Below are 56,910 nucleotides of genomic sequence, written 5' to 3'. Positions count from 1 at the left end.
AGGAGCCCGCGAGCAGCACCGGTCCCGCCCCGACGCGGTCGAGCGTACGGGCCAGGTCGTCGGCGACCACGTCCAGCGAGGGCGGCTCCTCGCCGAGCGGTACGGATCCGAAGCCGCGCTGGTCAGGGGCGATGACGGGGTGGCCGATGGCCTGGAGGGCGCGGCGCTGGGCGTCCCACATCGACGCGTCCAGCGAGAGCGCGTGCAGCAGGACGACGGGCGTCCTCCTGGCCGCGCTCACCTGGACGCCGCCTCTTCGGCCGCCGTGACGAAGTCCCGGACATGAGCGGGCAGTTGCGTCCCGCGCCGCCAGGCGAGGAGCACCGGGGCGGGCGGCAGGTCGTGGATCGGGACGATCCGGATGGCGGGCGGGGCCACGTCGGCCAGCGAGGCGAGCGAGATGTGCACCGCCTCGCCCTCGGCGACCAGAGCCATCATGCGGGGGATGTCGCGGACCCGGTGGCGGCGGTCGACGGGCCGTCCGGCCGGGGTGCGCGGCGGGACGACCTCGTCCCAGACGTAGTCGGGGAAGCTCCCCGGGCGTTGGAAGGTGGCGTAGTCGGCGAGCTCCTCGATGGACACCGACGCGCGCCCGGCCAGCGGGTGGCCCGCGCCCACCACGGCGGCGCGGTCGTCGTAGGTGAGGACCCGGCTGGCCGCCAGGTCCGGCTCGCGCAGCGAGAACTTCACGATCATGAGGTCGAGGCCGCCCGTGCGCACCCCGTGGAAGGGGTCGACGACGTCGTACTGGCTGGTGCGCACCTCGGCGTGGCCCGGCCCGGCGAGCCGGGCGATCTCGTGGACGACCTCGGGCGAGCCGTGGTAGCCGAGCCGGATGGCGGGGGCGGCCGGGCCGCCGGCGGGGTCAGACAAGGAGTGCCTCCTCGGTCAGTCCGGCGGCGGCGCGGAGCCGGCCGGGGAGTGTGGGTTCGGCCTCGACGCGCAGGGCGGCGAAGCGGTCGGTGGGGTTGGTGAGCCGGGGCACATGACGGATCGTCAGCGTGTCGCCGGGGCCGATCAGGCCGTCCATCACCGCCTCCGTCAGCAGGTGGTTGAGGTGCACCAGGGCGTCCGAGATCCGGCAGCCGGCCGCCGCGATGTGGAGCTCGCGGTGGACGGCCGCCCGCTCGCCGCCGGGGCGCGGCGGGATCTCGACGACGGTGTCCGCCCGTACGGGAAGCGGGCGCGGACCGTCGAAGAGCTTGAGGAGCCTGCGCAGGGCGGCCGTGTCCGCCGCCGGGCCCGGAGCCGTCCAGGCGGCCGAGCCGTCCTCGGCGAGACGCGCGAAGGCGAAGCGCTCGCGGAGGTTGTCCGGATTGCCCGCGAGGAAGACCGTCCGCGTGAACGAGCGCCGCCACAGGGCCGTCTGCTCAGCACTGAGCCCGAGGGCGAACTCGCAGGTGGCGCGGGCCCAGGAGGCCAGGTCGAAGCGGTTGAGGACGACGGCCGCCAGGTGCTGGGGGGAGTCCTCGCCGAGCCGCTCCCGGACGGCGAGCAGCCCCTCGGCCGAGCCCAGGTCGTACGCGTCCGCCAGCTCGGGCCGGGCGGCGCGGATCCGGTCGGCGGCGGCCGCGCGCAGCCGGTTCTGGACGACGGGGTCGGCGCACGCCATCGGATCGGCCGCCTTCGCGGGGCCGTGGGCAGTCACGGCTTCGTCGCGGGTCACAGGAACACCGCCGAGAGCAGATCGTGGCCCGGCACCGGGCCGCGCCTGCCGAGCAGGCTCGACGTCAGCCGGTACGGGTCGACGTACACATGGTCCTTCCGGTGGCGGGCGAGGCGTTCGGTCAGCTCGTCCGCCGGATCCGGGTGCGCCGCGGCGGCCAGCAGCCGCTCGGCCCGTCGCAGGCACTGGCGTACGAGAGCGGCGTCGAAGGACTGCTGTTGGCCCGGCCCGAGCGTGGCGATGAAGTAGAGCCGCATCCCGAGCCGCACCACGGGCTCGCCGTACTCGGCGCGGGCCGAGGCGAGCAGCGCGCCCGCGTGGTTCTGCTCCCAGCCGCCGTGCCGGGCCGAGCGCACCCGCCCGTCGATCGGCACCCGGCCGACCGGGACGCGCCGGATACGGGGCCCGAGCCGCGCCAGCACATGGGCGAGCTGCTGGTGGTCCGGGTCGAGCTCGCGGTCGTAGAGGAGCACGATCTCGTCGAAACCGGCGGTGAGCGGCATGAGTTCGCGCAGTGCGCAGGCGAGGTAGTTGGGGCGGCCGTCGGCCGTGACGATCTGCCGCAGCGGAAGCCCGTACCGGGTGGTGTCGAGGTGGACCGGGCCGCCGACCTCGCGCTGGTCCACGCACAGGCCGAGCGCCCGCAGCCAGGAGATCGTCTCGTCCAGCCCCAGGCCGGGCGGCTGGTGGGCGAGCAGGCCCGGGTCGTGCAGCCCGAGCCCGGCGTAGTGCCCGCTCCACAGGTCGAGCACCCGGCGCCCCGCCGGGTGGACCCAGCCGTGCTCGACGGCGTCGGCGTACGGGCGCAGGGCCTCGGCGGGGGCGCGGACGCCCTCGGCGCGGAAGGCCATGTACAGCTCGCCGATCTCCTCCTCCGAGCACTGCCCGTACGCCCGGTCGCCGTGGCGGCGGTCCAGGAACTCCCAGAAGCCCAGGGTCTGTTCGGTGGGGTGGTAGGTGGTCTGGCTGGACCGGAAGGTGACGTCGGCCAGCTGCCGGGTGGCCCGGTACATCACGTCCGTCCAGAGCAGCCCCTTGAGATGGCTGGGCGTCAGCGGCTTGGACGGGGTCACGGTGATGGGAGCGAGCAGGACGCGCTCGCGCCGGGCGGCGGGAGCGGGCAGGCGCGGTCGCTCCAGGGGAAGGGCGGTCACCCGAGGGCCCCTTCCGCCGCGTGGACCAGCCGTACGAGCTCCTCGCGCTCCGGGGCCCGTGGGCGCGCGGGGGCCGGGGCGGCGGCCCGCACCCGGGCGAGCAGCTTCTCGTCGGCGAGCAGCTCGGCGGGGGTGGCCAGGCCCATCAGCATCCGGGTGAGCGCGCGCCACACCACGCCGTCGGTGCGGGCGGCCGCCGCCAGGGCCGACGGCCGGGCCTCGGGAGCGCCCGCCCCCTGGACGTGGCCGCGCCAGCGGGCGATGCGTTCGCGGTCGGCCGCCGCCGACTGCTCGTACCACGGCAGGAACAGGGCCTCGGCCGCCCGCGCCGCCGCCCGGCTCTGCGCCCGGTCCACGGCCGGGTGCGCGGCCAGCAGGTCCGCGAGGCGGAAGGCGTGGGCCAGGGCGAGCGACATCCCGCGCCCGAAGAGCGGATTGGTGAGACAGGCCGCGTCCCCGAGCGGGAAGAGCCCGGGGACCGGACGCTGGCGCGAAGTGGCCGTGCCGCGCAGGGCGTTGGGCGGGCTGGTGATGGCGTGCACGGGGGAGAGGGGCTCGCTCACCCCGTCCGCCAGCCAGGCGGCGAGGCCCGGTGTGGCCCGGGCCGCCGCGGTGAACCCCTCCGGGGTGCGCAGCCCGTGCAGGGCCCGGTCGCCCGGCAGGGTCGCCAGGGCGATGGAGAAGGTGCCGTTGTCGGCGGGGTGCAGCACACCGGCGTAGTGGTCGAAGATGTCGCCCGCCGCGTTGCCCCGGCCCAGCGGGCCGGGCCGCCCCTCGGCGCCCGTCAGCCGGTAGAAGCGGGTGTAGCCACTCAGCCCCGAGGGGCCCACCCGGTCCTCGGCCACCGGTACCCCGGCGGCGCGCAGCCAGCCGCGGGCGGCGGCCTGCCGCCCGGTGGCGTCGATCACCACGTCGGCCGCGATCCGCTCGCCGCCGTCCGTGCGCACCGCGCGCACCCGGCCGTCGTCCGGATCCAGCTCCAGGGCGTCGACGGTACGGCCGTGCCGGACCTCCACCCCGGGCAAGGCCGCGACGGCCCGGTACAGGACGAGTTCGAGCACGGTGCGGCGGCAGCCGAGCGCCACCAGCTCCTCGTCACCGGGCTCGCGGCCGCCGTCGCCCGGGGGCAGCGCCTCGGTGAGGTCGAGGAGTTGCGCCCTGGCGGCCAGGGCCGCCGCCAGGACCTGGGGCGCCCGCTCGCGCAGCACCTTCACCCCGAGCGAGGTGAGCGTGTGGGAGTGGCTGCCCTGGGGGACCGTCGGGCGGACCCAGCGCCCGGCCGCCGCGTCGACGGGTCCGGCCGGCGGCTCGGCGCCGCGCTCCAGGACCAGTACGCGGTAGCCGGCGCCGTGCAGGGCCAGCGCGCCCGCGAGCCCGGCGACGCCCGCGCCCGCCACGACGGCTGTCTTCTCCGTGGTCGTCATCTCAGCGCCTTCGGCCATTGACGAAGAACACCCGGCGCTGGTCGCGCTTGGCTCGCGGCGGCACCGGGTCGGGCCAGCGGCCGAAGTCGGCGCCGGGCTCGCCGGGCTGCGGGGCCGAGACCGTGAACCCGTACCGGTCGAAGAGCGCCTCCGGCTCGTCCGTACCGAACAGCCAGGGGCAGCCCCAGCCCGCGAACACCTCGAGCAGCGGGCGCATCCGGGGCAGTGTGAGCGCGTCCGAGTTGACGATGTCGGCGGCTATCCGGCTGCCGGGCGCCGAGATCGCGGCGACGCGCTCCAGGATGCGGTGGGTGTCGTGCTCGGGGATGTAGTAGAGCAGCCCTTCGAGGAGCCAGGTGGAGGGCAGGGCGGGGTCGTAGCCGGCGGTGATCAGGTCCCGCTCCCAGTCGGGCGAGGTGAGGTCGACGGCGACCGTGCGGTGGTCGGTGCGCGGCTCGACACCCGCCAGCCGGTCCTTCTTGTACGCGAGGACGGCGGGCCGGTCGATCTCGAACCAGCGGGTGTGGGCGGGCCAGTCGAGCCGGTAGGCGCGCGAGTCCATCCCCGCCGGGGCGAGCACGATCTGCCGCATCCCGGGCTCGCGGGCCGCCTCTTGGAGGTAGTCGTCGAAGAACCGGGTGCGGATCGCGTTGTAGTCCGGGGTGCTCGGCACACTGCGCCGCTCGTCCGGCGGGAAGGTGGCGGCGCGTACCTCCGCGAGGAGGGTGGGCCCGATGTCACCGGCGAGGTCCGCCGCGTACGGGTCCTCGTAGAGCCGGTCCGCCCGGCCGGTCTCGGCGGCGCGCAGGGCGGCGGTGAGCAGGGCGGTGCGCTCGACGGCGTCCAGGGCTGGGGTGGTGGGTGCGGTCATGGGGTGCTCTCTCCTCTATTGCGGGGTGCGGCCGGTGAGTCGTCGCCACTGCGCCGGGTCCTGGCGGAAGAGGCGGTCCTTGACCTGGGTGGGGCGGATGCCGCCGGCGACGGACTCCTGCCAGTCGCGCAGGAACGCGTCGGCGGGCAGCCGCAGCGCCGAGGGCGCGCCGAGCCGGCGGTCGGCCCGGGCCCGGCGGTAGCCGGGGGACTCCTGCCCCAGGGCCCGGTCGAGCCGGGCCGTGAACCGCTCGGTCTCGTCGTCGGTCCAGGGAGTGTGGGGCGCGAGGGCGAACTCGTACGCCGGTGTGCCCCGCTCGTCCCGGCTCACCCGGCAGGCGGCGTTGCGCAGTTCGAGGCCACCTGCGGTGAGGGCGGTGGTGAGGGCGCGCAGGACGTGGGCGTCGCGCAGGCGTTCTCCGGCAACGTTGGAGAGGGTGCTGCGGCCGGTGTATTCGAGGCGCGGCACGCCGTCCTCGTGGTCGACGACGCGGACGACGTCGCCCACGGCGTAGCGGTAGAGGCCGCCGACGTGGCTGAAGACCGTGTGGTAGTCGCGGCCGGGCTCCAGTTCGTCCGGTCGCAGGGTGGGCGTGTCCGGGGTGAGGTCCCGGTCGGCGTCGGCGAACTCGTACACCGAGGCCGACACCACCAGGCTCCCGGCCGAGCGGTGCCGGTCCAGGGCCACGCCCACCGGGCCCTCGGACGCGGCCACGGGGGCGGGCAGCAGCGCCACACCCGGCCCGAACTCCTCGCGCAGCCGGGGGAGATAGAGCGAGGCGAGACCCGTGGTCCAGCAGAACAGGGCGCGCATGTGGGGCCAGATGTGGGCCGGGCGGATGGTGGCGTGGCAGCGGGTGAGCTGCTGGAGCTCGACGACCCGTTCGGGGTTGGGCAGCAGCCCGGGGCGCCCGTCCAGGGTGCCGTCGCGGATGTCCTTGAGGATCCGTGGCCACCAGAGGTTCAGCTGGTACGGGAGGGCGGCGACCATGGCGGGGTTGATGCCGATGATGCAGCGGATGTCGCTTTCGACGGCCATGCGCAGGCGGAGGTACATCTTGTCGAGGTGGGCGTCTGGGGCGAGGGGTGTGGGGAGGGTGGCCCAGGGGGCGTGGGTGCCGGGTTCGGCGGAGAGGGGTTCGCCGAAGCGGGTGCCGAAGTCGGCCTGGCTGGCGCCGACGTGGGGTTTGCCGGAGGCGGTGGTGGGCGGGGTGGTGAGGGGGTCGTGTTTGAGGTTGAGGACGGCGTCGGGGCGGGCCAGGACGTCGGGGAAGTGGGTGATCAGGGGGGCCCAGGCGGCGTAGTAGAAGGGGAAGAAGGTGGTGTGCATGAAGCGGCGGGTGACGGGGATCTTCTTGCGGCTGCCGGTGGTGCCGCTGCTGGTGAAGAAGAGGGCGGGCCTGTCGGCGGTGAGGACGTTGTCCTCGCCGGCGGCGGCGCGTTCGATCCAGGGGGCCAGGGCGCTGTAGTCCTGGACGGGCACGGCCTTGCGCCAGTCGTCCAGGGTGCGCACACGCGCGAAGTCGTGGGCGCGCCCGTAGGCGGTGTCGGCGTTGAAGGCGAGCAGGTCCGCGAGGACGCGCCGCTGCTGTGCGCCGGGGTCGGTGAACGCGGCGCGCAGCCTGTCCCGCTCGGCGAACACCCGCGCCCGGTACCGCCCCACCCGCTCCGGATCCGCCCACGGCTCAGCCGAGTTCATGCGCCAGCACCTTCCGTATCGCCGCCGCGGTCCGCTCCGGGCCGGCTTCCTCGATCACGGTCACCGGCAGGTCCCGGATCTCCTCCCGCATGACCTTGCGCAGATCCGCCTGGTACCGCAGGAAGCCGTCCCGGTCCGGGACCTCCCCGTAGTGCTCCAGGCGGTTGAGGCGCGCGCCCTGGCGGCTGCGCCGCCAGGCGGTCTCCGGGCGCGCGTCCAGATAGATCACGCGCCGGGGCCTCGGGAACGAGCGCCACCAGGTGAACATCGGGTTCTCCGGCACGCCCGCCAGCCGGCACTTGGCCAGCGGCTTGTAGTAGTACGAGTCGACGAGGGCGGGGCCGTCGTCCTCCAGCAGCCGGTCCCGCAGATGCAGGACGGCGGTCTGGAGCATCGCCGCGAGGAACTCCGGCGACCACGCCGCCTCCCGCGCGGCCACGTCCCGTACGACCTCCCGGCGCAGCCGGCCGATCAGCGCGTGCTCGGGAGCGAGGAACGCGTCGTCGGCGGAGATCAGCCTGCGCGGCTCCGGGTCCTGCCGCAGGGCCGTCATCGCCGAGGACTTGCCCGCCAGATCGGGGCCCAAAAGGACGCAGAACGCGGGGTCTTGCAGGGGCACTGCCATCAACTCCTTCGGGCGACGGTCCTGATTCTCACCAAGATTACTTTCAAAATCAATGTAGACACATGAATTGTTTGCGCCTAGCATCGCCGTCGAACACCAGCCCTTTGGAGGGGAAGCAAGTGCGAACATCCATCCGCCCGGACGGGGTGCGGCCGTGCCCCTGAGACTGCTGGCGCTGACCCTGTGCGTCTTCTGCATCGGGACGGCCGAGCTGCTGCCCGGCGGAGTGCTGCCGGAGCTGGCGGACGACTTCGGGGTCTCCATCCCGACGGCCGGTCTGCTGGTGGCCGTCTACGCGGCGACGATGATGATCGGCGGGCCGCTGGTCACCGGGTTCACCCGCCGGGTGCCGGCCAAGACCCTGCTGGTCGGCCTGATGGCGGTCTTCGTCCTGGGCAGCGCCCTCGCCTCGACCGCCTCGTCGTACGGCGTGCTGGTGGCGGCCCGGATCGTCTGCGCGCTCACCCACGGCACCTTCGTCGCGGTGAGCATCGTGGTGGCGGCCGGAATGGTCCCGCCGCAGAGGACGGCGGCCGCGGTCTCCACGATCGTGCTCGGCTACAACCTGGCCACGGTGCTCGGGGTGCCCCTGGGGACCCTCGTCGGGCAGCAGCTGGGGTGGCGCTCCACCTTCGGCGCGCTCACCGTGCTCTCGGTGGCCGGCGCGGCGGTGATGTGTCTGCTGCTGCCGAGGGCCGAGACGGAGGAGACGGGTTCGCTCCGCGGCGAGCTGCGGGCCTTCCGCTCCGCCGGTGTGCTGATGTCCCTCCTCATCACGGTGCTCGCCACCGGCGGCATGTTCACCCTGATCACGTACATGGTCCCGGTGCTCAAGGACGTGAGCGGCTGGTCGGCGTCGGCGATCCCGGTGCTGCTGATCGCCTACGGTGTCGGCTCGCTGCTCGGCAACGCCGTCAGCGGCCGGATCCCGGCCCCGTCCCTGCTGCCCGCCCTGATCGCCGCCCTGGGCGTGCTCGTCCTGGTCTGCCTGCTGTTCTGGTGGGTCAGCCCGAGCCCGGTGCTCGCCGCCTGCGCCCTGTTCGCCTTCGCCTTCGTGACGTTCGTCGCGGCCCCCGGGCTGCAGACCTACACCCTCACCCAGGCCTCTGACGCCCCCACCTTCTCGGTGACCGTCAGCATGTCCGCCTTCGGCCTCGGCGCCGTCATCGGCTCCTGGTACGGCGGCTGGGTCATCGACGCGCTGAGCCTGCGCTCCGTCGCCCCGGCGGCCGGCGCGCTGGTCGCGGCCGCCGCCCTGACCGCGCTGGTCTGGCACGCCAGGACCCGCGCCCGCGCCGTGCCGACGGCCGGCGCACCCGACACGACCGAGCTCCTGACCACCCATGGGTGAGGAGCCCCACGCCCGCGCCCGCGCGGCGGCACGACTTCCCACCGGCCGCACCCGGCTTCGGTGCGTCCCGACAGAGCAAGGAGATTCCTCATGACCGTCAAGGCAGCCGAGCAGGATGCCGAGGCCAGACGGGCGCGGTTGTCACGACTGCCCTCGCTCACCGGAATGCGGTTCATCGCCGCCCTGATGGTGTTCTTCTTCCACGTCTCCCTGCCCGACTTCACGCCGTTCGGCGGGGACTTCGCGGACGGCGCGGAGTGGCTGTTCAGCAAGGGCGGCTGGGTCGGCGTCTCGTTCTTCTTCATCCTCAGCGGCTTCGTGCTGACGTGGTCCGCCCGCGAGGGCGACACGCCCCGCCGCTTCATGCGCCGCCGCCTGGTCAAGCTGTACCCGAACCACGTGGTGACCTTCGCCCTGTCGATGCTGCTCTTCGCGGGGGCCACCGCCACCTGGAAGCAGTGGCTGCCGAACATCCTCCTGGTGCACACCTGGATCCCGGACTACAACACCTTCTTCGGCATCAACCCGCCGAGCTGGTCGCTGGCCTGCGAGGTCGTCTTCTACCTCTGCTTCCCGGTGCTGCACCGCTGGATCAAGAAGATCGAGCCGGCCCACCTGTGGGGCTGGGCCGCCGGTCTCGCGGCGCTGGTCATGCTGATCCCGGCGTTCTCGTACGCCGTGCTGCCGTCCGACCCGCCGATGCCCAACGGCTTCCCGGTGGGCGTCAAGCAGGCCTGGTTCGTCTATCTGCTGCCGCCGGTGCGCATGCTGGAGTTCGCGATCGGCATCATCATGGCCCGGATCGTCCTCACCGACCGCTGGATCAACGTCAAGATGGTCCACGCCCTCGGTCTGCTGATCGTCGGCTACGCCATCGCGCTCAACGTGCCGTGGCTCTACGGCCTCAACGCGGTCTGCCTGATCCCGATCGCGCTGCTCATCCCGGCCGCCGCGGTCGCCGACGTCAAGGACCAGCCCTCGCCGTTCCGCGGCAAGGTCATGAACTGGCTCGGTGAGGTGTCGTTCGCCTTCTATCTGATCCACGGCGTCGTCATCATCTACGGCACCAAGTTCCTGCACGGCAAGCCGTACGGCATCCCGGCCGGCATCGGCCTCTGGGCGGCCTGTCTGGGCATCAGCCTGGTCCTCGGCCACCTCCTCTTCACGTACGTGGAGATGCCGATGATGAAGCACTGGAGCAAGCCGCGCGCCGAGCGCCGTGGCACCCGTCCCGTCGCTCCGGTCCCGGCCGCCCGCGCCGCCGAGGAGGCGACGCCGGTGGGAGCGGTCGGCTCGCGCGACTGACACCTGCCCCTGGCGCCCTTGTACGAGGTCTGTCCCCCGCCGAGCATCGGCGCGGGGACAGACCCGTTTGGCATTCGTATAAAGCGCTAAAAAAATACGGGCGTGCTGGTTTATGAAACTAGACTTGATAAAAGATTCAACCTCCTCGACCTCTTTCTAGGCTTACTAAAACGTACAAACCCTGCCATTGGATCGCCTGCGTCCGTATGGCGGCCGAAACTTGTCGTTTCAAAAACCGGCATGTAGGTTCTTTTATGTCGTCGACTGGGGGAGTCGGCAGCGTCCGCCTTCCCTCGGTTCTTCGCGTGACTGAGGGGTCTTGATGAGGCAGCACAGAGTCGGCCACGCCGTTCACCTGGACCTGGACGGGCTGGTCCACCCGGCGGGCGGTTGCGCGGGCCCGGGGGTCCGCGAGACGCCGTTCCTCCGCGCCCTTGAACGGTTCGTCGAATCGCTCAACTCGCATGCGCGGCTGACCCCGGACGGCGTCTCCGTCGCGGCCTCCCGCATCAGGTCGGCCCTCGTGGTGCAGGAGCGCATGGCGTTCCTGCGGCCGCCGTCCTCCCCGGCCCTCGACGCTCCCGTGTTCATCACCGGTATGCCCGGCAGCGGCGCCGCCCTGCTGCACAACCTGCTCGCCGAGCACCCCGGCGTCGACGCGCCCACGCTCTGGGAGCTGCTCGACCCCGCCGCCGCGGCCGCCTCCCCCGACGAGCGGCGCGCCCTGATCGCACTCGGCCGGGCCCGGACCTCGGCCGGCGCCCGGGCCACCGCCGGGCGCGCGGTCGGCCGGTTCCGCGAGGCGACCCGCCCGGGCTCCTGCCACTGGCTGCTGGCGAACGCCTTCCACAGCCCGGTGCTCGCGATGCCCTACCGGGTGCCCGGGTACGCCGACTGGCTGGAGCGCCAGGACCTGGTCCCCGCGTACGCCTTCCACCGCAGCCAGCTCCAGGCCGTGTCCCACCGCACCGGCGGCGGCACCCTGGTGCTGCGCGACCCCTTCCACGCCCCGCACCTGCGCGACCTGCTGCGCGTCTATCCGCGCGCCCGGGTCATCCGGCTGCACCGGGACCCCGCCGACCTGCTGGCCGCCACCGCGGGCATCTCCTGGTCGCAGCGCGCCGCCTGGTCCTTCGCGGGCGACCCCGCCGACGTCGGCCCCGAGTGGGCGGCCCGGCTGGAGCGCTACTTCGCCGCCTCGGAACAGGCCCGTACCGCCCTCGACGACGGCAGCGTCCTCGATCTGCGCCACGCCGAGGTCACCGGGGACACCGACAAGACGCTGCGCCGCGTCGCAGAGTTCATCGGACTGCCGATGGCGCCCTCGGTCGAGGCGAACATGCTGGAGCTGGCCCGGGGCGCCGCCGTCGCCGCCCGCGGCGCGCGGCACTTCGAGCCGGAGGAGTTCGGGCTCTCGCGGCGCCGGCTCGGCTTCCGGTTCGCCCAGTACCGCAGCGCGTTCGGGGTGTGATCCGGACGGCCTGATCCCGGATACGGCCGGTTCCGCACGGTCGAAACGCTCATTCCGGCCGGAATGGCCCGGTCTGCCGCTTGGTACATGCTTGTGAAAGCATTAGTGTTTCCCTTACAGGCCGGTAAACCGTCGGCCATGCGGGTTGCGGAGAGTGTCATGGTTGCTTCTGGCCGACGCCAGCGCGGCGAACTGGAGCTCTGGCGTCAGCTGACCCAGCTGACCAGTGTGCTGTCCAGCTCCCTGGACAAGAGACTCACGCGCCGGCACGGCGTCTCCGTGTCGGAGTTCACCGCCCTGTCCACCCTCGCCGAGGGCGGCAGCGACGGCGTCCAGATGCAGGACCTCGCCGACTCCATCGGGCTCAACCAGTCCACGGTGAGCCGGCTCGTGGCCCGCCTGGAGGGCAGCGGCCTCGCCACCCGCGCGGTCAGTGAACGCGACCGGCGATGTACGTACGCGATGATCACCGAGCGTGGCCGGGCCATCGTCGACGAGGCGACCGGCACCTTCCAGAAGGAGTTCGCCACCGCCCTCGACATCGCCGCCTTCGACGAGCGGACCGCACCGCTCGTCGCCCGGCTGCGCCACGACCCGGGCGTCACGCCCTCGAAGTGACCTGACATACGGGTGTGGGCCCCGGGTCGACGACCCGGGGCCCACACCCGTACGCGCTCAGGCGGCCGTCAGCGAGCGCACGCGCGGTTCACCTCGTACGGCCCCGACGAGCGCCTCCAGGGCCGCCGCCTCCAGGGACTTCGCCACCGCCTCGTGGGAGATGCCGAACCACGGCAGATAGCCGAGGACCCGCCGCGCGTCCGCGTAGTGCCGCCGGACCCTCTCCCCGTAGACCTCCGCGTGGTCCACGACGGCGTCCAGGAGCGCTCGTGGCAGTACGGCGACGGTGTCGGGCGCGACCAGCTCCTCGACGTACCGCGTGTCCCGGTGGGCGGGGTCGCCCACTTCGGTCGAGGTCCACGCCAGGCGCTGCGGACGGGCGCCCAGCGCGGCCAGCGCGCGCCACCTCGGCGTGGCCAGCACCTCCTCGTACCCCTCGTACGCCAGACGCGCGCAGGCGAGTGCCGTCCTGCCCGCCATCGCGCGGGCCTCGGGCGAACCGGCCCGTGCGAGACGGCCGTCGACCGCCGTGTCGAGCGGGGCGAGGGAGAACGACGCCACCGAGGAGATCGCGGCGAGGTCGTGCCCGGCGGCGCGGGCCCGCTCCAGACCGTCCAGGAAGGCCCCGGCGGCCTCGCGGTGGCGCTCGGGCGAGAAGATCAGGGCCGCGTCGACGCCGATGCCCTGCGCGAGGCAGGCGGCGACCGCCTCCAGGCCCTCGGCGGTGGCCGGGATCCGGACCAGCAGGTTGGGCCGGGCGACCGCGTGCCACAGCGCACGGGCCGCCGCGAGCGTGGCCTCGGCGTCCCGGGCGCACCCCGGGTCGAGCCCGGCCGAGACCAGACCGTCGCGGCCCCGGGTGTCCTCATGGACCGGCAGCAGCAGGTCACAGGCGCGGCGCAACTCCCGTACGGCCGACTCCGCCCGGTCCGGGTCACCGGCCCGCATGCGCGCGCCGGTGACCCCTGCGGCCCGGACGGCCTCGGCGAGCCCGTCGGCGTCGGCGCCGTCCAGCCACACCGAGACGCCCTCGGCGGCCAGCCGCCCCGGCACGTCCTTCATCTTCTTCCCTGACATCGTTCCCCCCGCTTCGTACGCCACGGTCACACCCGCTCCAGGACGGCGCAGGTCCAGCTGAAGCCGGCGCCGACGCCGACCGCCAGGACCCGGTCGCCCGGGCGCAGTCCGTCCTGTTCGAGCAGCCGGGCGAGCCCCGCGAACTGGTCGCCCGCGCCGAGATGGCCGATCTCCAGACCCCAGTCGTGCAGGGTGCGTTCGGCCGGAACGCCCAGCGGCTCCAGACACTGCCGCCGGGAGAGCTCCGCGCCGAAGAACGGCACGATCACCGCGGCCATCGAGGACAGGTCGCACTCCGCCTCGGCCAGGCACTCCTTGACGGCGGTCAGCATCCCCGCCTCGTTCCTGACGGTGACCTCGGCCACCGGCATCCGCCGCAGGAAGCCCTTCTTGCGGGCGACCAGGTCCAGCGGCTCGGCGTCCATGCCGCTGAGCAGGAACGGCTCGTCGCCCCGGTGCAGCCCCTCCAGGACGGGCTCGGCGTACGCGGCCGTGGCCACCAGCCGGAACCCGGCGGGCTCACCGGAGACCACGACCGCCGTGCCCGCGTCGCCGAAGACCAGGCCGCGATCGGTGGTCCAGCGGGGGAACGCGGGCTCGGCGAACCGGTCGCCCGTGGTGAGCAGCGCGGCCCCGGCGCCGGGCGCCGCCGAGAGCCGGCTCGCGGCCATCTCCAGGGCGGACATCCCGCCGTTGGACATCTGCCGCAGCTCGAACGCCAGGGCCCGGCCGTGGCCGAGCACCTCCTGCTGGACATAGGCGGCGACGTTCCAGAACTCCAGGCCCGGATACCAGCAGGCGGCGTGGATCAGCAGCCCGATGTCCTGTGCCGGGCGGCCGCCGCGCCGCAGCGCGGCCCGGCCCGCCGCGACCGCCAGCTCCGGGCCGCTGAGGCCGCTGACCGAGACGGAGTGCTGCCGGCTGCGGGCCGCCTCCTCGGCGTCGTACCGCCCGGCGGCGACGGCGTCCGCCGCGGTCTCCCGCTCGCCCGTGACCACGGCCGCCGACTCGACGTAGATTCCTTGCCAACGCATGCTGTTCGTCCTCGGTGCCGGTGGCTAGCGGTTGGTCCAGGCGGGGCTGGGCCCGTACCGGCGGGCGCTCGTGCCCTGCTCGTACGGCATGCCGTCGGGCATGTTCAGGACCTCCAGCTGGACGCCCCAGGGCCCGCGGAAGTAGACCCAGCGGTCGCCGTGGATGGGGCCGCCGTCCTCGATCAGCTGCGGTTCGCCGAGGACCTCGGTGCCCGCCACCTCGCTCAGCCGGGCGGCCGCGAGCTCCACGTCGTCCACGAAGAACGCCAGGTGGTGGCCGCCGACGTCGCTGTTGCGGGGCAGCTCGGTGCGCTGGTCCGCGACCGTGTACCGGGCGAGCTCCACATTGGTGACGGGGCCCAGCCGCACCACGGCCGTCTCGCGCACCAGCGGCTGGTCCACGCCCAGTTGGCGCCCCGCGAAGGAGGCGTCCGCCGTCAGTTCCTCGCGGTAGACGAGCTCGCCGCCCATCGGCCCGGTGAAATACGCGACGGCCTGCTCCAGGTCGGGCACGGTGTAGCCGACGTGACCGACCCCGCGCGAGCCGGGGATGCCCGCGCCCCGCCACTCGGGGTCGGGGCGGTAGAGCCGGGCCTCGGTGGTCTGCTCGTACGGCAGTTGGTCGGCGACCTGGCGCAGCTCCAGCTGGAGGCCCCAGGGCGCCCGGAAGTAGACCCAGCGGTTTCCGGCGGCCGGGCCGTCGGTGACCAGCTGGACGTCGCCCTGGACCTCGACGCCGGGCTGATCGCGCAGATACGCGACGGCCGCGTCGATGTCGCTGACGTCGATCGCCAGCAGATGGCCGCCGACGTCGCTATTGCGCGGCGGCACGGTGTTCTGGCCGGGAGCGGTGTACTGGAACAGCTCCAGGTTGCTCACCGGACCGAACCGCAGCAGCGCGATCCGGGCGCTGGCGCGGGGGTGCACGGCGAGCTGGCGGGCCATCCAGTCGGAGCCGGGCTCCTCGACCGGCCCCAGGGTGTAGAGGAGTTCGGCGCCGAGCGCGCCGACGAAGAAGTCGACCGCCTGGTCGAGGTCGGGCACGGTGTACGCGAAGTGGTCGACGTTGCGGGCGCCCACGATGCCCGTGGTGGCCGTCGTCGTGTCGAGCGACATGGATCTGCTTCTTTCTCGGCCGGGAACCGGCCCGTCGTCACAGAGGGGGAACCGGGGTGGCGGGGGTCAGACCTGGCCGGCCAGGGCCGCGTTGGCCACGGCGGCGGTCAGGGTGAGCCCGCCGTCGGAGACGATCGAGGTGCCCGTGGTGTACGCGGCGCCCGCCCCGGCCAGATAGGCGATGAGGGAGGCGACTTCCTGCGGGCGGCCGGGACGGCCCGCCGGGATGGCCGGGCGGGCGATGGTGGCGGCGTCCTGCCCGGCCGGCACGTTGTTCATCGGCGTGGCGGTCTCGCCGGGGGCCACCGCGTTGACGGTGATGCCGTGCGGGGCCAGCTCCAGGGCCATCACCTTGGTGAGCATGCCGAGCGCCGCCTTGGCCGCGCAGTAGGTGCTGCCGCCGACGATCGGGACGTGCTCGTGGACGCTGGTGACGTTGACGATCCGGCCGCCGCGGCCCTGCGCGATCATCCGGGCCGCCGCGCTCTGGGCGAGCCGGAACGGGCTGGTGAGGTTGACCGCGAAGACCCGGTCCCAGTTCTCGGCGTCCTCCTCGGTGACTGCCGCGCGCCGGTTGATCCCGGCGTTGTTCACCAGGACGTCGATGCCGCCGACGGCGTCGAGCACCGCGTCGAGCTGCCGCCGCGCCAGATCCGGGTCGGCGAGGTCCAGCGCGACGAGCTCGACCCGGGCCCCCGACTCCTCGGTGATCCTCTCGGCGAGCTCCTTGGCGGCCGTGGCGTTGCGGCCGTATCCGAGGACCAGGTCGTGGCCCAGCGCGCCGAGGGCCAGGGCGGTCTCGGCGCCGATGCCGGAGCTCGCGCCGGTGACGACAGCGATCGGTCGGGACATGGCAGAAGGTGCCTTTCTGGAAGGAGAGTTGGGGGAGATGGGGGAGGCGGGGAGGGGGCGCACCCGGCCGCGCCGCGGGGGGAGTCGCGGCGGCGGCCGGGGTGCGGGCCGGTCGGGCCCGCCTGCCCGGCGGGCCCGTGGGCGTCTTCGGACCCGAGTGGGCTCAGGCCGTCGGCGGCAGCGCCAGGGCGACCTTGGGCGCGGCCCGGCGGCCGTGCTCCAGCAGGTGGAAGGCGTCCGTGACCTCCTCGATCGGGAACACCCGCGCCACCATGCCCTTGGCCGTCAGCACGCCCTCGGCGAACAGGCGCAGCGCCCGCTCGTAGAAGTCGAGGCCGTGCCGCACCCCGGTGAAGCTCACGCCCCGCAGGACGAGTTCACCGGCGTCGACCGAGGGCAGCGGGTCGGTCGGCACGCCGATCGCCGCCACCCGGCCGCCGATGTCGGCCAGTTGCAGCGCCTCGGCGAGCGCGGCCGGGGACCCGGACGCCTCCACGACCACGTCGTACGTACCCGGCGCGGCCTCGCCCGGACGGAACGCGTGTTCCGCGCCGAGCCGCAGCGCCGCCCCGAGCCCCGCGTCGTCCACGCCGACCACGTCGACGGTCCCGGCCAGCCTGCGGGCCAGCTGGACGGCGAGCAGACCGATCGTGCCGGTGCCCAGGACCAGGACCCGCTCCCCGGGGGAGCAGGCGACCCGGTCGAGCCCGGCGAGTACGGTCACGGCCGGCTCGACCAGCGCGGCCGCGAGGTCGTCGACCGCGGCGGGCACCACGGTCAGCGTCTGCGCCGGGACCCGGATGTACTGCGCCGCCGCGCCCTGCTGCCCGTACAGACCGGTCTCGCGCAGCCGGGCGCACTCGTTGCGCCGGCCGCGCTGGCAGGCGCGGCAGGAGCCGCAGGAGATCATCGTCTGGCCGACGACCCGGTCGCCCACCCGCAGCGTCTGCTCGCCCTCGCCCTCGGCCGCCACCGCCACGACCCGGCCCACCCACTCGTGGCCGAAGACATGGGGGTGGGTGGCGCGGCCGTCGCGGAAGTAGCTGGCGGTGCCGTGCAGCAGCTCCAGGTCGGTGCCGCAGATGCCGACGACGCTGGGCGCGACCAGCACCTGTCCGCGGGCCGGTTCGGGGACCGGCACCTCGATCAGGTCGGCCTTCCCGCCGTCGACGATGGCGGCGGCCTTCATCAGGCCCCGCGGCCAGGTGCCGCGCACGGGGACGGCACCGGGTGGTGCGGCTTCGCGGTCTGCTGTCATGGCGCTCCCTCGAGCTCGAGAAGGTCGGGAATCGTTGCGGTGGGGTGGAAGAGGGAGGAGCGCTGCGGCTCGGGCAGGTCCGGGACGCGGCGGGGCAGCCGCTCGCTGACCCGCGCGGGCAGGGTGCGTACGGCGATCAGCTCCAGGCCGTCGCGGCCCGCGCGCAGCGTCAGCGGCGCGGCGGCCGGGGCGAGCAGCAGCGTGCCCTCGGCGACCGGGCGGCTGCCGGAGCCCTCGACCACCTCGCCGGCGCCCGCGACGACGTACAGCGCCTGCTCGACACCGTTGTCAGCGGTGTGCGCGAACTCGGCACCCGCCGCCAGGCGCAGCTGGTCGAAGCTCTCGGTCTCGCTGTGCAGCATCCCGCGCCGCGCCAGGCACCGCCAGGTGGTCCCGCCACCCTGCGCGAGCATCCGGCGCGAGGGCAGGTCGATACGGTTGACGATCACCGGGCGTGCTCCGGGGAGGCTGCGGCGGGGACGGTCAGCTCGGCGTGGAAGAACTCCAGCCGCTCCGACTTGTCCGCGCCCAGGCGCACTTCGGTGCCGAGCGGCAGCGTCACCGAGGTGCCCGCGCTCAACTCCACGGTGGCGGAGTCGGACTGGGCCCAGCCGGACCCGGAGGTGACGAACACGGTGTGCTCGACGCCGTCGGCGCGCAGCTCCAGCGTGCCGCCGGGCTCCAGGGACCGCAGGGCCGCCTGCCGCAGCGGCCCGGTGAAGACACCGGCAGGGTCGACGGTCTTCTCGGCCCGCAGGTCGTGCAGGCGTGCGTTCACCAGAGTCTCCTCAGTGTCGGGGCGCGCGGGGGAGGCGGTGTGCTCCCCGGCGGTGCGCAGGGTGTGCGCGGTGTGCGGGGAGCGGATCTCGATGACCAGCCAGTCGAGGTCGGTGGCGCCGGTGTTGCGCAGCCCGTGCACGGTGCCGACGCCGGTGAGCACCATCGAGCCCTCGTGGATCGGGCTCGCCACGCCGTCGAGCACGATCTCCCCGGAGCCGCGCAGGACGAAGTAGATCTCCTCGGTACGGGTGTGCCGGTGCTCGCCGCTCACGCCGCCGGGCGGCACGCTCGCCCACTCGACGGCCTCCCAGCCGGCGGCCAGGTCGAGCCCGCTCGCCAGGGCCTTCCAGTGGGTCAGGCCCGCGGTGCCGTGGACGCCGTAGATGTCGGCGGGACCGGTGGTGTCGGCGACGATCACCGGGTTCCTGAGCGCGGTGCGGTGGGTGTCGGCGGTGCTCACCGCGCCCCGGCCTGCCGTCGTGCGCTCAGACATGCGTGCCGCTCCGGGTGCTGCCGAGCTCGCGCAGGTCCCGCACGGCGCGGGTGATCTCGTCCTCGGTGACGTCGTTGACGAAGACCGCGCCGCCGATGCCGTCGGGCAGCGGCAGCCGCTGCTTGCCGTTGCGGTGGCGGACGGTGTCCTGGAGGGCCGCGGTCAGCAGCGACGGGTCCTCGAGGAGCGGGTCCCAGCTGGGCAGTTCGAGCCCGCGCATCACGGCGAGCACCCGGTCGCGGTCGTCGGCCGAGAGGAGGCCGCGCCGCCAGCCGAGCACCGTGGTGAGCGCCATGTCGACGCAGACGGCCTCGCCGTGCAGCAGCTCGGGCAGCGCCCGCATCTCCACGGTCGGGCTGAAGGTGTGGCCGTAGTCGACGGTCCGCTCCAGCTTCGCCTCCCAGAGGTTGGGCTGGAGCTCTTCGAGCATGCCGTGGATGGCCCGGCGCAGCACTTCCTCGGCCACCAGGTCGCCCCGCTCGCTCACGCCCTGGAACTTCTCGTCGAGGAGCACCGGACCGTACTGCTCAAGGAGGTTGAACAGCCGCGCGTCCTTGATGAGGGCGATCTTCAGGATCTCGGCGAGGCCGTTGCCGATGTGGCGGCGGTCCAGGGTGGCCAGGAAGCCGCGGTCGAGCAGGGTGAGATCGGCCGGGAAGTAGGTGCCGAGGCGGTTCTTGTGGCCGTTGAAGTTGACCCCGGTCTTGGCGCCGACACCGGCGTCCACCAGGCCGATCAGCGTGGTGGGTACGCGGACGAACGGGGTGCCGCGCCGGTACAGGCTGCCGACCAGGCCGACGATGTCCATCAGCACGCCGCCGCCGATGACGATGACCGGCTCACGGCGCCGGTCGATGCCGAACGCGTCGATCTCGCGCACGATCCGGGCGGCGGTGTCGAAGTCCTTGAGCGTCTCGTTGGCCGGGACCACGCAGATCTCGTACTCGGCGCCGTGGTGGTCGAGGTACGCCCGGATCCGGTCGCCGTGCAGCAGGTCCACGTCGGCGTCGATGACGACGAACCGCCGGATGCGCCCCTCGGGCGCGGCACCCGCGTCGAACAGGTCGGTGCGGGAGAGGCCGAAGAGGTCGTCCCGGATCCGGATCTCGTAGCTGACCGGCTTCGAGGTGCGGACCACCCAGGAGTCGACCTGCTGGCTGAACGTGTAGAGGCCCGCGTCGTCGTCGCCCGGCCCGGTGAGGGGGAGCCCGCGGGAGAGCCCGGGATCGGTGCCGGTGACGAGCTGACTGGAGTCCTCGATGGGGGAGACGGACATGACTCACCTCTCGGATATGCGTGGCCTGGGATGAGGCAACCATACCCAAATTCAATGCATGGTCAAGCAATAAAGTGCTGCTGCGTACGAAAGAGGCCCTGGTCCCGGGGTTGGACTAGACGGCGCGACTCATGGAATGATTTCATGCGCAAGCATTGAGTTATCGAGAGGTGTTCCCTGATGCGCGCCACTGTCCTGCCCCGGTACGGAGAGCCCGAGCGGCTCGTCGTCGCCGAGCTCCCCGCCCCCGCCCCCGCGCCCGGCCAGATCCTCGTCCGTACGGCCGCCTCGGCCGTCAACCCGGTGGACCTGGCGGTCCGTTCGGGAAGCGCCGCCGAGTATGTGAAGCTCCCCTTCCCGATGGTGCTCGGCTGGGACCTGTCGGGTGTCGTCGAGGCGCTCGGCGAGGGCGTGACCCGCTTCGTCGTCGGTGACCGGGTCGTCGCCATGTCCGCCCAGATGGCCACCGGCATCGGCACCCACGCCGAACTGGTCGCCCTCGACGCGGCCATCGCCGCGCCCGCCCCGGCCGGCGCCGACCTGGCGCACGCGGCGGCCCTGCCGCTGGCCGGACTCACCGCCGACCAGGCGCTGGAGGCGCTCGACGCCGAGCCCGGCAGCACCCTGCTGGTCACCGGCGGGGTCGGCGCGGTCGGCGGCTTCGCCGTCCAGCTCGCCGCCGCGCGCGGGATCCGGGTGACCGCCCTCGTACGCCCCGGCGACGAGGACCTCGCCCTCTCCCTCGGCGCGAGCGAGGTGCTCACCTCGGAGCAGCCGCTGCCCGAGGGCACGGTCGACGCGCTGTTCGAGACCGCGGGGTACGCGGGTGCGATCGCCGCCGTACGGGACGGTGGCCGGGCCGTCTCCATCGTTCCGGCGTCGGCTCCGCGGGCCGAGCGCGGGATCGAGGTGCGGATGTCGTTCGTGGAGCAGGACGGCGAGCGGCTGGCCAAGCTGTCGGGCCTGGTGGAGGCGGGGACGCTGACGCTGCGGGTCGCCGACGTACTCGACTTCGCGGACGCCGGCCTCGCCCACGAGCGCCTGGCGGCGGGCGGGACTCGGGGGAAGCTGCTGCTTGTGCCGGGGCCGCCTGCGGCGGCGAACTAGCGGGGGTTGTGGGGGCCCGGTCTTTGTCTGCGGGTGGGTGGGTGGTTGCTCGCGCAGTTCCCCGCGCCCCTGTTTGGGCCCGGCCTTTGTCCGCGGCCGGGTGGTGGGTTGCTCGCGCAGTTCCCCGCGCCCCCAAGAAGGCCGCGCCCCGGTGTTGTCTTCGGCGCGGGGTCGCCCGTGCCCCAAGAAAGCCGTCCCCGCGTTGCTTTAGTCCCCCCCACCGACCGGGTGCGAGCCGGGCCCCCGACCCCGGCTCGTACCCCGCCCTCCCCCTCGCCACGGAAGGCCGTCATGCCTCTCCCCTTGTTCGCCCTCATGCTGTGCGTGTTCAGCGTCGGCAGTGCCGAACTGGTCATCGCCGGAATCCTGCCGACGATCGCGCACGACACGGGGGTCTCCCTCGCCGACGCCGGGCTGCTGGTCACCGCGTACGCCGTCGGTGTGGTGATCGGTGGCCCGGTCATCACGCTCGCCACCAGCCGGATGCCGCGCAAGCCGCTGATCCTGGGCCTGATGGGCCTGTTCGTCGCGGGCAACGTGCTCGCGGCGCTGGCCCCGGGCTACTCCGTACTCATGGGCGCCCGGGTCATGTCCGCGCTCACCCACTGCACGCTCTTCGCGGTGTGCATCGTGGTGGCCAGCAGCCTGGTACCGCCGGGCAAGGAGGCGTCGGCGGTCTCCAAGGTGGCGGTCGGGCTCAACCTGGCCACCGTGCTCGGCGTGCCGCTCGGCGTCCTCGTCGACCAGCACTTCGGCTGGCGGGCCACGTTCTGGGGTGTGGTCGCCCTGAGCGCGGCCGCGGCCCTGCTCGTCGCCCTGTTTCTGCCGCGCGACGCGGTCCCGGTCACCGCCGCGGCCGTGGACGAGCTGCGGGTGCTGGGCAACCGGCGGGTGCAGCTCGCGGTGGTGATCACGGTGGTCGCGATGGCGGCCGTGTTCACCGCGTACACCTTCCTCGCACCCCTCCTCACCGATGTGGCGGGCTTCGACAAGTCCACGGTGACCTGGCTGATGCTGGTCTTCGGCGTCGGCTCGCTGCTGGGCAACCTGGTCGGCGGCCGACTGGCCGACCGCGCCCTGATGCCGGCGCTCACGGGCATCCTCGCGGTACTCGCCGCGGCCCTGCTGGCCCTGGCCGCCCTGGCGCCCACGCGCTGGGCGTGCGTGGCGCTGATGTTCGTCTTCGGCGTCGCCTACTTCGCCGTGATGCCCGGCCTCCAGGCCCGCATCCTCACCTCGGTGGCGGGCGGCGCGCCGACGCTGGCGGTCTCGGTGAACATCTCCGCCTTCAACATCGGCATCGCCGGCGGCGCCTGGTTCGGCGGCGGACTGCTCGACCTGGACCTCGGCCTGCGGGTGGTGGTCGCGGCGGGCGCCGCACTGGCGGGCCTGGCGGCGCTGGTGGCCCTGGGCGAACTGCTCAGGGACCGCCGGGCGACGGCGGCCGAGCCGACGGGGGCGGAGAAGAGGGAGACGGTGGCGGCGTAAGGGCGGGTCGTACGTCGCGTACGTACGGGAGCTCACACGTAACGGCCATCGAGGCCGGACCGCACAGCAAAAACCCCAGATCACCCACCCACACACACCCACCCACGCGCACGCAGATCACCCATTCCCACCCACACCCACCATCCACTCGCTGTCCGACGACCGACGGGGTGCACCTCACCATGAGCACGAGCACGAGCACGAGCACGAGTACGACGAGTACGAGTTCGACGCGTACGAGCAGGACGACGCGTCGCCGCCTCCTCCAGCACACCGCCGCGGTGGGGGGAGCCACCGCGGCCCTGACCCTCCCGGGTGTCGGATCGGCCGCGGCGACCGGCCCGCGGGCCGGGCAAGGCGCCGCGAACCCGGCCGACTTCGGCGCGGTCACGGTCCGGCGGGACGACCCGCGCTACCCGGAGCTGACCCACGGCACCAACCAGCGCTGGGTGGGCAGGCCGGAATACGTCCGCCTGGTCAGCTCCGCCGAGCAGGTGGTGGCGGCGGTGCAGGAGGCCGTACGCGACGGCAAGCGCATCGCCGTACGCAGCGGCGGCCACTGCTACGAGGACTTCGTCAACAACGCCGAGGTCCAGGTCGTGATCGACATGTCCGAGATGGCGGAGATCACGTACGACGCGGGCCGGCGGGCGTTCGCGGTCGAGCCGGGGGCGATGCTGTCGGAGGTGTACGACAAGCTGTACAAGGTCTGGGGTGTGACGATCCCCGGCGGCTCCTGCCCCTCGGTGGGGGCGGGCGGCCACATCGTGGGCGGCGGATACGGCGCGCTGTCCCGGAAGTTCGGGCTGACGGTGGACCATCTGTACGGCGTCGAGGTCGTCGTCGTCGATGAGTCGGGCAGGGCCCGGCGCGTGGTGGCGACCCGCGACAGCGCCGACCCGGAGCTGCGCGAGCTGTGGTGGGCGCACACGGGCGGTGGCGGCGGCAACTTCGGTGTGATCACCAAGTACTGGCTGCGCTCGCCCGGCGCGACCGGCGACGACCCGACCCGGCTGCTGCCGCGTCCGCCGGCGGAGCTGCTGGTGTCGACGGTGAGCTGGCCGTGGGAGGGCCTGACCAAGCAGGGCTTCCAGCGGCTGCTGACGAACTACACCACCTGGTTCGAGCGCAACAGCGCGCCGGACTCGCCCGCGCTGGGTCTGTTCAGCCAGCTCAAGCCGTTCCACCGGTCGGCGGGTTCGATCCTCATGGTCACCCAGATCGACGCGACGCGCCCCGAGGCGGAGCGGGAGCTGGCGGACTTCATCGCGTTCGTGTCGGACGGGGTGGGCGTGCCCGCCCAGGAGTCCAAGCCGCAGCGGCTGCCGTGGCTGCACGGCACCAAGTGGCCCGGCTTCGCGGGCGGCGACCCGACGCTGCGCTTCGAGGACAAGTCGGCGTACATGCGCAAGGGCTTCCCGAAGTCCCAGCTCGCCGCGATCCACCGCCAGTTGACGCGTACGGACTACGCCAACGGGGCGGCGCTGATGATCATCGCTGGCTACGGCGGCCGGATCAACGCGGTCCCGTCGACTGCGACGGCGGTGCCGCAGCGCGACTCGATCCTGAAGTTGCAGTACCTGGCGTTCTGGAGCGACCCGGCGGAGGACGCCAAGCACAGCGGCTGGGTACGGGAGTTCTACCAGGACGTGTACGCGGAGAGCGGCGGCGTCCCGGTCCCCGGTCGGGTCACGGACGGCTGCTTCATCAACTACGCGGACAAGGAGATGGCCGACCCGCGCTGGAACAAGTCGGGCGTCCCGTGGCACTCCCTCTACTACAAGGGCAACTACCCGCGCCTGCAACGGGCGAAGGCGACGTGGGACCCGAGGAACGTGTTCCGCCACGGGTTGTCGATCGAGGGGGCGGGTGCGCGCTAGCGCGCGTACGTACGCACCGGTCGGCCCGGCCCGGCCCGGCAACTCACAGCCGGGCCGACCGACCCGCCAACCGACAGCCACCTGCCACCTGCCGCCAGCCGTCGGCCACCGGCCGCCAGCCTCGACTCACTTCCCCCCCCCGCCACCCTCCCATCCACACAAGGAGAAGAACGCATGCCCGTCGTTTCGACGCCCGACTTCGAGGTGGAGTACTTCACGGCAGGCTCCGGCCCCGGGCTGGTCCTGGTCCACGGGACCGGAGGAAGCGCGGAGACGAACTTCGGCCACTTGGTGGACGCGTTCACGGACGTACGTACGGTGGTCCGCCCGAACCTCTCCGGCAGCGGAGCCACCAAGGACGCGGGCGGCCCGCTGACGGTGGACCTGCTGGTGGAGCAACTGGTGGCCACGGTGAGGGAGACGGGCACGGGTCCGACGGACGCGGTCGGCTACTCGCTGGGCGCGGTCGTGGTGGCAGCGGCGGCGGCGAGGCACCCGGAACTGTTCCGCCGGGTGGCCCTGGTCGGCGGCTGGGCCCACACGGACGCCCGCCTGCACCTCACGTTCGACGTGTGGCGCCGCCTGAACGAGGCGGACCATCCCGCCTTCATCCGCTTCCTGCACCTGACCGGCTGGACGAACACCCAGCTGAACCACTTCGGCCGCGAGGGCCTGGCCCCCTATCTGGAGGCCCCGATCCCCCCGGGAATGGGCCGCCAGATCGAACTGGACCTGACGGTGGACATCCGCGCCCTGCTCCCCACCATCACGACCCCGACCCTGGTCATAGGCTTCACGGACGACCAGATGGTCCCGGTGGAACACAGCCGGGCGCTCCACGCCTCCATCGCCGACAGCGTGTACGAGGAACTGGATGCGGGCCACCTGGGGATCTTCGAGCGGGCGGAGGAACTGACGGGGGCACTCCGGGGCTTCCTGGAGTCCTGATCCCTCCGGGCGCGGCGGCCAACTGGGCGCCCACCTTCCCCCCCCATGGCCCCGGAGCCATCCCTTACGCGGCCGCTACGACCACCGCGCTACGGTGCTGCGAGCAGCAAAAAGGCCCTCCCGGAGGGAGGGCCTGACACCGCACGGGCTGAAGCGCCCCCGGCAGGACTCGAACCTGCGGCCAAGCGCTTAGAAGGCGCCTGCTCTATCCACTGAGCTACGGGGGCCGGATGGCGGCCGCGGTGGCCTGGAGCCCCCGGGCGGGCAAGGCTGTGGTCCGGAGCGCGGCTCCGGGCCGTGACCTTGCCGGGGACAAGGATAGGGCTCCTGTCGCCTCGCCCCGGTTGCTTCACCTGCGTGGCACGATGTGGAGGTTCGGTGAAGCGAACCGATAATCGCAGGCGAGCGCGGAACATGCAGCGCTTTTGACGCTCGTGGCGCCGGGTGTTGTGTACTCGTTATGCCTGCGTCCCAGTCATCCCGTCTGTCCCATGTGTCCGATCGGCGCGCGAAGGCCTCCATACGCTTCAAAAAGGCGCCAAAATTGGGCATTCTTCGCATGTGGTGACCTTGGACGTACGGCCTCAGCTGATCGACGCACTCTCCGCCCTGCGCGACCGGGTCGCCGCCGTGCGTCTTCCGCTGCCCCTGCCGGGGGCGGCGCGGGCACGGCAGACCCGGAGCGAGCTGCTCGCCCAGCTCGACGACTATCTGCTGCCCCGGCTCAAAGACCCCGAAGCGCCGCTGCTCGCCGTCGTGGGCGGGTCCACCGGCGCCGGGAAGTCCACCCTCGTCAACTCCCTTGTGGGGCGGCGGGTCAGCGAGGCCGGGGTGCTGCGGCCGACGACCCGCACCCCCGTACTCGTCTGCCACCCCGACGACCACCACTGGTTCACCGAGATCCGCGTACTGCCCCAGCTCACCCGCGTCTGGCTGCCCCAGCAGAACGAGGAGGCGGAGGTCGACGAGGGTATCGGCGGCAACGACGCGGAGAACTCGCTGCGCGTCGAGACCTCGCGGAACCTGCCCGTCGGGCTGGCCCTGCTCGACGCGCCCGACATCGACTCACTCGTCGTCAGCAACCGTCTGCTCGCCGCCCAGCTGATCTGCGCCGCCGACATCTGGGTGATGGTGACGACCGCCTCGCGGTACGCCGACGCCGTCCCGTGGCATCTGCTGCGGACGGCCAAGGAGTACAACGCCATGCTGATCACCGTCCTCGACCGGGTCCCCCACCAGGTCATCGGCGAGGTGTCCCGGCAGTACGCGGCGCTCCTGACCAAGGCCGGGCTCGGTGACGTGCCCCGCTTCACCATCCCCGAGCTGCCCGAATCGGCCGGCGGCGGCAGCGGATTGCTGCCCTCCACCGCGGTCGCTCCGCTCGGCGAGTGGCTCACCCACCGGGCCCAGGACCCGGCCGCCCGCCAGCAGGCCGTCGTCCGTACCGCCGTCGGCGTCATCGACTCGCTCAACGCCCGGATGCCCGAGCTCGCCTCCGCCGTCGCCACGCAGTACGCCGCCGCCGTACGGATGACGACCGCGGTGGAGGAGGCGTACGAGCGGGAAGGGGCACGTGTGCGGCGCAGACTGCAGGCGGGGGGCGTACTCGCCGGGGACGCGCTCACCCGCTGGCGTGCGTACCCCCGGGACGCCACCTCCGTCGAGCTCCTCGACGCCCTCTGCGAGAGCCTCGCCGAGCTGCTCGGGTGCGCCGCGGACGCCGCCGACGAGCGCGTCCGCGAGGCGTGGGGCCGCGAGCCCGCGGCGGCCGAGCTGACCAGGAACGTACGCGACCGGGAGACCGGCGAGCGCATCGACCTGGTCCTACGGCGCTGGCGGCGCGTCCTGGAGGAGCTCGCCGAGGAGGAGGTCCAGGAGATGGACCGGGCCGTCGCCCCCTCCGCCGAGGCCGTGGCCGCCCTGCTGGCGGCCGCGCTGCTCGGCGGGCGCCGCGCCCGCAGGGCCGGGGAGCGGCTCGCCGAGCGCATCGGCGCCAAGCGCGCGCTGCGCCTGCGCGACCAGGGCGGCGAGCTGGTCACGACGTACATCGACCGTGTCCTGAACGCCGAACGCGACCGCCGGCTCGCCCCCCTGGAAGCGCTCCGGGTGACCCCGGAGCCGCAGGCCGGGCTGATCGCCGCGCTGTCCCTACTGCAGAAGGAGAGGTGAGCGGGGTGACCGCTCCGACGGATCGGCCGGGCTCCGACCAGCCCGAGTCCGAGCAGCCGCCCGACCCCGAACGGCCCGACTCCGAACGGCCCGACTCCGAACGGACGGGATCGGACTCCGAGGCGCGGAAGGCAGGTGCCGCGCCCGTGTCTTCCGCCTCGCCGGAGGGGGGTTCGGACGGAGGTTCGGAGAGGAGGTCGAAGGAGGGGGAGCGGTCTTCCTCCGGTGGTTCCCCCGCAGGTGCAAGCGCCTCGGCACCGGCGGCCGTGCCCTCCCTGACCGTCGAGCTACGAGCCACCGGACGGCCCCCGATCGGCGGACTCGACACCGTCGGGCCGACCTCCGGCTGGCTCGGCTTCGACCGCCCGTGGGCCGAACGGCCCGCTTCCCGGCGGCCCGGGCCCGAGGAGCGGGCGGCCGTGGTCAACGGATCCGCGCCCCCCACCACGGCGGCGCGGCCGGAACCCCTCCCGGGCGAGGCCGACACGCCCGACACCGACACCAACACGCCCGACACCGACACGTCTGGAGCCACCACATCCGGAGGTGATCCGTCCGAGCGCGACACGCCCGGGATGGAGTCCACGGAAGTCGACATGTCGGCGAGCGCCCCGGCCGAGAGCGCTGCTGTCACCTCAGCCGAGACCCCGGCTGTCAGGCCAGCCGAGACTCCGGCCGACACCTCAGCCGAGACCCCGGCCGAAACCTCACCCGAGCCCCCGACCACTGACGCCCTCACATCCGAGGCCCCAAAAATCGGCGCCCCCAAATCCGGTGCCGCCAAGCCCGCCGCACGCAAAGCAGGTGGCTCCAAGACCGACCCGCCGAGAGCCGAATCGCCTAAAGCCGCCTCGCCGAGAGCCGACTCACCCAAAGCCGCCCGGTCGAGGGCCGCCACGCCGAGAGCTGACGTCCCCGAGGCCGCCTCACCCAAGGCCGACGCCTGCGCAGCCACCCCACCCAAGTCCAGCTCACCCAAAGCAAGCTCACCCAAATCCAGTCGCCTCCCCCTGGGCGCCCGCGTACGCACCACCCGTACCACTCGCACCGAAACACCCCCGCGTTCCGAATCGCCCCCCACGGCCCCGCCGGTCTCGAGCCGCCCCGCATCGACGACCCCATCCGCACGGAACCGCCCCGCGCCCGAGGCCATCCCGGCCAAACCGAGCCGTCCCCCGACCCGCCGCGCCTTCGCCGGTTCCCCGTCCGGCTGGGACGACGGGCTGATCGCTCGACGGGTGAACGAGCCGGCCGAGGACGAAGTTCCCGTCGAGGAGCCCGAGCCGGTCGAGGAGTACGTGCCCATCGGGGGCCCCTACGGAGGCGAGTTGCGCGGGCGTCTCGAAGCGCTGCGGGAGCTCATCGGGTTGTCGCGGACACGGCTCGACGGGAAGACGCTGGCCGAGGCCGGCCGCGTACTGGACGAGGCCGCCGCACGGCAGCGGCTGTCCGCGCGGCACACCGTCGTCGCCATCGCCGGAGCCACCGGCAGCGGCAAGTCGACCCTCTTCAACGCCCTCGCGGGTACGCACATCTCAGAGACGGGACTGCGCCGCCCCACCACCGCCGCGCCGATCGCGTGCAGTTGGACGGACGGCGCGGCGGGCCTGCTGGACCGGCTGGGACTGCCGGGGCGGCTGCGGCGCCGACCGCTGCCCACCGACCCGAACGCCGAGGCCCTCCAGGGGCTGGTCCTCGTCGACCTGCCCGACCTCGACTCGGCGGTCGTCGAACACCGCCGCCAGGCCGAGCGCGTACTGGCTCTGGTCGACGCGGTGCTCTGGGTCGTCGACCCGGAGAAGTACGCGGACGCCGTGCTCCACGAGCGCTATCTGCGGCCGCTGGCCGGGCACGCAGAGGTCACGTTCGTCGTGCTCAACCAGGTGGACCGGCTGCCCGGCGAGGCCGCCGACCAGGTGCTCGACGATCTGCGCCGCCTCCTGGACGAGGACGGCATGGCGCTCGGCGAGCACGGCGAACCCGGCGCCACCGTGGTCTCCCTCTCCGCCCTCACCGGCCAGGGCGTCGGCGAACTGCGCGACCTCCTGAGCCGGTTCGTCCAGGAGCGCGGCGCGCCGGAACGCCGGGTGGCGGCCGACCTGGACGCGGCCGCCGCCGGCCTGCGTCCTCTGTACGTCGCGGACGGGCGTTCAGGGCTCGACGAGCGGGCCCGGGAGGCGTTCACCGACCGGCTCGCCGCCGCCGTGGGCGCGGCCGCCGCGGGCGAGGCCGCCGAACGCGAGTGGCGCCGCAACGCCGGCCGCGCCTGCGGCACCCCGTGGCTGCGACTCTGGCGCTGGTACGAGCGGATGCGCGTCCCGGGCCGCGAGTCGCCCCAGCCCGCTCCTCCTCCGGAGGAGGAGGTGACGGCCCGCCAGCGTGTCGAGCAGGCCGTACGCCTGGTCGCCGACGAGGCGGCCACCGGGCTGCCCGCCCCCTGGGCACAGGCCGTACGGGAAGCGGCGGTACGCGGCGCCGAGGGGTTGCCGCAGGCCCTGGACGAGCTGGCGGTACGGGCGGAGCTCGAACGGGGCACCTCGCCCCGGCCCGCCTGGTGGCCCGCGGCGGTGGTGGTGCAGGCGGCCATGACGCTGGTGCAGATCGTGGGCGGACTCTGGCTCCTCGGCCAGATCGTGGGCGTGCTCGAGCCCGGCCTCCTGGTGCCCGCGCTGGTGATGCTGGCCGGGATCGTCGGGGGTCCGCTGGTCGAGTGGGCCTGCGCGGTGGCGGCGCGCGGGCCCGGCCGACGCTATGGCCAGGAGGCCGAGCGAAGGCTGCGGGAGGCGGCGGCCGGGTGCGGCCGGGCGAAGGTCCTGGACCCGGTCGCGGCCGAGTTGCTGCGCTACCGCGAGGTGCGCGAGCAGTACGTGGCCGTGCGCGGGGGCGCGGGGACGGCGGTACGGGCGGGGGTGTCGTGACGGGGGTGGCGCACCCGGGGGCGTAAGGCGGCGCGCCCGCGAGGGCGAGCGGGGAGCGGGCCCCGCCGCACACCCCCGTACCCCGACAACCCCCGTACGGGTGAAGAGGTTTTCCACAACCGCCGGGCCGTCCACAGCCCCCGGCGCAAGGTCCTCCGTCCGGTCCAGCATGGAGATCGACAGCGCAAGGGTTCGATCGGCCGCCTGGGCCGGACGGAGTTGCGACGGGGACGCCGTGCGCGCGACGGGCGCGCACGGACAGGTGTGACGGGGGAGTGACGGGGATGAACGACACGCTGGTGACGCTGGTGGGGAACGCCGCGACGCGGGTGGAGTACCGGGAGACGGCGACGGGCGGGGTGGCCCGGTTCCGGCTGGCGGTGACTCCGCGCCGGTTCGACCGGCAGAAGGCCGCCTGGGTGGACGGGCACTCCAGTTTCTACACGGTCTGGGCCTGGCGGACGCTGGGCCTGAACCTGGCGAGTTCGGTCGCGGTGGGCGAACCGCTCGTGGTGCACGGCAGGTTGCGGGTGCGTGACGAGGACCTGGACGGACAGCGCAGGTTCTCGGCGGATGTCGAGGCGATCGCGGTGGGTCATGACCTGACCCGGGGCACCTCGGCTTTCCGACGGGTGATGAAAGCGGACCCGTCGCTGACGGAACCGCCCAAGGACCCTGCGGGAGAGGACGTTTCGCCGGATTCGCGAACACGGAAACAGGTCTCGCAACCGGTTTCCCAGCCCGCTCCGGAGTGGGCGGGAACGGGCGGTGCGGATGCGGTAGCTGGGGGTGACGGGGTGGAGGGGGTGAGCGTCGGAGTGACCGGTGAAAGCCCTGGTGAGGGGCGTGAAGCGGCTCTCGCGAAGGCGTCCGCGGGAGCGGCCGCGACGCCCTGAAAGTCCGTTTCCGCACTGGCGATTTGTCGATAACCCCAGGTGGGAACGGGTACCGGCGATAACGATTCCGATTCGGAATGGTTATCTGACCGTATGACAGGGGATCAGGAGGCGCGACCTCCATAGGATTCCCGGTACTCACGGGGCACTTGAGTCAGCAGGCGAGGCACTTCCCCCACGCGCACGTACGCGAAAGCTCCTCGCCCGAAGGGGAATTCTGTGTTTTCAGTCGTTCACGGGTTTTCTGTACCCAAGTCTGTACGCAAGCGCGGCGCGGCACGCCTCGCTGCCGCCGTCGCCGTCTCGGGTCTGGTCGCCGGCGGCGCCATAGCCGGTGCGGGCACGGCGGTCGCCGACTCGCCCGCCCAGCACCAGGGCGGCGCGTCGGCCACCATCAAGGGCCTGGACCCGAACGCCTCGGGCAAGGCCGTCATCCACCAGCAGGGCGGCGACCGGCCCGTCTCGGCCGGTCTGTTCCAGATGGTCGTCGACGGCGGCGGCACCCTGCGTACGTACTGCATCGACATCCACAACCCGACCCAGCAGGCCGCGAAGTACCAGGAGACCCCCTGGAGCGGTACCTCGCTGAGCGGCAACCCCGACGCGGGCAAGATCCGCTGGATCCTCGAGCACTCGTACCCGCAGGTGAACGATCTGACGGCGCTCGCCAAGTCGGCCGGTCTCAAGGGCCAGCTGACCAATGGCACGGCCGCCGCGGCCACCCAGGTCGCCATCTGGCGCTACTCGGACCACGCCCAGGTCGACGCGGTGGACCTGCAGGCCAAGGACCTGGCCGACTGGCTGACCAAGTCGGCGCAGAACGTGGGCGAGCCCAAGGCCTCCCTCACCCTGGACAACGCGGCCGTCTCCGGCAAGGCGGGCTCCAAGCTCGGCCCGGTGACCGTCCACACCAACGCCGACAAGGCCACGGTGACCCCGTCCGAGGAGCTCAAGGACTCCGGCGTCAAGGTCGTCGACAAGTCGGGCAAGGTCGCCACGACCGTCAAGAACGGCTCGCAGCTGTTCTTCGACGTGCCCGCGGGCGCCCAGCCGGGCTCCGCGTCGCTGACCGTCCAGGCCACCACCCAGGTGCCGGTCGGCCGTGCGTTCGCCAGTGAGTCCAAGAGCCAGACGCAGATCCTGGCCGGCTCCAGCGACTCCACGGTGACCGCCACCGCCAAGGCCACCTGGGCCAAGCAGGGCGCCATTCCGGCCCTGACGGCCGCGAAGAACTGCGCCAAGGGCGGCGTGGACGTCACGGCGACCAACAAGGGCGACGAGGCGTTCACCTTCAAGCTGGCCGGCTTCTCGTACACGATCGACGCCGGCAAGTCGAAGACCGTCACCGTCCCGGTCGCCGAGGACCAGGCCTACGACTTCGTGATCACCGGGCCGAACGGCTTCAAGCAGGAGTTCAAGGGCGTCCTGGACTGCAAGACCGCCGGCACCCCCAGCACCAAGCCGTCGTCGCAGCCCAGCCCCGCTTCCGCGGGCGGCACCTCGTCCGGCTCCACCACCGGTGGTGACCTCGCCGAGACCGGCTCCTCCAGCTCCACACCGATGATCGCGGGCGTCGCTGTCGCCCTGGTCGTCATAGGCGGCGGCGCGGTGTTCTTCCTCCGCCGCAAGAAGGCCGGGACCGCTGGGCACTGACCCCACGGCTCTGAGCCACCCCACCGTGGACTCAGAGTGACCACCCTGTGACAGTGGCCCCGGTGAGCGCAGGCGCACCGGGGCCACTGGCGTCCCGCGGGAAGTACCCGTTTCCGCCAGGGGGTGGCGGTACGGCAAGATGGGGTGTTACTAGCCTCCCGATCTCGGAAAACCGCCCCCCACCTGCGGCGGAACCGCAAGCAGGGGGCCGTCTCATGCCGCCTGGGCCGTCCCTGGGCCGTGATCATGGAAACCGGGCCCTTGGAAGGCGCGATCCACGGCCCTCCGCGTCCGCCCCTCACTGCTCGGCATGAGGTGCGTATAGACCCGGAGCGTGAATCCCGGGTCGCTGTGACCCAGGTACGTACTCAGCGCCTTGACGCTCTCTCCGGCGTCCAGCAACACGGACGCGTAGAAGTGCCTCAGCGCATGCATGCCGTGTTCACGCGCCGACTGGTACCGCTTCCCCAGCTCTGGCTCCTGGATGACGCCGGCAGCCGCGAGAGCGGGCTTCCATGATTGGTCGTTGAAGGCGCTGCGCCACACGGCTTTGCCTGCGGTGCTCGTGAACACCAGGGACTTGGTGAGAGGGGGCCCATCCGGTGTAAGCCATGGCAGGGTCACCGCGACCGGCGGGAATCGACGCATGTGCTCAGCGAGAGCCCTCCCCACCTGACTGGGCAGGGGAGCGCCTCGGACCTTGCCCCGTTTGGGCGGGGCGAACACGAGCGTGCCGTGCACGCGCTTCACCTGGTACGAGATATGAAGCCAGTTGGCCAGGAAGCCGATTTCGTCCACGGGCAGACCGAAGATCTCCCCCTGACGCAGTCCGCACCCAGCTCCGAGATCGACCATCGCTCGGTAGCGCTCAGGCAGAGCGGCCCGGACAGCGAACACCCTCTCTACCGGCCATGGCCGGACGCGGGTCAGCACCGGCTGCGGCGCCTTGACCGACGTGGCACGGCACGGGTTGCGCCGCAGGATCCCGTCGTCGACCGCCGCGTTCATGACGGATGAGACATTCTCGAAGATGGATCGCCGGTAGGTGGCCGACGGGATCGCCTGCTTCAACTCGCCTGACCAGTCGCGAATGTGCTCGGGCTTGAACGAGGAGAGCGGCCGCGACCCGATGTACGGGTAGGCATGAAGCCGCAGCCGCGACTCGACAGCCGCACGGCTGGTCTCGTCCGTGGTCTGACTCTTGACCCACTTCTCAGCGAACTGCCGGAACGTTGTGCGGCTCGCACGCGGGTCGATGTACTCGCCACGCGCCATGTCGGCTTCGATCTGCGCCAACCACTGGTCGGCGAGCCGCTTCTGCCTGTCGGGGAAGGACTTGGACTTCTCGGTGCCGTCCGGCCCGATGTAGCGGGCGCGGTAGCGCAGCCCGATGCCGTACCGGTCGCTCTTGATCCGGCGAGGCTTGCCGTCGGCGCCGATCTCGGTTTTGTACCAGCGGTCTTGGATATGGCCTGCCACTTCGGTACTCCTCTGGAACGTGAGCAGGGACGCGACCGGGGGTGGCCGCGTCCCTGTGATGGGGTGGTGGTGGGTTAGTCGTCGTCGTGGTCGGAGAGGTCGTCGACCCAGGCACGGACTGCGGCGGGGTCGTAGCGCACGTGCCTGCCGACGCGGAAGCCGGGCGGCCCTATGCGCTTCTTGCGCCAGGTGTAGAGCGTCTCGACGCTCTCCAGGGCGAACAGGGCCACCAGGTCTTCGGGGGTGAGGTAGCGGTCCGGGAGTCCGGCCCGCAGGGTGGTGCGCGGGTCACTGGAGGTTGGCGTTGCCATGCGGCGGGTCTCCTCGTGTCCGGTGGAGCGGGAGGAGGGCAGGGGCGGTACCCCTCCCCCCTGTCAGGTCCGCTACTTCCGCTACCTCCGCTACCTTCCTGGTCAGGGGCATGATCGAGGTAGCGGATAGGGGTAGCGGTAGCGGATGGGTGCCGCTACCGGCCGGGCGGCGGGCACCGGGCCGGTAGCGGCAAGGGGGCGTGCGGTAGCGGATGAATCTGGGCTTCCCGCTACCCGATCAAGGGCTCTGACCTGGGCGGTAGCGGAGGTAGCGGAAGTAGCGGACTTTCAGCGGGGGGTGGGCAGTAGCGCTGCCACGCGTCGTTCAGGTCGGTGGCGTAGTAGCCCTTGAGGACGGCTCCCCCGGCTTTGATGTTGCGGGCCACGATGGGGGTGTTGTCGCTGGTCATGTACTCGCGCAGCATCCGGGACAGGCCGCGTGCGTCCAGGGGCTTGCCGCCCATGTCGGCCCACGGTGCTTCGTCGAGGCTGTGGAGGCGTTCGAGGACGGACACGGTGGGCAGGCGGTCAATGCCATTGAGGACGTGATCGCGCAGGTCGGTCAGGAGCCGGATGCCGATGCTGCCCTTGTCGTCGGCCTTGGAGGCGTTGACCAGCTCGATACAGGCGGCGCGGGCCCGCTTGGGCCAGTCCCCGCCGGCCGCGTCGGCCACGACGATCAGCGGTTCCCACACGTCGGCGGGGCGGTCGGTGACCTCATCCGGCATGGACGGGAAGGCCCCGTCGACCACGTCCCGGACACTGTCGGCCCATGTGGCCAGCCGGTCCCGCAAGGCGTGTCCCTCGCCCTCGTGGACGCGCTGGCGGAACGGCTCCACTCGTTCGTTGCGGGCGCGCCGGCGCATGCGGATGATGACCGAGCGGGTCAGGATCGTGTCGGGCAGCGAGCCGAGCCCTGCGACCGCGACCGCGCAGAACGAGGGGAACTCCTGGACCTGCTGGTTCGCCCCGTCCCCCACGCACCGGTACATGACGCCGGAGCGGCGGTGTCCGGCGTTGAGGAAACCCCTCAGTTGTTCGTTGTCGCCGGCCTTGGGGCCGAAGACGGTGTCGATCTCGTCGAACAGGATCGTCGGCCGGGCGCTCATCCCCGATACAGCCCGGAACAGGGCTGAGGCGGACGCGTTGACCGCGACCATCGGGAAGGGGGCCACGGTTTCCACGATCTCCAGCGCCCGGGACTTGCCCGACGCGGGTTCCGGGGAGAGGAACGCCAGACGCGGGGTGGCGTCGAAGCAGTCCAGCAGGTGCGCGTGTGCGTCCCACAGGACTACGGCGACGTAGGCGGCTTCGGAGGGGAAGACGTTGAAGCGGCGGTGGAAGGCTTCCACCTCGTTCAGCAGCGCGGCACCGTCGTTGGTGTTCGTCATGCGGCGGCCCTTCCTTCAGCGGCGGGGGCGGCGGGCGTCCCGGTGCAGATGGATCGGTGGTAGGCGTAGGCGTCGACCAGTTCGGCCACGGCTTCGGCGCCGGTGGCCGTGGCGCTCTTTCCGCAGGCACACGCGTACGCGGCGGTGGGGGTACTGGCACAGCGCGTGGACCAGCGGGCCCCGTCGTAGTGGTGGCGGTAGACGGGCGGCGCGGAGATACGGATTCCGGGCCGGTACGGTGTCGGGTCGGCGGAGACGTGCGGGTCAGGGCGACAAGCTGAAAGGACGCCCTGACGGGCGACGCCCTTCGGGGCGCCCACGGCCGCCTGACGCGACGCCGGTCGGGCGGCGGACGGGGGCCCGGGGTGCTCGGGAGGGCTCTTCAGTCGGGGGCGTGGCGGGTGGTTCATGCGGCCCTCCGGGTCCCGTTGCGGGCGATGGACCAGTTCAGGGCGCTGCGGATCGTGGCGCGGCACTGTCGCTCTGCCAGTCCGGCCGCCTCCCCCGCCGACTGAAGAGCCTCCTCCACCAGCGAGCGGGGAAGGTCGCCCCACGCGACGAACCGCCCTAGGGCGCGCGCCGCCGCGAGCAGCGTCACGTTCCGCTCGCCCTCCACCGCCTCGTGCACGGAGCAGAGTTCGGCGCGCAGGGCGGCTTCTGCGTAGCGGGAGGCCCGAACCGAGGGTGTCGCGGGCAGAGCGGGCCGCGATGCCTGGCGGGGCGCGAGAAGGGCGTACAGCCAGTCCGGGAGCGGTACCGGCCCGCGAGGGTCGGTGACCGTGTAGGCGCCGGTGGCGGTGCGGCTTCCGGTGGCGACCACGTACCCGCCCCACGCCCGGGTGTCGATCAGTTTGCCCAGCTTGCCCGCGCTGTTGGGCAGGCGGATGCCGGGCGGGGCGGTGAAGTACAGGTGGCTTCCACCGCTTGCAGTCCGCACCGTGTGGGTGGCCGGCACGGCCTGTCCGGCGCGCTCGCAGAGCGCTTGGAAGGTCGTCACGCCGCAAGGCGTGTCCGCACTGCTGTTGCTGTTGCCCTTGTGCTTGGGCGTGTCGAGATCGACCACGACCAGGTGGGAGGGGCCGGTGGCGATGCCGACATTGAACGGAATGTCGGCCCAAGCCCGGCGGATACGGTCCGGGTCGGTGGTGGCGCGGTCCTCCCACTTGCGGTGACCGCCCGCGCAGTCCCGCACCCCGGGGCACGCGTCCTCACCATGCAAGGCGGGGCGCTTGTCGCACGGGCGCAACGGGAGGACGTGCCAACCGCGTTCGGCAGCCTCCAGCGCCGCCGACAGCAGCGCGGAAGCAGGGCGACGCGTCATGCCGCCACCCCCAGCGTGCAGGAGGTGAGGAAAGCGCGGCCGATCCATTCGGTGTAGGCCGGCGGCAGCGCTTCGCGCAGGCGGAAGTGGTCGGTGGACCAGTCGATGCCCTTGGCCGCGCGGATCTCCTCCACGCTGGCCTTGCCCCCGCCCTTGCCGTACGCCGCCACGTACGGGCCGTCGTGATATTCGCCGTGCCGCCACCCGCGCACCCGTCCCCGGTGCTTGGGATGCGGGGGCTGAGGAAACGTCCAGCCTCCGAGTTCGAAGTAGCGGTGCATGAGCACCCCGAGTCCGAACTGTTCTCCACACAGGCGGATGTCTTTGCGGACCTCTGAGCCCGGCACGTTCTCCATCACGTACGGCCGACCCGTCGCCTCCAGCGTCGCCCGGGTGGGCGTGATCAGACGCGGGTAGGTGCGGCCGATCGCGGCGTTGCGTGCCGCGTTGGTGCCCTTGGTCGGGGCACCCTCGCCCTGACAGGGCGGGGAGGCGTGAATGAAGTCGAAACGGTCGCCGTGGGCGCGGATGAACTCGATCGCGTCGCCCCGATGGAAGGCATCGCCCCGATAGTCGGGTTGGGCTTCCTTGTCGACGCCGGTGATGTGGCAGCCGGGGAACGCGCGCCGGTAACCCGCGGTCGCGCCCCCGATGCAACAGAAAGCGTCCAGAACCAGCAGCGGCCGGCCCGGGGCGAACGCTCGCCGGATGTCGGTGGGGTAGGTCATGCTGGAGACCTCCACTGTTGAGTTGATGGCTGGAGACCAGGGCGGCCCCGGACTTTGGCGAGACGGGGGCCGCCCTTGGATCAGCTAGCGGGGACGGTGTTCGGCACCGAAGGTGATCAGCCACGCGGGCCAGAAGTCGGGCCACGCGCGGTAGAAGCATTCGGTCGTGCGGCGCGGCCCTTGGGTGGAGCCGCGTGCGCTGCGGCACCGGCCTGTCACCTCGGCGCAGGCCGGGTAGATCCCGTTCACGGGCCCCGGGTTGTCGATCAGGTAGACGAAGGTGATCGTCTCGGGGGTGACGATCCGTTTGTTGCGGTAGTTGATCTCCGGTAAGCCCTGCCCCCGGACGTCGAGCCGGACTGTGATCGTGTCGGTCATGGCGCTCCCTCAGCCGTGGAAGTGGTTGCGTTTGAAGACCGCTTTGCGGATGGTGACGACCGTGCCGCCCTGTCCGTGGCGGGGTCCGAGGACCTGCGCGGCGATCCAGCCACCGAAGATCACGGCGGCCAGGATGATCAATTGGTGGACGAATGCGGCGAGTGCGGCGATGAAGCTCGTGAGCAGGAGCAGGCCGCCGCACACGGCGGCGAAGCCGACCCCTCCGAGCGCGACGTTCACGGCCGTACGGGACACGGCCGGTGCGGCGGTGATGGGCGCGGGGTGGGCCGGTTCGATGGCGTAGCCGGTGACGACCCGTCCGTCCGGCAGGACGATGCTCGCCACGGTCGGAATGTGGTCCGGGTGCATGGGGATGAGCGGTGCCGGAACGGGCTGGAGCGGGGTGGGCTGGTGGACTTGAACGGCCCGTTCGGCGGGCGCGTGGCGGGCGTGTTCGGGGTACATGCGGAATCCCTTCCGGGCGGGGGCAGGGAAGCAGAGACACCCCCTGCCGGGAGCGTGGTGGAGGGGGTTTCAGGGGTGCTGACCTGCGGGCCTCCCTGACTCCCTGCTGGATCATTCGCGCAGGTGAGAGGGAGGGAGGCAGGCCAGGGAGGGGGTCAGGGAGTTCTCCCTGCCTCCCTGCCCCGCCGGGGTGCGGCTCCCTGCCCTATGCGGCGGAAGCGGAACCGTCGTCGTCGCGGTTGGCGAGCGCCCGGGCAACGCGGTCACGGCCGACGACCATGACGCCATCGGACTTCCAGGGCTCCGCGCCAGCGTCGTCAAGTACGCGCTTGAGTTCCATGAATGACCAGGCGCTGTAGGCGTCGGCATCCAGCGCGGCGAGCCGGGCGAGAACGTCCTTCGTGCGCACCCGCTCCGCCGTGCCGACCACGGCGGCGATGTCATCGAGCGGGTCACGCTGCTCGCCCCGCTCGATGACGTGCAGGGTGGTGATCCCGTCGCGCAGAGCCTTGGCCCGGTCGGTGATGGCCCGGGCGTCCTCGTCGCCGATGAAGTGGGTGCGAACGGTGATGGACGACTGACCCTTGGGGATCTCGATCCCGTCCGAGGCGACGACCAGAGTTCCCTTGTCGAGCCCCTGACGCAACAGGTGCGGGGCTGCACCGCCGTTGACGGCTTTCTCTCCCAGAGCCATGACTGCCTGTGCCTCAGTGCCCAGCGCGAGGGACGCACGGGTGTGGGCACCCTCGCGGACCAGCTTGGGAAGGTTCTGGTCGGTGGGGTCCTGCGTGCCCTCGTACATGAGCACGTCGACCACGCGGCCCTGGTTGTGGACCTTGCGCACGGCCATGAAGTACCGGGAAGTGGCCTTGGCGCCGCCGTAGGGTCGCTTCTGGTCGTCGATGGCCGGGCACATGAACGCCACCTGGGCTTCGTCCACAATGCCGATCAACGGATCGAACACCACCGTGGGGTCCGCCTGACGGGCCGCAATGCGGCGGTTCATTTCGTCGACCAGGCCCTCAACCATCTCGGTCGCTTCGATCACGTGCTCATCGGTCGGCCCCTGGATCAGCACAGTGGCCAGACCATCGAACATGGCCCAGTCACCGGCGCCCTTCAGGTCGGCGACCCTGAACTCAACGCGCCGATCCAGCGACGCCCACAGTGCCAGCGACCGCAGCGCGGCGGTCTTGCCCTGATTGGATAGGCCCGTGATCAGCAGGTGACGCTGGTAGAGGCTGATGGCTGCCGCGTCGCCGCGCAGGTCCTGGCCCCAGGGGGCGCGGCCCTTGGCGTAGTCGGCGGTCATCGTCTCGTCCGTGACCAGCGGAGACGGACCGATCGGCTCATCCAGCGCACCCGAGTCGGCCACCCACAAACGGACCGTGCGGGCCGCCTGCGGGATGGTGATGAACACTTCGTGCTCATGGCGCGACAGGTTCTCTGCGAGCTTGCGTCGGCGGTTCTGCACCTCGATCGTCGACACCCCGGAGGGCAGGGTGACGTCGACTTCCACGCCGCACCCGGCGATCGTGATCGGGGAGAGCATGGCGGCCCCCGCATCCCCCATTTCCTTGATGGCGTTCCGCAGCGCGGGCACACCGAGGTCACGTAGGGCTTTGACGACGATGGAGGGGGTGATCGGCTCGCCCTCCCCGTTGCGCACGGCTGCGGGCAGAGCCCAGTTCGGGGCGGCTTGCTGGTGGCGGCCGACGCCCCACAGGGCCAGCAGCGCCAGGAATGGGCCGAAGGTGAGGGCGGGGCCCCACACCACGGTGGCGATGGTGATCAGCACGTTGATGAACTCCACCGTCGCCATCAACGGCGTGACGACCTGCGTCGCGTCCTTCGTCGCGACCGCCATCACGACACCGAGCGCGACCAGCGACCCGACGCCCATCCCCGCGCTCACGGCCACGCCCCTGGCCGCGTCCAGGGGTGAGTGCAGCAGGTCCATACGGCGGCGGTGGCGGGCATCGCGGAAGCGCTGCCCGCGCTCTTCCCACTCGGCCGCCACCTCGTAGTTCCCGGCGGCCTCGGCTGCCCGGAGCATGCGTTCGTAGCGGGTGGCGGTGCGGGCCTCCCAGGTGCGGCGGGCCACGATCCTGGTGCCGCCGACCACGTACATGCCGTGCCGCACCGCCAACCGGGCGGCGGTGCGGGTGTGTTCGTGGGTGACCGCAGCGCGCACGGCCCGCCCCGAGCGCACCCACAGGGGCGCAGGCGGCCCCTCCGGGCCGGACGGTACTAAACCAGCGCCCGGCGCCCCGGAGGGCGATACAGAGGCTTGCGTGGGCGTCTTGGTGAGACGAACGACGTTGGATTCCATGGGAGTTGACTCCTGACTGCCCCGAGGGGCGGGAAGGCGAGAAGGGGGGCGCCGGCCGGGCAGTGCCGGCGTCCGGGAGGGTTCAGCGGCGGTGGCTGGCCTTGTGCGAGCGCAGGGCCGTCTTGCAGGCAGGGCACCTGCGCGCGGTGCCGTTGCCGGCGACGGGGGCGGGGATGATGTGGCCGCAGACGGCCCGCGTCGTGCCGAACACCAGCGGTCCGCAGTCCGGGCAGTGAAAGTGCGAGATCAGGGCGGCGGTGCGCGGCATGCTCACCACCAGCCCGAAGACTTCTTCGCGGCCTTGGCCTGTGCGGCCTCGGTCACGATGCGCTGACGTTCCACCTGCAACGCGGCGATCTCCGCGATCAAACGGGTTTCGGCGCTCTGCCACGCGGTGTCCATGCGCTGGTCGGCCCGGTCGGTGCCGGTGCCCCGGTGCAGGCCGCGCGCGGTGGAGACGACCGCCCCCAGCACCGCCCGGCGCTCACGGCCGTTCAGCGGCCACAGCTCCCGGTTCTTGACCGCCTGCACCTTGCGTTCGGTCTGCTGGATCTCCCGGTCAAGGCGCCGGGTGTCGGGCTTGCCCATGTCAGGCACTCCTCACGACGTGGGAAGGGGACGGGAAGGCGCAGGTCACACACATGCCGAGGGAGCGCGGGATGCAGTAGTCCGCGACCGTGCCGCAGACGGGGCAGGTGCGGCGGGCGAGCATCGCCAGCGCGAGCGCACCCCACTTCCGCGACGTCATCGGCCGTACCGGCACGGCCCGGTCGACGCGGTACAGGTAGGCCACGCTCACCCCGCCGGTGCGGTGCCGGGAGCGGCGCATGACCTGCGCGGCCACCGGCTGACCGCCGGGCCGTAAGCCCTGCGTACGGAGTTGCCGGCGGGTGGCGTAACCGTCCGGCGCCAGACGCCACGGGAAGGTCGGGATGCCGTAGCGGGCGCCGGACGGGTCGAAGCACTTCCCATATGCGGCGGACATCACGCGACCGCCTTAGACACGGTGGCGGCACGCTCGGCACGCAGCGTCTCCCGCAGCGCACGAGCGTTGGCCGGGGACGTGTGCAGCGCCCGGCGGAGGCCCTCAGCCGTCAGCTCAGCGTCCGACCAGTCGGCCACCAGCGTCCGCGCCTCGCTGAGCAGTTGCTCCGGGGTGCGGCGCGGTTGAGTCGACCGGGCCGACTGCGGAACCCGACCCGTCGCACGGCGCGGCCGGGCCGACTGCGCGGCCGACGTCTGCTCGATCGGAGCGACCACGGTCGACGGGACGGGCTTGGGCGGGATCACCGGCTTGAGAAAGCCGACCTGCACCGCAGCCGGAATCGCGATCGGGTTGACCGCTACCGGCGGCGGAGTCGATTCCGGGAGGTCAGGCGTAGACCGAATCCTCTCGATATCAGTCGATTCCTCCGCATTAGCGCCGATCGGTGCCGGGTGGTGGAGGACCTTGGCGACCAGATCGGACCCGAAGTAGATCGAGCCGACCGGAAGCGACGTCGCCAACAGCACGAGCGCCCAGTTCGCCGGGCCCCAGTCGGCAAGACGCCCCCAGTCGACCGTACGGCCGTGCAGATCGGGCACGAGACCATGCACGTAGTTGAGGACCAGCGACGCGGCCGTGTAGGTGCCCAGCACCCGCAGCGCGAACCGGCGGTCGCGGTCGGTCAGCACGAGGGCGGCGACCAGCGCCAGCGCCATCAGTCCGTCGACCACGAACGGGTAGAGCGTGGCGGCGGTGGCATCCGCGCCGACCGTGCCCGCGATGTCCCGCAACGCATTCCACGACACCCGGAACGCCATGGCGACCACCGTCACCAGCGCGAGCACGAGGAGGATCTTCCCCTTGCGGTTCATGCGGCACCGCCCGGCAGGGGCAGCGTGCCGGGCGTCTGGTTGAGCAGGGCGACCCGCGCGGCGAGCGCACGGCGCCGGGCCCGGCGGATACGCCGGGCGTCCAGTTCGGTCGGCGTGCGGTCCAGGGTCATGATCTGCGCGTCCAGCAGCTCGACGTCCGCGACGATCACGGGCATCTCGCGCTCGATCGCGTCCAGCTCAGCGGGCGTCGGCTCGATCCAGTCCGCGAACGCGATAGCGGCGTCCTGAACTGTGGCAATGTGGTCCATGAGTCGTGGTCTCCCTAGCAGGTGAAACGGCTCATGCGGCCCCGGTGTTCGAGCACCGGGGCCGCGCCGTTGAGGGGTAGTACCGGACTGTTCTGTGGGTCAGCCGTAGACAGCGGCTGTGACGATCCGCTCGTGGTCGAACGCGAGGTTCGCGGGCAGGTCATCCAGCGAAAACCACCGAGCCTCCGTGGCGTCATCACCGGCCGTGGGGATCACGTCGGACCCGATGGTCACCGTGTAGGCCGCCGACACGTACCGTCCGCGCGGGTCGCGGTCCGGGGTGTCGAAGAGTCCGGAGAACTCCAGGTCGCCCATACGGACGTTGACGCCGGTCTCCTCGGCCAGCTCGCGGGCAGCGGCCTGGAGGCTGGTCTCCCCAGCGTCGACGTGACCCCCGGGAAGGGCCCAATGCCCCTTGAAGGGGGCCCAACCACGCTTGATCAAAAGGATGTTGCGGTCGTCGTTGATCACCACGATGTCAGCGGTGTAGCGGATCACCTCGGGGTTCTCCACGTCTGCTCCCTGTGTCGACGGTTGGCCGGTGTGCCAGAGCGCCCTGGCCGGGAGTCGAACCCGGCCTTGCGACCATCAGGGCTGCCAAAGGCGCAGATCAGGCATAGAGGAGAGCGGCGCCCGCTTCACGCAGTGCGGTGTGCGCCTGGCGGGCCCGCAGTCCGGCCGCGTCCAGCTCCTCAGTAGGGACGTCCCCGAGCGCCATCGCCGCGTCGACCGCTTCCTGAGCGACCGCCAGCAGGCGGGCGCTGGTGGTGGTCATGTGCAGCGTGTCCATGGCGGAGGTGACAGCGGAGCGGGCCGCGTAGCGGGCCTGGCGGGCTTCCACCGTGTCGGCCCGCTCTTCACGGCGGGCCACGATCTTCAGGTACTGCTGTTCGCGGTGACGCACCAGAGCGGCCAGCAGCGCCGGAACCGCCTCGGTCAGTGCCTGGCGACGTCGTTCGTCCTGCGCGGCGCGGGTGGTGCGGCTTGCGGTCAGGTGCTGCATCACCCCGGCGACCAGAGCGCCGGCGAGCGTGCCCAGTACGGCAATCAGCGTTGCGATCATGGCGTTCCCCCCACGGGGTCTCGGATCGGATGTTCCGGCTCCCCTCAACCCCGCCCGTACGGCCGCAACGGCCGGACGGGCGGAGGAGGCAACCGGCCGCAGCACACGAGGCGCCGCGAAACGGATTGAAGATCTTTCGGCTCACTGTTGAGTTCTCAAGGAACGGCGGTCCCGGGGCCCGCTCGTACGGCTGAGCCGCACCACGAGCAATCCCGCACCAGGCGATCGATCTGGCTAACTTGGCTAGCCCGATCGCCACAACCTCAACGTAGCCAGCCTGGCTAGTCATGTCAATACCTGGCTATCCTGGCTGTCCTGATGCTGGTCGGGGGGCGTAGCATCGGCGGCATGACCTTCGTGCCCGAACCGCTGGACCCGGACGACAGTCGGCCGCCCTACGAGCAGGTGGCGAGCAGCCTCGGTGCGGCCATCCGTACGCGGCGACTAGCCCCGGGGGAGAAGCTGCCGTCTCACAGCAAGCTCACGGAGCTGTACGGCTTCGCGCGTGCCACGATCCAACGCGCGCTCCGCGACCTTGAAGATGAAGGCCTTGTCGTTTCCCGCAAGGGGAGTGGCGTCTATGTCCGCAACCGCACAGAGCGCCCGGCCGGTTTGCGTCCGTACGTAGAGCAGGCGTTCTCAAGTCAGAACGTCTCCATCGACTTCGCTGGATTCTCAAGCGAGACGCTACATGCGGCTCTACAGGACCCGATCGACAAAATCCGGATTGGGCGCCTCACGCCCGCCAGCATCAACATTCGAATTCTGGTTCCGGATATGTCGGTGCCGCAGGCTGCCCCTGTCCGGATGAGCGATGGTGCGGATGATGTGCGCCTGCGAAATCGCATGCACGGGCTCATGGTCGGATTTACCCGTGGCATCGCCAATCAGGTGCACGAGCTGAGCTTGCTCAGCCTTGTACCCGAAACGCGGGTGCAGGTTCGCGTCCACAGCGGTACGCAGTTCTTCAAGCTGTATGTGGTGAACCAGGAAGATGCGTTCTTTGGGTACTACCCGATCCGCCCCAACAAGGTGGTCGCGCAGGGCGAGGCCATCGAGATCTACGACCTGATCGGCCCTGACGCGACTCTCTTCCACTATTCGATAAACGAAGGTGAGTCTTCTAGCGGCGCCAAGCAAGTTGAGCAGGCGCGTATGTGGTTCGACAGCGTCTGGACGACAATCGGAAGGGATTTTGATCCTGATGGAGAGTGAGCTTCTCCATGAGGCCGTCGCGGCCACTCGTGGCATGCTCTTCGACTTCGACGGGCCTCTCTGTGAAGTCTTCTCCGGTCTACCCGCTTCGGAGGTCGTGCGCGCACTAGCTGACGTGATGCAAAGATTCCATGTCGACCTCTCGGAGAAGATGCGAGAGATGGATTTCATGGACGCGCTAAGGGTCGCCCCGCAGGCTGGTGAAGACGCCCTGATCGCCGTTGAGGCGACCCTTGTAGCTGCCGAAATGGAAGCTGTTAGCTTGGCCGGAGACCCGACTCCGGGGGCTGTTTCCGCGCTGAAAGCGGCTGCCGCTTCGGGGCGCAGGGTGGCCATCGTGAGCAACAATTCCGCAGAGTGTGTGCGTGAATTCCTTGCCCGCCACGAACTGGCGTCGTTGGTGGACGAGGTCGTTGGGCGTCCCAGCCACCAGCCGCACCGAATGAAGCCCTCTCCGTACTCGCTGTACCTCGCGGCTGATCTGTTGGGAGTCGATCCTCGGAGCTGCGCGCTCGTGGGGGACTCCGTGAGCGACGTTGAAGCGGCGATCGCGGCGGCGGCCCGGTCGATCGGGTACGCCAACCGACCGGGCAAGGCGCTGGCGCTGGCGGAAGCAGGAGCGGGCGCAGTCATCGAGGACATGGCGACGCTGGCTGACGCCTTGACGCGAGCTCCGGTCTCCTGAGCAGCGGGGAGTGGGCCAAGGGCCTGGCCCTCAGCTCTGCGGCTGGGCCGTCTGGGGGCCGTCAGGGGGCCGCCAATGACGACCGGAGACGACCGATGGCGACCGGTCGACAACGCCTCGCGATGATCGCGCCCCAGGTCAGGGACCCCTGACCTACTCATTCGCTCGCAGGGGTGGCGGTACGGCAAGATGGGGTGTATCTGCCCACAGCCCGATTCACACTGCCGGACGGTTTCTCTTGGCTGAGTACATCTACACCATGCGCAAGACGCGCAAGGCGCACGGCGACAAGGTGATCCTTGACGACGTCACGCTGAGCTTCCTGCCCGGCGCGAAGATCGGTGTGGTCGGTCCCAACGGTGCCGGTAAGTCCACCGTTCTCAAGATCATGGCGGGCCTTGAGCAGCCCTCCAACGGCGACGCGTTCCTGACGCCGGGCTTCACCGTCGGCATCCTCATGCAGGAGCCGCAGCTCGACGAGACGAAGACGGTCCTGGAGAACGTGCAGGACGGCGCCGCCGAGATCATGGGCAAGCTGAAGCGCTTCAACGAGGTCGCCGAGCTCATGGCGACCGACTACTCGGACGCGCTCCTCGAGGAGATGGGCAAGCTCCAGGAGGACCTCGACCACGCCAACGCCTGGGACCTCGACGCCCAGCTGGAGCAGGCCATGGACGCGCTGGGCTGCCCGCCCGCCGACTGGCCCGTGGTCAACCTCTCCGGTGGCGAGAAGCGCCGGGTGGCGCTCTGCAAGCTGCTGATCGAGGCGCCCGACCTGCTGCTGCTCGACGAGCCCACCAACCACCTCGACGCCGAGTCGGTGAACTGGCTGGAGCAGCACCTCTCGAAGTACGCGGGCGCCGTTGTCGCCGTCACCCACGACCGGTACTTCCTGAACAACGTGGCCGAGTGGATCCTGGAGCTCGACCGCGGCCGCGCGATCCCGTACGAGGGCAACTACTCCACGTACCTCGACAAGAAGGCCTCCCGCCTCAAGGTCGAGGGCCAGAAGGACGCCAAGCGCGCCAAGCGGCTCAAGGAAGAGCTGGAGTGGGTCCGCTCCAACGCCAAGGGCCGCCAGACCAAGTCCAAGGCCCGCCTCGCCCGTTACGAGGAGATGGCGGCCGAGGCCGACAAGATGCGGAAGCTGGACTTCGAGGAGATCCAGATCCCGCCGGGCCCGCGCCTGGGCTCGATCGTCGTCGAGGTGGAGAACCTCTCCAAGGCCTTCGGCGACAAGGTCCTCATCGACGACCTGTCGTTCACGCTGCCGCGCAACGGCATCGTGGGCGTCATCGGTCCGAACGGCGCGGGCAAGACCACGCTGTTCAAGATGATCCAGGGCCTGGAGACCCCCGACTCGGGCTCCATCCGGGTCGGCGAGACCGTCAAGATCTCGTACGTCGACCAGAGCCGCGCCAACATCGACCCCAAGAAGACCCTCTGGGCGGTCGTGTCGGACGAGCTCGACTACATCAACGTCGGCCAGGTCGAGATGCCCTCGCGCGCGTACGTCAGCGCGTTCGGCTTCAAGGGCCCGGATCAGCAGAAGCCGGCCGGTGTGCTCTCCGGTGGTGAGCGCAACCGCCTCAACCTGGCGCTGACGCTCAAGGAGGGCGGCAACCTGCTGCTCCTCGACGAGCCCACCAACGACCTCGACGTCGAGACGCTCTCCTCGCTGGAGAACGCGCTCCTGGAGTTCCCGGGTGCCGCTGTCGTGATCTCCCACGACCGCTGGTTCCTGGACCGGGTGGCGACGCACATCCTGGCGTACGAGGGCGACTCGAAGTGGTACTGGTTCGAGGGCAACTTCGAGTCGTACGAGAAGAACAAGGTCGAGCGGCTCGGAGCCGACGCGGCGCGTCCGCACCGCGCCACCTACAAGAAGCTCACCCGGGGCTGATCTTCTTGGCTCGCCATATCTACAGCTGCCCGCTCCGCTGGTCGGACATGGACGCCTTCGGGCACGTCAACAACGCGGTCTTCGTCCGTTATCTGGAGGAGGCCCGGATCGACTTCATGTTCCGGCTGGCGCCGGGGGACGGCTCGCCGTCGTTCTCCGGCGGGTCCGTGGTGGCCCGGCACGAGATCGACTACGTACGGCCCCTGGTGCACCGCCACGCACCGGTGACCATCGAGTCGTGGGTCACGAAGATCGGCGCGGCGTCGCTGACGATCGCGTACGAGATCAAGGACCCCGAGCAGGTGTATGTGCGGGCCTCCACGGTCGTGGTGCCGTACGACCTGGCGGCGGGGCGGCCCCGGCGGATCTCGGCGGAGGAGAAGTCGTTCCTCCAGGAGTACGTCGAGGGGCCGGCCGGCGCGGGGTCTGACGCCGGGCGCGCGAAGGCCGCGGGGTCGGAGCGGGCCGCGGCATGACCGTGAAGCTGGGCTTCGCCGACGCCGGGGAGGTGGCGGATCTCGCCGCCTTCCTGGCCCGGCTGATCCACTACGACCGGTCGGCGGCGGTTCGGTTGCAGGCCGGGGGCGGGGCGTTGGCGGTGTTCGGGCGTCCGCCGGCGTTCGAGGTGCTCGCGGTGCGTACGGTGCGGCTGGACGCGGTGGTGGAGCTCGACGTCACCGTCTCGGCCGGTGAGCTCCTCGAGGCGCTCGACGAGCCCGCGTCCGCGGTGGTGGTGCCGTCCTCGGTGACCGGGCCGCCGTGGGCCGGGGTGCTGCCGCCGCGCGGTGGCTGGCAGCGGCTGCCCGGGCTGCCCTCCCTGGAGGAGATACGGGGAGCTGTCGCGGCGGCGGTGGCGGAGTTCCGGGCCCGGGACGAGGCGCTGCCGGCGGCCGCGCGTACGCGGGCCGAGCGGGAGCGGATCGGGCGGGAGATCTGGTCGCGGGGGCTGGGGGGCACGGAGGTGCCGCTTCGGGTGGTGCATGCGGCGCAGTCCCTCGGGTTTCTGCGGCCTGTCGCCGGGGCGGAGTTGGCGTTGTTGGGGGCGGGGCCGTGGTTGCGGCTTCGTACGGGGTTTGGGTCTGTGGTGGTTCGGCGGGTGGGGGTTGGGGCGTTGCCGCTGTCCCCGCTGTGAGGGTTTTCCCCCACCCCGCCCGTTCCCTTAACCCTCCGGGGGTGGGTGGGGGCTGAGGCCCCCGGGCCCCGGGCGGGGCTGCGCCCCTGCACCCCCTTGCGCGGGGCCTGCGGCCCTCGCGCCCCGCTGCGCGTTTGTCTGCTGCCCGGTGGTGGGCGGGTCGCGCAGTTCCCCGCGCCCCTGGAAGCACGGGGCCTGCGGCCCCTGTGCCCCGTTCACGGATCGGCCTGCGGCCCCCGCACCCCGCTGCGCGGTCGTGTGCCGCCCGGTGGTGGGCTGGTCGCGCAGTTCCCCGCGCCCCTAAAGGCATGGGGCCTGCGGCCCCTCTGCCCCGCACCTCTGATCGCCGCAGGAGCCGTACCCCCTAGGGGCGCGGGGAACTGCGCGAGAAGCGGCCACGGTCCGCACACGACCGAGGGTTTCGAGGGGTGCGGGGAACCCCCCCATGGTCGGCACACGGCCGCGAGTTTAGGGGCGCGGGGAACTGCGCGACCAGCTGCCCACCGGGCCGTAGGCGAACACCGGGCCGGACCCGGGGCCCGTCACTCGCCGTCCGGCCACACCTGGATGTGGTCCTGTTCCAGTTCCAGCAGGACCCGGTGTTCCATGCCCAGTGCCTCCGTGTACTCCCGGGGGAGCTGGAGGCGGCCCGCTCGGTCGAGCATGGCGTATTCGCGGCTGGTGACCGACTCCTCGCCCGTCTGTTCGTCGAGGTGGGTGCGGCGGAGGACCTCTGTCGAAGTGCGGCCGTCGCGGATGGCCACCGTGCGGCGGACCTCGTCGGCGACCGACTGGTCGTGGGTGACGATGACGATCGTCGTGCCCAGCTCCTCGTTCGCCTTGCGGAAGGCCGCGAAGATCTGTTCGGCCGTGGCGGAGTCGAGTTCACCGGTCGGCTCGTCGGCCAGGAGGACCGAGGGGTTGTTGGCCAGGGCCACGGCTATCGCCACGCGCTGCTGTTCGCCGCCGGACATCTGGTGGGGGCGGCGGTCACGGCAGTGGGCCACCTCCAGGAGGGTGAGCAGGTCGTCCGCCCGGGTGGACCGCCCCTTCGCGCGGCGGCCGCGCAGCTGGAGGGGGAGCGAGACGTTCTGCGCTGCCGTCAGGTACGGGAGGAGGTTGCGCGCCGTCTGCTGCCAGACGAAGCCGACCACCTCACGCCGGTAGTCCAGCCTCGCCTTCGCGTCCATCGACAGCAGATCCCGGCCCGCCACCTTCGCCTGGCCCGCCGTCGGGACGTCCAGGCCCGCCAGGATGTTCATCAGGGTGGACTTCCCGCTGCCGGACGCTCCCACCAGGGCCATCAACTCGCCCTCGGTGACCAGGAGGTCCAGGCCCTGGAGGGCCTGGACCTCCACGCCGTCCGTGGTGAAGATCCGGACCAGGCGGTCGCAGGCGATCAGGGCGTCGTGGCCGTACGCCGGACGGTCGCGCCGGGCCGCCGCCCGCGCCTCCAGCTCCGACAGCGACCGGACCTCCGCCCCGGCCGCAGCCATTCCGGCCGCCGCCCCGGCCCCCTCTGCGCCGGCCGCAACCGCCCCGGCCCCCGCCGAGCCAGCCGCCGCCGCCCCAGCCGCAGCCGCACCCGCTCCCGCCCTCGGCCCCGTCATCTCGTGTCTCCCGCCCTCAGCTCCGTGACCGAGCCACGTCGGCTCGTCCACCACGCCTGTGTCGCGGCGACCCCGGCCGCAAGTGCCACCACGCACACCGCCGGGACCAGGAGCGACATCGGATCCGTACGCAGTGCGCTGGCGGCCGTGGCCGTCGACGGCGAGGCCGCCAGGGCCAGGCCGGCCAGGTCCACCCCGGGTGCCAGCAGCTCCGTCGCCGCCCAGCCCGTCAGGGCCCCGCCCAGTGCGGCGAGCACCGCCTGCGGCAGCGCCTCCAGGATCAGCAGCCGGCGGCCCTGGCGGCGGGTCAGGCCCATCGTCCGCAGCCGCGCCAGCAGCGCGGAGCGCTCCGGCGCCCCCCGCAGCAGCGCAAGCAGCAGCGCCAGCGCCGCGTAGCCGCCGCCCGCCGCGACCGCCGCCCCGTACACCCCTTCCGCCCCCGACTGGAGCGGCGAGTCGATCAGTCTGCGGCGGGTCTCCGCGCGGATCTGCACCGTGGGGGCCTGGGCCGTGGCGCGCGCGGGCGTCACCGTGCCGCGCAGCGCCTTCGCGTCCAGGTCCGTCCCCGCCACCAGCAGCGTCGTCGGCTCCCGCGCGCCCAGCCCGGCCGCGTCCACCAGCAGGAAGTCGCTGCGCGGCACCGCGGGCGTGCGCTCACGGACCGCCACCACCTGGACGGTGAGCCGGTAGCCCGCCACCCGTATCTCCCGGGCGCCCCGGCCCAGGTCCGCCGCCACCTTCGGTGATGCGATCGCCGCCAGGGCCCTGCCGTGGCGGGCGCTCAGGTCGTCGGCCCGGATCGTGCCGAGACCGGTGTCGGCGGTCAGGCGGGCGTACGCGGCCGGGTCCGCCCCGATCACCGCGGCCTTGTCGCCGGACGGCAGCTCGACTCCGTACTCGATCCGCGCCGCGGTCACCCGCGCCACCCCGCCGACCCTGGCGACCCGGTCGGCCAGACCCGCCGGCAGCGGCATCACGCTGTCGATCCGGGCGTCCGCGCCCGTCGTGTACAGCGCCGCCCTCTCCCGCGCGTCCGCCACCCCGGCGAGCACCGAGCCGCCGAACGCGGCCGTGGTCAGCGCCGTGAGCAGGGCGAGCAGCGGGAGCACCCCGCCGCCCGGGGCGCGGCCCGCGCGGGCCAGTGAGAGGAAGCCGACCGTGCCGCGCAGCCGCGCGGCCGGGCGGGCCGCCCAGCGCAGGGGCAGCGGATACAGCCGTACGAGGACGAGAGCGGCGATCACGCCGATCAGCACCGGCGCCGAGCTGACCAGCGAGTCGGAGCCCGCCGCCGTGCTGCGTCGGCGCAGCGCGTACACCGCGCCCGCCGCCAGGACCAGCAGGGTCAGTTCGGCGACTGTACGGCGCCGGGAGGGCCGCACCCGTACCAGGTCGTCGCGGTCGGTGGCGGTGCGGACCGTGCGGTGGGCGGCCATCGCCCGTACCGGCAGGGCCAGACAGGACACCGCCGCGACCGCCGCCGAGGCGAGCAGCGCCGGGCCGAGCCGGCCGCCGCGTACGGTCAGCACCGCCAGACCCAGGCCCAGGGCCGCCGCCGGGACGGCCACCACCGCCGTCTCGGCGGCCAGCCGGGCGCCGATGCCGGGCAGCGAGCCGCCCCGGGCGCGCAGCAGGGTGAGTTCGCTGGTGCGGCGGGCCGCCGCGAGGCCGCCCGCCATCAGCAGGACCACGCCCGCCACGGTCGCCGTGCCGAAGGTGGCCACCGCGACCACCGGGGTGATCGACTCGCGTACGGAGGTGTAGCCCGCGAGGACCGCGTCGAGTTCGGTGGAGACCGTGGTGCCGGGGCCGACCAGCCGGCGCAGCTCGGCGAGCGCCGGGCCGCCCTCCAGGGAGGCCACCGAGGTGGCCAGGCCGTCCAGTTGGCGCGCGTTCATGGCGGGCGTCGCCGGGGCGATGTCCGCGTACAGCTCGGGCCTGCCGCCCGCTTCGAGGAGCGCGGGCGCCGAGTCGGCGCCGAGGAGCAGGCCCGCGTACCAGTAGTGCGGATCGTCGGGTTTGGGGGAGACGGGGACGAGCTGGGGGTCGCGCAGCACCGGCTGGGTGGCCCAGTAGCTCGCCTCGGGGAGCAGCGGCCGTACGGTCCCGGTGATCCGGATCGCCAGCGGCTCGCCCCCGGCGCCCGGCACGTGGACCACCGAACCGGGGGAGACGCGCAGCGCCCTGGCGGTGGTGGCGGTGACCACCGCCTCCGCCGTGTGCGAGGTCGAGTCGGCCTTCATGGTGGGCAGGCGTCCGCTCACCAGTCGGGCGTGGTCGGTCAGCGACGAGCGGGAGTCGATCAGGAACCGCGGCGGCAGGCCCTCCGGCCTCGGCAGCCAGGAGTCCAGCGGGGAGCCGGCGACCACCTTCTCCGCGGTGCGCACCCCGTACGCCGACTGCCCGGTGTCCGCGCGCAGCGGCGCCGGGATCGCCGCCAGCTGCTCCCGGTAGGCGCGTTCCATGGCCCGCGGGCGCAGCGCGGCTCCCGGGTCGGGGTCCTTCGGGTCGCTGTTGACGGGCGTCGGGCCGGCCAGGCGCAGCACCGAGTTCTCCGGCGCCGCCGAGGCCACCGCGTGGCGCAGCCCCCGGTCCTCGTACCCGTCGATCCCGCGCGGCAGCGCGCCCGCCAGATACGCGGTGAGCAGCACCAGCACGGCGAGCGCGCCCGCGGCGCCGGGCGCGGTCCGCAGCCGGGTGCGCACCCAGGGGGCAACGGCCTTGGCACTCATGTCAGTTGTCCCCCTGGTGGCGCAGCGAGACCGCCGGGTCGGTCCGCCGCAGCGCCAGCGCCGCGACGATCAGCAGCGGTACGGCGGCCACCCCGGCGAAGAGCACGGCGAGCCGCCCGGCGGGCAGCTCCACCAGCACCTTCGGCACCGGCTGGGTGGCCTGCCCGGTCAGCACGATCAGCGGCACCACCGCGCGCGTCAGCACCTCGCCGAGTGCCAGTCCCACCAGCAGCGCCAGCGTGATCAGCACGCCCTGCTCGGCCGCGATCAGCCGGGCCAGCTGGCGGCGCGGGGCGCCCAGCGCCCGCAGTACGGCGAACTCGGCGCCGCGTTCGCGCAGCGAGCCCGCCGCGCTCACCGCGAAGCCGACCGCCGCGAGGGCGGCCGCCACGATCGCGGCGGCGAGCAGCGCGGCCTGCGGGCCCGCGCCGAGCGGGTCGTCGCGCAGCTGCTCGGCGACCTCCGCGCGCACCAGCACCTGCTGCGGGTCGATGTCCGGCCGGGCCCGCAGCGCCGCCGCCGCGCGGGCCGCGTCGCCGGGGGCGGTGGTGAGCCACCACTCGGTGGGGGCCAGGCTGTTGCCGGTCTCGGCGGCGAGCACCTCGTTGACGGCGCGCAGGTCGAGCAGGAGCGCGCCGCCGTCGCGGGCGCCGCCCACGGTGGTCTGTGCGCCCGGCCCGGTCGTGGGGAGCTCGGCCATCCGGTCGACGACCTTGGCGCGCAGGGTCCGCCCGGACAGGACGGCCGTGACGGTGTCGCCGACCCGGGTCCCGCTGGAGGCCAGGAACCGGTCGGTGGCGATCGCGGTGAGCGCGGGAGCGGCGGGCCGTACGGCGGTGAGCCGGACGGCGAGGCTCGGCACCCCCGACGAGAGGGTGGGCGGCGGGCTCTCACCGGTCTCGTACGCCACCGACAGGGACCGCCCGTCGCTCTTGGGGGCCAGGGCCGCCGGGGCGTCCAGGCTTCTGCCGGAGTCGGCCGAGGTGGCCCGCCAGCGGTCGGCGGCGCCAAGCGCGACGGCGGTGGCGCGTCCGTCGCGGGCCACGGTCCGCAGGTCGCTCGCACTGAAGCGGTGCTGCTCGGACCGCTCCGGGACGCTGAGGTCCAGTTCGAACCCGGTGAGGGTGAGCGGCGCCGCCGGGCGGCCCACCGGCGCGCCCGCCGCGAGGTCGAGGGAGATCCGGCGCTCGGCCGGGCGCCCGTCGGCGTCCAGCGTCCCGGCCGGGAGGCGGTACCGGATGCCGAAGCGGTCCTCGACCACCGCCGTCACGCTCGCGGTGATCGGGCCCGGGGAAGCGCCCTCCGCGTGCCGCCGGGCGTCGATGCGCAAGGTGACGGCGAGCTCGGCGGCGTCCGCCGCGAGCGGCACCCCGGGGCGGGCGGCCCGGCGCGGGGTGAGCTCGGCGAGCAGCCCCCGGGCGGACCCGCCGAGGTCCTCGCGCAGCAGCAGGCCGTCCGCCCGCGCGGTGTCCAGGGCGAGCAGCGTCCCGGAGCGGCCGCCGGAGAGCTCCACCGAGGAGCGCGCCGCCGGGGCCACCGCCCGTACCCCGGGGACCGCGTCGTACGAACCGGCCTGCCCGAAGCCGTTCAGGCTGGACCCGAAGACCCGCACCGAGGTGCCCGCGCGGAAGTCCGCCTGGTCCTCCTGCGAGCGGTCCCAGGAGGCGGACTGGCCGATCGCGAGCATGCCCATGGCGACCGCGAGCACCAGGAGCAGCACCGGGCCCGCGCCGCGCAGCGGCCGGCGGCTGAACTGCCAGCCCGCGAGCGCGGCCGGGAGCCCGCGGCCGCCCGCGGCCCGCCGCTCGGCAAGTCTGGCGGCGGGCGGCAGCAGCCGCAGGGTCAGTACGGTCCCGGCGAGCAGGGCGAGGGCGGGCGCCGCCACCAGGAGCGGGTCGATGCCGAGGCCGCCCGCGCGGTCGCCGCTGAGCGCCCCGGAGCCGGAGGTCTGGCGGTCCAGCTGCCAGTACGCGACCCCGGCGATCACCAGCAGCCCGACGTCGGCCCCGGCGCGTACGGAGGCGGGCAGCGCGGTGGCGCGGGCGCGGGTGGCGCGCCCGGCCGACAGGGCCGGGGCCACCACGGCCGCCGCGCACCCCAGCGCGACCAGCGCCGCCACCAGCCACACCGTGCCGGTCGGGGCGGTGTCCAGATGGACGCCGATCCGGGCGAGCGGGCCGTGCCCCGCGAGCAGCCGGGTCAGCGGGCCGGAGAGCAGTGGCGCGCCGACGGCCGCCGGGGCGGCGAGCAGCAGCGCCTCGGTGGCGGAGAGCCCGAGGAGACGGGAGCGGGAGCCGCCGCGCGCCCGCAGCAGCTCGGTCTCGCCGGTCCGCTCGCTGCTCAGCAGCCGGGCCACGAGCAGCAGCGCGTACCCGGCGAGCAGCACCAGTTGCAGGGCCACGATCAGCAGCGTCGAGCGCGAGACGAGCAGCGAGCGCTCGGCCTGGTCGAGTACGTCGGGCAGGCCGGTGGTGGCGGTCGCGTCGCCCGCGAACACCTCGCCGTTCACCAGCGACTTGGGGCCCGCCTTCGCCGCCGCGCGCAGGGCGCCGATCCGGCCGGTGCTCAGGGTGGAGAAGTCGGCGGAGGCGAGCCAGGAGGTCTGGCCGGCGCTCAGCCTGCCGCCGGTCAGCGCCGCGGGGTCGGCGAGCAGCGGCCCGTACGTGGTGAAGTTGACCCGGCGCGAGCCCCGGCCGCCGAGGTCGTCCAGCTGCCAGTACGCCTCGGTGGCGTCCACGGGGCGGTAGGTGCCGGTGACCCGGACCTGGACGGCGGCCCCGCCCAGGCGGTCGGCCAGGGTCAGGTCGGCCGGCCAGCGGCGCAGGCCCAGTTGGGCGGCGGCGGTCTCGGGCAGCGCGGCCTGGACCTCGCGGCCGGAGCCCGGCGGGGCGGGCCAGCTGCCGCCGGTCAGCCG

51 protein-coding genes and 1 tRNA gene (2 of these 52 running past the window's edge) are annotated in these 56,910 nt (G+C 72.5%); 17 read left to right on the top strand and 35 right to left on the bottom strand.

Annotated elements, in window-relative coordinates; genetic code table 11:
* The 8 genes in view from ABD236_RS24685 to ABD236_RS24650 are tightly spaced (at most 15 nt apart) and all read right to left on the bottom strand, a layout consistent with a single transcriptional unit that may run on beyond the window.
* On the bottom strand, positions 1-241 hold the 5' end (the start) of the coding sequence (locus ABD236_RS24685; RefSeq protein ID WP_344076889.1) for an alpha/beta fold hydrolase. The gene continues 533 nt to the left of window position 1, outside the view; 241 of the gene's 774 nt are visible here — the first part of the coding sequence; its start codon is at positions 239-241; its stop codon lies off the left edge, out of view.
* Positions 238-873, bottom strand: a complete 636-nt coding sequence (locus ABD236_RS24680) for a LysR substrate-binding domain-containing protein (protein WP_344076887.1) — start codon at positions 871-873, stop codon at positions 238-240. Before ABD236_RS24680 ends, ABD236_RS24685 begins: the two co-directional genes overlap by 4 nt.
* Positions 866-1,666, bottom strand: coding sequence for a DUF6182 family protein (locus tag ABD236_RS24675; protein WP_344076884.1), 801 nt, complete (start codon positions 1,664-1,666; stop codon positions 866-868). The genes ABD236_RS24680 and ABD236_RS24675 overlap by 8 nt, the downstream gene beginning before the upstream one ends.
* A complete protein-coding gene (locus ABD236_RS24670; protein WP_344076882.1) occupies positions 1,663-2,820 on the bottom strand; it encodes a hypothetical protein in 1,158 nt (385 codons plus the stop codon). Before ABD236_RS24670 ends, ABD236_RS24675 begins: the two co-directional genes overlap by 4 nt.
* On the bottom strand, positions 2,817-4,244 hold the full coding sequence (locus ABD236_RS24665) for a tryptophan 7-halogenase (protein WP_344076880.1): 1,428 nt from the start codon (positions 4,242-4,244) through the stop codon (positions 2,817-2,819). The genes ABD236_RS24670 and ABD236_RS24665 overlap by 4 nt, the downstream gene beginning before the upstream one ends.
* A 1-nt stretch (position 4,245) precedes the next feature.
* On the bottom strand, positions 4,246-5,115 hold the full coding sequence (locus ABD236_RS24660; RefSeq protein ID WP_344076878.1) for a class I SAM-dependent methyltransferase: 870 nt from the start codon (positions 5,113-5,115) through the stop codon (positions 4,246-4,248).
* Positions 5,116-5,130: 15 nt separating this feature from the next.
* A complete protein-coding gene (locus ABD236_RS24655) occupies positions 5,131-6,813 on the bottom strand; it encodes a GH3 auxin-responsive promoter family protein (RefSeq protein WP_344076876.1) in 1,683 nt (560 codons plus the stop codon).
* Entirely contained in the window at positions 6,800-7,438 is a 639-nt protein-coding gene (locus ABD236_RS24650) for a hypothetical protein (protein ID WP_344076874.1), read from the bottom strand. Before ABD236_RS24650 ends, ABD236_RS24655 begins: the two co-directional genes overlap by 14 nt.
* Before the next feature lie 154 nt (positions 7,439-7,592).
* Here ABD236_RS24650 and ABD236_RS24645 point away from each other — a divergent pair, with 154 nt between their 5' ends.
* The 4 genes from ABD236_RS24645 (at position 7,593) to ABD236_RS24630 (ending at position 12,183) form a co-directional block, all read left to right on the top strand.
* Entirely contained in the window at positions 7,593-8,789 is a 1,197-nt protein-coding gene (locus tag ABD236_RS24645) for an MFS transporter (RefSeq protein ID WP_344076871.1), read from the top strand.
* A gap of 90 nt (positions 8,790-8,879) precedes the next feature.
* A complete protein-coding gene (locus ABD236_RS24640; protein ID WP_344076869.1) occupies positions 8,880-10,094 on the top strand; it encodes an acyltransferase family protein in 1,215 nt (404 codons plus the stop codon).
* 322 nt (positions 10,095-10,416) lie between these two features.
* Positions 10,417-11,565 carry a sulfotransferase family protein gene (locus tag ABD236_RS24635; RefSeq protein WP_344076867.1) on the top strand — a complete coding sequence of 383 codons (1,149 nt, stop codon included), beginning with the start codon at positions 10,417-10,419 and terminating at the stop codon, positions 11,563-11,565.
* A 159-nt stretch (positions 11,566-11,724) separates the two neighbouring features.
* Positions 11,725-12,183, top strand: a complete 459-nt coding sequence (locus ABD236_RS24630) for a MarR family winged helix-turn-helix transcriptional regulator (RefSeq protein ID WP_344076865.1) — start codon at positions 11,725-11,727, stop codon at positions 12,181-12,183.
* A gap of 57 nt (positions 12,184-12,240) precedes the next feature.
* Here the strand turns inward: ABD236_RS24630 and ABD236_RS24625 are convergent, their stop codons facing one another.
* The 8 genes from ABD236_RS24625 to ABD236_RS24590 form a co-directional block, all read right to left on the bottom strand.
* On the bottom strand, positions 12,241-13,260 hold the full coding sequence (locus ABD236_RS24625) for a transaldolase family protein (protein ID WP_344076863.1): 1,020 nt from the start codon (positions 13,258-13,260) through the stop codon (positions 12,241-12,243).
* Between the two features lie 26 nt (positions 13,261-13,286).
* Positions 13,287-14,294 carry a ketoacyl-ACP synthase III family protein gene (locus ABD236_RS24620; RefSeq protein ID WP_344076861.1) on the bottom strand — a complete coding sequence of 336 codons (1,008 nt, stop codon included), beginning with the start codon at positions 14,292-14,294 and terminating at the stop codon, positions 13,287-13,289.
* A gap of 24 nt (positions 14,295-14,318) precedes the next feature.
* Complete coding sequence (locus ABD236_RS24615; protein ID WP_344076859.1) at positions 14,319-15,410, bottom strand: VOC family protein; 1,092 nt, start codon at positions 15,408-15,410, stop codon at positions 14,319-14,321.
* Positions 15,411-15,476: 66 nt separating this feature from the next.
* The gene (locus ABD236_RS24610; protein ID WP_344076856.1) at positions 15,477-16,262 is read right to left on the bottom strand and encodes an SDR family oxidoreductase; all 786 of its coding nucleotides are present in this window, start codon (positions 16,260-16,262) and stop codon (positions 15,477-15,479) included.
* A 163-nt stretch (positions 16,263-16,425) separates the two neighbouring features.
* A complete protein-coding gene (locus ABD236_RS24605; protein ID WP_344076853.1) occupies positions 16,426-17,520 on the bottom strand; it encodes a zinc-dependent alcohol dehydrogenase in 1,095 nt (364 codons plus the stop codon).
* Positions 17,517-17,969 carry a hypothetical protein gene (locus ABD236_RS24600; protein ID WP_344076851.1) on the bottom strand — a complete coding sequence of 151 codons (453 nt, stop codon included), beginning with the start codon at positions 17,967-17,969 and terminating at the stop codon, positions 17,517-17,519. Before ABD236_RS24600 ends, ABD236_RS24605 begins: the two co-directional genes overlap by 4 nt.
* Complete coding sequence (locus tag ABD236_RS24595) at positions 17,966-18,793, bottom strand: cupin domain-containing protein (protein WP_344076849.1); 828 nt, start codon at positions 18,791-18,793, stop codon at positions 17,966-17,968. The genes ABD236_RS24600 and ABD236_RS24595 overlap by 4 nt, the downstream gene beginning before the upstream one ends.
* Positions 18,786-20,069 (bottom strand): sedoheptulose 7-phosphate cyclase, encoded by a 1,284-nt coding sequence (locus ABD236_RS24590; protein WP_344076846.1) that lies wholly within the window; start codon positions 20,067-20,069, stop codon positions 18,786-18,788. The genes ABD236_RS24595 and ABD236_RS24590 overlap by 8 nt, the downstream gene beginning before the upstream one ends.
* Before the next feature lie 180 nt (positions 20,070-20,249).
* Between ABD236_RS24590 and ABD236_RS24585 the strand changes: the two genes are divergently transcribed.
* The 4 genes from ABD236_RS24585 to ABD236_RS24570 all read left to right on the top strand — a co-directional run bounded on the left by ABD236_RS24585 (position 20,250) and on the right by ABD236_RS24570 (position 25,492).
* Entirely contained in the window at positions 20,250-21,176 is a 927-nt protein-coding gene (locus tag ABD236_RS24585; RefSeq protein ID WP_344076844.1) for an NADP-dependent oxidoreductase, read from the top strand.
* Positions 21,177-21,467: 291 nt separating this feature from the next.
* On the top strand, positions 21,468-22,664 hold the full coding sequence (locus tag ABD236_RS24580; RefSeq protein WP_344076842.1) for an MFS transporter: 1,197 nt from the start codon (positions 21,468-21,470) through the stop codon (positions 22,662-22,664).
* A gap of 182 nt (positions 22,665-22,846) precedes the next feature.
* Positions 22,847-24,544: an FAD-binding oxidoreductase gene (locus tag ABD236_RS24575; protein WP_344076839.1), complete on the top strand. Its 1,698-nt coding sequence runs from the start codon at positions 22,847-22,849 to the stop codon at positions 24,542-24,544.
* A gap of 174 nt (positions 24,545-24,718) precedes the next feature.
* On the top strand, positions 24,719-25,492 hold the full coding sequence (locus tag ABD236_RS24570; protein WP_344076837.1) for an alpha/beta fold hydrolase: 774 nt from the start codon (positions 24,719-24,721) through the stop codon (positions 25,490-25,492).
* Positions 25,493-25,646: 154 nt separating this feature from the next.
* Here the strand turns inward: ABD236_RS24570 and ABD236_RS24565 are convergent.
* Positions 25,647-25,719: transfer RNA gene (locus ABD236_RS24565), tRNA-Arg, on the bottom strand.
* 343 nt (positions 25,720-26,062) lie between these two features.
* Here ABD236_RS24565 and ABD236_RS24560 point away from each other — a divergent pair.
* The 4 genes from ABD236_RS24560 (at position 26,063) to ABD236_RS24545 (ending at position 33,128) form a co-directional block, all read left to right on the top strand.
* Positions 26,063-27,661: a dynamin family protein gene (locus ABD236_RS24560; RefSeq protein WP_344077111.1), complete on the top strand. Its 1,599-nt coding sequence runs from the start codon at positions 26,063-26,065 to the stop codon at positions 27,659-27,661.
* Between the two features lie 1,151 nt (positions 27,662-28,812).
* Positions 28,813-30,579, top strand: a complete 1,767-nt coding sequence (locus tag ABD236_RS24555; RefSeq protein WP_344077108.1) for a GTPase — start codon at positions 28,813-28,815, stop codon at positions 30,577-30,579.
* Between the two features lie 284 nt (positions 30,580-30,863).
* A complete protein-coding gene (locus ABD236_RS24550) occupies positions 30,864-31,475 on the top strand; it encodes a single-stranded DNA-binding protein (protein WP_344076835.1) in 612 nt (203 codons plus the stop codon).
* 219 nt (positions 31,476-31,694) lie between these two features.
* The gene (locus ABD236_RS24545; protein WP_344076833.1) at positions 31,695-33,128 is read left to right on the top strand and encodes an LAETG motif-containing sortase-dependent surface protein; all 1,434 of its coding nucleotides are present in this window, start codon (positions 31,695-31,697) and stop codon (positions 33,126-33,128) included.
* Positions 33,129-33,341: 213 nt separating this feature from the next.
* Here ABD236_RS24545 and ABD236_RS24540 read toward each other — a convergent pair whose 3' ends face one another.
* From ABD236_RS24540 to ABD236_RS24470, 15 genes are all read right to left on the bottom strand, one after another.
* Positions 33,342-34,607 carry a tyrosine-type recombinase/integrase gene (locus tag ABD236_RS24540; protein ID WP_344076831.1) on the bottom strand — a complete coding sequence of 422 codons (1,266 nt, stop codon included), beginning with the start codon at positions 34,605-34,607 and terminating at the stop codon, positions 33,342-33,344.
* 74 nt (positions 34,608-34,681) lie between these two features.
* Positions 34,682-34,918, bottom strand: a complete 237-nt coding sequence (locus tag ABD236_RS24535; RefSeq protein ID WP_344076829.1) for a helix-turn-helix transcriptional regulator — start codon at positions 34,916-34,918, stop codon at positions 34,682-34,684.
* A 230-nt stretch (positions 34,919-35,148) separates the two neighbouring features.
* The gene (locus ABD236_RS24530; RefSeq protein ID WP_344076827.1) at positions 35,149-36,309 is read right to left on the bottom strand and encodes a DUF3631 domain-containing protein; all 1,161 of its coding nucleotides are present in this window, start codon (positions 36,307-36,309) and stop codon (positions 35,149-35,151) included.
* A gap of 406 nt (positions 36,310-36,715) precedes the next feature.
* Positions 36,716-37,630, bottom strand: coding sequence for a bifunctional DNA primase/polymerase (locus ABD236_RS24525; protein ID WP_344076825.1), 915 nt, complete (start codon positions 37,628-37,630; stop codon positions 36,716-36,718).
* Entirely contained in the window at positions 37,627-38,358 is a 732-nt protein-coding gene (locus ABD236_RS24520; protein ID WP_344076823.1) for a class I SAM-dependent methyltransferase, read from the bottom strand. The genes ABD236_RS24525 and ABD236_RS24520 overlap by 4 nt, the downstream gene beginning before the upstream one ends.
* An 84-nt stretch (positions 38,359-38,442) precedes the next feature.
* Entirely contained in the window at positions 38,443-38,736 is a 294-nt protein-coding gene (locus ABD236_RS24515) for a hypothetical protein (protein ID WP_344076821.1), read from the bottom strand.
* A gap of 9 nt (positions 38,737-38,745) precedes the next feature.
* Positions 38,746-39,201 (bottom strand): hypothetical protein, encoded by a 456-nt coding sequence (locus ABD236_RS24510; RefSeq protein ID WP_344076819.1) that lies wholly within the window; start codon positions 39,199-39,201, stop codon positions 38,746-38,748.
* A 205-nt stretch (positions 39,202-39,406) separates the two neighbouring features.
* Positions 39,407-41,533, bottom strand: a complete 2,127-nt coding sequence (locus ABD236_RS24505) for an ATP-binding protein (RefSeq protein ID WP_344076817.1) — start codon at positions 41,531-41,533, stop codon at positions 39,407-39,409.
* 82 nt (positions 41,534-41,615) lie between these two features.
* Positions 41,616-41,801, bottom strand: coding sequence for a hypothetical protein (locus ABD236_RS24500; protein ID WP_344076815.1), 186 nt, complete (start codon positions 41,799-41,801; stop codon positions 41,616-41,618).
* 2 nt (positions 41,802-41,803) lie between these two features.
* Positions 41,804-42,121 carry a hypothetical protein gene (locus tag ABD236_RS24495; protein ID WP_344076813.1) on the bottom strand — a complete coding sequence of 106 codons (318 nt, stop codon included), beginning with the start codon at positions 42,119-42,121 and terminating at the stop codon, positions 41,804-41,806.
* Position 42,122: 1 nt separating this feature from the next.
* Positions 42,123-42,518, bottom strand: a complete 396-nt coding sequence (locus tag ABD236_RS24490) for an RRQRL motif-containing zinc-binding protein (RefSeq protein WP_344076811.1) — start codon at positions 42,516-42,518, stop codon at positions 42,123-42,125.
* Positions 42,518-43,390, bottom strand: a complete 873-nt coding sequence (locus ABD236_RS24485; RefSeq protein WP_344076809.1) for a DUF2637 domain-containing protein — start codon at positions 43,388-43,390, stop codon at positions 42,518-42,520. Before ABD236_RS24485 ends, ABD236_RS24490 begins: the two co-directional genes overlap by 1 nt.
* Positions 43,387-43,659 (bottom strand): DUF6284 family protein, encoded by a 273-nt coding sequence (locus tag ABD236_RS24480; RefSeq protein ID WP_344076807.1) that lies wholly within the window; start codon positions 43,657-43,659, stop codon positions 43,387-43,389. Before ABD236_RS24480 ends, ABD236_RS24485 begins: the two co-directional genes overlap by 4 nt.
* Positions 43,660-43,758: 99 nt before the next feature.
* Complete coding sequence (locus tag ABD236_RS24475; RefSeq protein ID WP_344076805.1) at positions 43,759-44,172, bottom strand: NUDIX domain-containing protein; 414 nt, start codon at positions 44,170-44,172, stop codon at positions 43,759-43,761.
* 97 nt (positions 44,173-44,269) lie between these two features.
* Complete coding sequence (locus tag ABD236_RS24470) at positions 44,270-44,722, bottom strand: hypothetical protein (RefSeq protein ID WP_344076803.1); 453 nt, start codon at positions 44,720-44,722, stop codon at positions 44,270-44,272.
* A gap of 348 nt (positions 44,723-45,070) precedes the next feature.
* Here ABD236_RS24470 and ABD236_RS24465 point away from each other — a divergent pair, with 348 nt between their 5' ends.
* From ABD236_RS24465 to ABD236_RS24445, 5 genes are all read left to right on the top strand, one after another.
* Positions 45,071-45,937, top strand: coding sequence for a GntR family transcriptional regulator (locus ABD236_RS24465; protein ID WP_344076801.1), 867 nt, complete (start codon positions 45,071-45,073; stop codon positions 45,935-45,937).
* Positions 45,927-46,622: an HAD family hydrolase gene (locus tag ABD236_RS24460; RefSeq protein ID WP_344077106.1), complete on the top strand. Its 696-nt coding sequence runs from the start codon at positions 45,927-45,929 to the stop codon at positions 46,620-46,622. The genes ABD236_RS24465 and ABD236_RS24460 overlap by 11 nt, the downstream gene beginning before the upstream one ends.
* A gap of 238 nt (positions 46,623-46,860) precedes the next feature.
* The gene (gene ettA / locus ABD236_RS24455) at positions 46,861-48,525 is read left to right on the top strand and encodes an energy-dependent translational throttle protein EttA (protein ID WP_344076799.1); all 1,665 of its coding nucleotides are present in this window, start codon (positions 46,861-46,863) and stop codon (positions 48,523-48,525) included.
* A gap of 5 nt (positions 48,526-48,530) precedes the next feature.
* Complete coding sequence (locus ABD236_RS24450) at positions 48,531-49,001, top strand: acyl-CoA thioesterase (RefSeq protein WP_344076797.1); 471 nt, start codon at positions 48,531-48,533, stop codon at positions 48,999-49,001.
* The gene (locus ABD236_RS24445) at positions 48,998-49,657 is read left to right on the top strand and encodes a DUF8010 domain-containing protein (protein WP_344076795.1); all 660 of its coding nucleotides are present in this window, start codon (positions 48,998-49,000) and stop codon (positions 49,655-49,657) included. Before ABD236_RS24450 ends, ABD236_RS24445 begins: the two co-directional genes overlap by 4 nt.
* Positions 49,658-50,199: 542 nt before the next feature.
* Here the strand turns inward: ABD236_RS24445 and ABD236_RS24440 are convergent.
* The 3 genes from ABD236_RS24440 to ABD236_RS24430 form a co-directional block, all read right to left on the bottom strand.
* Positions 50,200-51,153, bottom strand: a complete 954-nt coding sequence (locus ABD236_RS24440; RefSeq protein ID WP_344076793.1) for an ABC transporter ATP-binding protein — start codon at positions 51,151-51,153, stop codon at positions 50,200-50,202.
* Positions 51,154-51,263: 110 nt separating this feature from the next.
* Entirely contained in the window at positions 51,264-53,996 is a 2,733-nt protein-coding gene (locus tag ABD236_RS24435; protein ID WP_344076791.1) for an FtsX-like permease family protein, read from the bottom strand.
* Between the two features lies 1 nt (position 53,997).
* A protein-coding gene (locus tag ABD236_RS24430; protein WP_344076789.1) for an FtsX-like permease family protein crosses the window boundary here: on the bottom strand, positions 53,998-56,910 show its 3' portion. The gene runs 393 nt beyond the window's last position; only the last 2,913 of its 3,306 coding nucleotides appear in the window; the start codon falls outside the window, past its right edge; the stop codon is at positions 53,998-54,000.

This window comes from Streptomyces crystallinus, assembly GCF_039521265.1.
Lineage (GTDB): Bacteria > Actinomycetota > Actinomycetes > Streptomycetales > Streptomycetaceae > Streptomyces > Streptomyces crystallinus.
The sequence above is the reverse complement of the archived record's forward strand: the minus strand, read 5'-3'. Positions and strand labels throughout refer to the sequence as shown.

Coding starts and splice junctions, on each gene's coding strand:
- ABD236_RS24665 (WP_344076880.1), bottom strand. CDS start 4,244: ATGACGACCACGGAGAAGACAGCCGTCGTGGCGGGCGCGGGCGTCGCC.
- ABD236_RS24660 (WP_344076878.1), bottom strand. CDS start 5,115: ATGACCGCACCCACCACCCCAGCCCTGGACGCCGTCGAGCGCACCGCC.
- ABD236_RS24655 (WP_344076876.1), bottom strand. CDS start 6,813: ATGAACTCGGCTGAGCCGTGGGCGGATCCGGAGCGGGTGGGGCGGTAC.
- ABD236_RS24650 (WP_344076874.1), bottom strand. CDS start 7,438: ATGGCAGTGCCCCTGCAAGACCCCGCGTTCTGCGTCCTTTTGGGCCCC.
- ABD236_RS24640 (WP_344076869.1), top strand. CDS start 8,880: ATGACCGTCAAGGCAGCCGAGCAGGATGCCGAGGCCAGACGGGCGCGG.
- ABD236_RS24635 (WP_344076867.1), top strand. CDS start 10,417: ATGAGGCAGCACAGAGTCGGCCACGCCGTTCACCTGGACCTGGACGGG.
- ABD236_RS24630 (WP_344076865.1), top strand. CDS start 11,725: ATGGTTGCTTCTGGCCGACGCCAGCGCGGCGAACTGGAGCTCTGGCGT.
- ABD236_RS24625 (WP_344076863.1), bottom strand. CDS start 13,260: ATGTCAGGGAAGAAGATGAAGGACGTGCCGGGGCGGCTGGCCGCCGAG.
- ABD236_RS24620 (WP_344076861.1), bottom strand. CDS start 14,294: ATGCGTTGGCAAGGAATCTACGTCGAGTCGGCGGCCGTGGTCACGGGC.
- ABD236_RS24615 (WP_344076859.1), bottom strand. CDS start 15,410: ATGTCGCTCGACACGACGACGGCCACCACGGGCATCGTGGGCGCCCGC.
- ABD236_RS24610 (WP_344076856.1), bottom strand. CDS start 16,262: ATGTCCCGACCGATCGCTGTCGTCACCGGCGCGAGCTCCGGCATCGGC.
- ABD236_RS24605 (WP_344076853.1), bottom strand. CDS start 17,520: ATGACAGCAGACCGCGAAGCCGCACCACCCGGTGCCGTCCCCGTGCGC.
- ABD236_RS24595 (WP_344076849.1), bottom strand. CDS start 18,793: ATGTCTGAGCGCACGACGGCAGGCCGGGGCGCGGTGAGCACCGCCGAC.
- ABD236_RS24590 (WP_344076846.1), bottom strand. CDS start 20,069: ATGTCCGTCTCCCCCATCGAGGACTCCAGTCAGCTCGTCACCGGCACC.
- ABD236_RS24585 (WP_344076844.1), top strand. CDS start 20,250: ATGCGCGCCACTGTCCTGCCCCGGTACGGAGAGCCCGAGCGGCTCGTC.
- ABD236_RS24580 (WP_344076842.1), top strand. CDS start 21,468: ATGCCTCTCCCCTTGTTCGCCCTCATGCTGTGCGTGTTCAGCGTCGGC.
- ABD236_RS24575 (WP_344076839.1), top strand. CDS start 22,847: ATGAGCACGAGCACGAGCACGAGCACGAGTACGACGAGTACGAGTTCG.
- ABD236_RS24570 (WP_344076837.1), top strand. CDS start 24,719: ATGCCCGTCGTTTCGACGCCCGACTTCGAGGTGGAGTACTTCACGGCA.
- ABD236_RS24550 (WP_344076835.1), top strand. CDS start 30,864: ATGAACGACACGCTGGTGACGCTGGTGGGGAACGCCGCGACGCGGGTG.
- ABD236_RS24535 (WP_344076829.1), bottom strand. CDS start 34,918: ATGGCAACGCCAACCTCCAGTGACCCGCGCACCACCCTGCGGGCCGGA.
- ABD236_RS24530 (WP_344076827.1), bottom strand. CDS start 36,309: ATGACGAACACCAACGACGGTGCCGCGCTGCTGAACGAGGTGGAAGCC.
- ABD236_RS24525 (WP_344076825.1), bottom strand. CDS start 37,630: ATGACGCGTCGCCCTGCTTCCGCGCTGCTGTCGGCGGCGCTGGAGGCT.
- ABD236_RS24520 (WP_344076823.1), bottom strand. CDS start 38,358: ATGACCTACCCCACCGACATCCGGCGAGCGTTCGCCCCGGGCCGGCCG.
- ABD236_RS24515 (WP_344076821.1), bottom strand. CDS start 38,736: ATGACCGACACGATCACAGTCCGGCTCGACGTCCGGGGGCAGGGCTTA.
- ABD236_RS24510 (WP_344076819.1), bottom strand. CDS start 39,201: ATGTACCCCGAACACGCCCGCCACGCGCCCGCCGAACGGGCCGTTCAA.
- ABD236_RS24505 (WP_344076817.1), bottom strand. CDS start 41,533: ATGGAATCCAACGTCGTTCGTCTCACCAAGACGCCCACGCAAGCCTCT.
- ABD236_RS24500 (WP_344076815.1), bottom strand. CDS start 41,801: ATGCCGCGCACCGCCGCCCTGATCTCGCACTTTCACTGCCCGGACTGC.
- ABD236_RS24495 (WP_344076813.1), bottom strand. CDS start 42,121: ATGGGCAAGCCCGACACCCGGCGCCTTGACCGGGAGATCCAGCAGACC.
- ABD236_RS24490 (WP_344076811.1), bottom strand. CDS start 42,518: ATGTCCGCCGCATATGGGAAGTGCTTCGACCCGTCCGGCGCCCGCTAC.
- ABD236_RS24485 (WP_344076809.1), bottom strand. CDS start 43,390: ATGAACCGCAAGGGGAAGATCCTCCTCGTGCTCGCGCTGGTGACGGTG.
- ABD236_RS24480 (WP_344076807.1), bottom strand. CDS start 43,659: ATGGACCACATTGCCACAGTTCAGGACGCCGCTATCGCGTTCGCGGAC.
- ABD236_RS24470 (WP_344076803.1), bottom strand. CDS start 44,722: ATGATCGCAACGCTGATTGCCGTACTGGGCACGCTCGCCGGCGCTCTG.
- ABD236_RS24465 (WP_344076801.1), top strand. CDS start 45,071: ATGACCTTCGTGCCCGAACCGCTGGACCCGGACGACAGTCGGCCGCCC.
- ABD236_RS24460 (WP_344077106.1), top strand. CDS start 45,927: ATGGAGAGTGAGCTTCTCCATGAGGCCGTCGCGGCCACTCGTGGCATG.
- ABD236_RS24445 (WP_344076795.1), top strand. CDS start 48,998: ATGACCGTGAAGCTGGGCTTCGCCGACGCCGGGGAGGTGGCGGATCTC.
- ABD236_RS24440 (WP_344076793.1), bottom strand. CDS start 51,153: ATGGCTGCGGCCGGGGCGGAGGTCCGGTCGCTGTCGGAGCTGGAGGCG.
- ABD236_RS24435 (WP_344076791.1), bottom strand. CDS start 53,996: ATGAGTGCCAAGGCCGTTGCCCCCTGGGTGCGCACCCGGCTGCGGACC.